This window comes from Halorubrum cibi, assembly GCF_900182635.1.
In the GTDB taxonomy this organism is placed as follows: domain Archaea; phylum Halobacteriota; class Halobacteria; order Halobacteriales; family Haloferacaceae; genus Halorubrum; species Halorubrum cibi.
Window position 1 is genome coordinate 1 of record NZ_FXTD01000001.1, and the last position, 55,328, is coordinate 55,328.

Here is a 55,328-nt window from a genome sequence, read left to right on the forward strand (position 1 = left end):
GAGTCCGGTCTCACCGGCGACCCGGATGACACCGAACGTCCACGGCTCACATCAGATCTCCTCTTACGCCGGAGCGCAGGGGGCGAAATCCTCATCCTTCGCGGACCTGAGTGTTGTCCAGCATGGGTCATAAACCCATCGGACTCCGTCGGTCCTGCGAAACCGGGCCGAGTTGAACGGCCCGAGTTCGCGATGCGTTCTTCGCATTCCATTCGAATCGGGGTATACATTTAACCCCGTCGGAACGCGTCGACCGGCCGCCGAAGCGGCCGGCCGCTACCCCCACCGCGGGGGCCTTCGCATTCCATTCGAATCGCGGTGTACACTTAACCCCGTCGAACCGAACCCGCCACGTCATGCGGTTTCATGGCGCGAAAGACGGCTCGGGTGAGGGCTCCCCCGACGCGTGGCTGGCCGGTCGAGGTGAAAGAAACACGGATCGACGGGAGCGGACGGGTGGACGAGCTACTCCTCGTCGAGGTACTCGATACCCTGTTTCGAGACGTTCGCCTTCGTGATGTCGTCGAGGTCGTTGAGCCAGAAGTCCTCGTCGGCGTCGTCGACCTCGGGAGCGCTGTCCTTCCACGCCCACCCCTCATACTCGTGGACCTTCTTCGTCCCCTTCTCACGAAGTCTGAGCGTGATTCGTTCCGCCTCTTCCTCTGAGGGGCCGGGATCAAGGGTTCGAGCTGCCTTGAGCGCGGCCTGTCTCGGCATGTTCCCGGAGAACTCGCTCGGTTCCGACCCGTCCTCCTCTCGGAGAGCGAAATTTCGCTTACCGTCTTCACGTACCATGGTTTTACCTCCGTGTCAACTCAACACACAGCCCGTAATAAATATATCGGCGAAATGAAAGCTGATCGGCACGTCATTTATAACTACGTCCGGGTGGGCTGGCGATTTCGAGACGGAGTCGACGATCGGCCGCTCGGGACGGGCAGCATCTACCGAACACCGGAAACCGGACGTGCGATCCCTCATGCGCGCTCCCGGTGGTCGCTTCCGGAGGAGGAGCGTTCTCGCATCAATTCTGGTAAACAACACTTATATGTCTCCTGTGGCGAAGTGCGAGCCATACATCCGCGATGGTTCGCAAAAAGAAGCTCAGTCCGAGTGGCGCCAAAGACGACGACGGGGAGTACCACAACGTTCACGTGAACCTCCACGAGGACGAGCTCGCCGTCGCCGGAATGGAGATCGGGGACGAGGTGTTCGTTCGCGTCCGCGACGGGAAGATCATCATTCAGAAGGCCGACTCCGACCCCGAACAGCTCGAACACGACTTCTGAGACCATCGCGATCCGCCGCCGCTTCCGGGGATCTCCTTGCCGCGCTCGGATCGAACACCTCCGCGGCTGCGATATCGGCGGGTCGGCGGATTGATACCGGACGACGACGAGAACCGATCGATGGGTCTCTACGACCTCGTGAAGCCGGCGTTGTTCGCGCTGCCGGCCGAGACGGCACACACCGCGGGACACCGCCTCCTCCGAGAGGTACAGGGCACTCCGATGGAGTCGGTCATCCGAGAACGATACACGGTAGAGAACGAGCGGTTGCGGGTGAACGCCTTCGACCTCTCGTTCCCGAATCCGATCGGCGTGGCCGCCGGGTTCGACAAGAACGCCGAGGTGCCGCGGGCGCTCGCCGCGCTCGGGTTCGGCCACGTCGAGGTGGGCGGGGTGACCGCCGAGGGCCAACCGGGGAACCCCCGACCGCGGCTGTTCCGGCTCCGCGAGGACGGCGCGTTGATCAACCGGATGGGGTTCAACAACGAGGGCGCGGACGCCGTCGGCGACCGCCTCGACCGGGAGCCGATGCCGGACGTGCCGGTCGGTATCAACATCGGGAAGTCGAAGTCGACGCCGCTCTCTGAGGCGGCCGACGACTACCTGTACACCTACGAGCGCGTCGCCGGTGCGGGCGACTACTTCGTCGTCAACGTCTCCAGTCCCAACACGCCCGGCCTCCGCGAGCTACAGAACCGCGAGGCGCTCGAGGAGATACTCGAAACGCTCTCGGAGGCGGGCGCGTCTCCGCTTCTGGTCAAGCTCTCGCCCGATCTCCCGCGGGAAGCGATCGCGGACGCGCTCGCCGTCGTCGACGACCTCGACCTCGACGGCGTGATCGCGACGAACACGACCGTCTCGCGTCCGGACACGCTCGAGAGCCCGAACCGCGCGGAACGAGGTGGACTCTCGGGGAAGCCGATCGAGGACGTCTCCACCGATCTGGTCCGGTTCGTCGCGGAGCAGACCGACGTGCCGGTCGTCGGCGTCGGCGGCGTCTCCGACGCGGCGGGCGCCTACGAGAAGATCCGTGCCGGGGCGTCGGTGGTCCAGCTGTACACCGCCCTCGTCTACGAGGGTCCGAGGCTCGCTCGTGCGATCAATCGGGAACTGCTCGACCTGCTCGACCGCGACGGGTTCGAGACCGTCGAGGACGCGGTCGGCGCGGACCTCGAGTGATCGGGGCGGAGCCGGCGATCAGGCCTCGACCGCGTTCCGGACGATGACGACGACGTCCTCGGCGTCGAGCAGGTCGCCCTCGCCGGCGTACTGCCTTTCCTCCTCGATCGAGAACTCCCCGTCCTCCAGCGTTACGCCCGCGACGTGGAGCTCGTCGCCGTCGATCTCGTAGTCGCCGTCCGCGAGCGCGGCGTCGATGTCGCCGACGCGGTCGCCGTATTTCGGCCCGACCGTGGCGTAATCGAGGTCGATCCCCGTGACCACCGTCTCGACGGGCGCCTCGGCGTCCGGGTGGACCTCCAGATCCTCGACGTGCATCACACCGGTGACGTCGTCCTCGAACCCGCGGACGTCGGCGTACACCTCGACCGCGTCGAGGTCGGCGTTGAGCGGGAGCTGGTTCTCGCTTTTGTACCGGCGGAGCGCGCCCACGACCGCCATCGCGGCGCGGCCCGCGTCGGCGTCGGCATCGAGCCCGAGCGGCACGGGCCAGTCGGCGAGGTGTACCGAGTCGGTCGCGCCCTCGCTCGTGGCGTTCCCCTCGGCGGCGTCCGCGTACATGTCCTGCCACAGCTCCTCCGTGACGTGCGCGAGCACGGGCGCGAACAGCTTCAGGAACCGGCGGTGGGCGGTCCGGAGGGTGTACGCGGCCGAGGCGTCCTCGCGCTGTTTGGCGATCTCGAGGTAGTCGTCACAGAACGTGTTCCAGAAGAAGCTCCGGAGCCCGTCGCGAGCCTTCGAGAACTCGCGGTTCTCCAGCCGCCCCGTGAGCGTCTCGATCTCGCGGTCGAGCTCCGCGAGCAGCCAGCGGTCGATCTCGCGGAGGCCGCCCTCGGGCTCGTCGGGGTACGGCTCGGGCGCGAGCGACTCGACCAGCTTCGAGGCGTTCCACAGCTTCCGGATGAGCTTCTCGCCCGCGCGGAGTCCCTTCTCCTGGTAGGGGAGGTCGTCGCCGATCGCGGAGCCGGACGCCCAGTACCGGGCGGCGTCGACGGGGTACTCCTCCAACACCGCGTCGGGGTCGACGACGTTCCCCTTCGATTTCGACATCTTCTCGCGGTTCTCGTCGAGCACCATCCCGTTGATCATCGTCGATTCGAACGGCACCTCGCCGGTGTGCTCGTAACACTTGATCACGGTGTGGAACAGCCAGAAGGAGATGATGTCGTGGCCCTGCGGTCGGACGTCCATCGGGTAGATCTCCGGGCGTTCCATGCCGAACTCGCCGGCCGCCTCGTCGTAGTCCCAGCCGGCGTTGATCAGTGGGGTGAGAGAGGAGGTCGCCCACGTGTCGAGGACGTCGTCTTCGGCGATGAACTCCCCGTGGCCACACTCCGGACAGGCGTCGACTGGCGGGTCGTCGGAGAGCGGGTCGACGGGGAGATCGGCCTTCTCGGCGACGATCTCGTGGTCACAGTCGGCGCAGTACCAGACGGGGAACGGGATCCCCGAGGAGCGCTGGCGGGAGATGAGCCAGTCCCACTGGAGTCCCTCGACCCAGTGTTGATACCGCGTGAACATCTTCTCGGGGAACCACTCCATCTCGCGGCCCGCCTGGAGGTACTCCTCGCGCTTGTCGAGCACCTCGATGTACCACTGCTCGGTGACGAGGAACTCGACGCTCGTCTCACAGCGCTCGTGGACGTTGACGGTGTGGGTGATCTCCCAGCGGTCGAGGAGCGCGCCGGCCTCCTCGAGGTCGGAAACGATCGCCTCGCGGGCCTCCGAGGAGTGGAGCCCCTCGTACTCGCCCGCCACGTCGGTCATGTGGGCGGACTCGTCGATGGCGACCCGGAGGTCCAAGTCGTGCGCCTGGTACCACTCGATGTCGTTCTGGTCGCCGAAGGTACAACACATCACGATACCTGAGCCCGTCTCCATGTCGACGCGGTCGTCGGCGATGATCGGGACCTCGTGGCCGAACAGCGGGACCTCCGCCTCGCGACCGACGAGGTCCTGGTTCCCCTCGTCGTCGGGATGGACGAAGACGGCGACGCAGGCGGGGAGCAGTTCGGGTCGCGTGGTGGAGATGGTGAAGGCGTCCGCGCTTCCGGCGACCCCGAACTCGATGTCGTGGAAGTGCGAGTCGCGCTCGTCGTCCTCGGTCTCGACCTGCGAGATGGCGGTCTCGCACTCGGGACACCAGATCGCCGGGGCCTCCTGGCGGTACTCGCGACCCTTCTCGTAGAGGTCGATGAAGGAGAGCTGGGAGACGCGCTGGACCTCGGGAGAGATGGTGCGATAGGTGTTGTTCCAGTCGATGGAGAGGCCGACCCCCTGCATCTTCTCGGTGAACTCCTCCTCGTACTCCAGGCACACCTCCCGGCACTTTCGCTGGAACTCGCGGCGCTCGAAGTCCTGGTGGCGGACGTCGAGTTCGCGCTCGGTGAGCCGCTCGGAGGCGATGCCGTTGTCGTCGTATCCGAACGGGTAGAACACCTCGCTGTCGTACATGCGGTGGAACCGGGCGACGACGTCCTGGAGGATCGAGCCGTACACGTGGCCCCAGTGGAGGCTCCCGGAGACGGTCGGTGGCGGGGTGTCGATGGAGAACGCGGTGTTCGGATCGACGGGGTCGTCGGGGTACGCGTACGTCTCCTCGTCGACCCATCGCCGCTGCCAGTGCGGCTCGGCGGTGTCGGGGTCGTACTCTCCGCTGGGCATTATCGGGTGGGATTTCCCGTGGTTCCCTCTTAACGGCCTCGGTTACGCCGGAACCGCGGCGGTCGGTGTAACAGCGGTCGGTGTGATTGTGATGATTGATCTGGCGCGCGCGAGCAACGCGCGCGAGGGAGGCGGGCCGGCCGGCGCAGTTGCGGTGCGGTTTCGTGCCGGCCGGCTCGCCGAGGTTGGGGAGGCGTGAGGTGCGGTGCTGGGCGGGTGGGACTCAAAGGGGCAGCCACGAGGAGGCCGGAGGCGACGTAAGCACCACAGAGAGCGAGCAACGCGAGCGATGAGGAGCGCAACGAGCGTCCGGCCTCCTCGTGGCTGGGGCTTTGGACGTGTTCGTCGCGCCAGCAACCGAGTATAGCCGAGCGGCTGGGGCTTTGTGGGTGTTCACTGCGACAGAAACGACCTATGGCCGAGCAATTGGGACTTTGGAACCGTCCAATGCTTCGAAACCGACGTTCGGATCAAGGCGCGACGCCGACCGTCAGAAGCGTCCCCCACGTCCGGTAGCGGTCGACCATCGCCTCGCGGCTCTCCCAGTTTTCCGTCGGGAACGCCGACTTCTCCGGGATCTCGGTCTCCTGGTCGGGGATCGCGTCCTGCTCGGCGACGTACAGCCCGGCCTCGCGGAACGCCTCCCGGTACTCCGCGCGGCTCCACAGCGTCATGTCGATCGAGATGTTCTCCTGCCACGCGTGGGTCTGCTCGCTCTCGGCGAAGTAGTTCACCGCACAGTAGAACGTCCCGCCGGGTTTCAACACGCGACGGACCTCCTCGAGGGTGTTTTTCGGGTTCGTCGCGTAGTAGAACGCCTCCATCGAGAACACGTGATCGACCGAGTCCTCGGCGAACGGGAGCGCGTCGAAGTCGCCCACGAGGAAGCCGACCGCGTCGTCGTCGGTGTACTCGCGGGCGTTCCGGGCCATCTCCGGCGCGCCGTCGAGACCGTAGCCGCGGCCGATGTCGCGTTCCCGGAGCGCCCGGAGCGCGTAGCCGGAGCCGGTTCCGAGATCGAGGACAGTGTCGCCCGGCTCCACCGGCATGCGTGCGAGGACGTGTTTCGCGGTGTGCCAGTGGCGGTCCTCCATCCCGCGGTCCTTCCCGGTGGCCGCCCACTCGTCGAACTCCTCTCTGACGCTCATACGCGGAGGACGGCCGCAGGGGACAAAACCGGATCGACGGCGGCTGGGGAGCCGACGCGAACGGCGACAGCGCGAGCGACGCGTTTTTCTCCCGAGGCCGGGTGGTCGGGGTATGAAACGCCCGAACCTCCGACGGCCGCGGTTCCGGGTCGCCGACTCCGCCCAGCAGATGGTCGGCGGGTTCCTCCTGGCCGGGCCGTTCGTGGTCACCGAGGAGGTGTGGGTGCTCGCGAGCGGGATGAACGGGCTCCAGGCGCTCCTCACGACGGTCATGGTCGCCGCGATCGGGTACGCGACGCTGTACCGCGCGGACACCGGACGAGACCCCGAGTCCGAACCCGAGGTCATCGGGATCCCGATCCGGTTCCTCTCGTTGATGACCGTCTCGTTCGGGTCGGTGATCGTGCTCGCCGTCCTCTTCGACGCGCCCGACACGTTCCTCATCGAGCGGGGCGTTACGGGGACGGATCTGTGGGTGACGACCGCCAAGGCGGTCTCCGTCGGCGCGGTCTTCAGCGTCGTCGGGGCCGCGACCGCCGACAGCGTGTTCTGACCCGAGGTCGCCGCCCGACCGGACGCGCTCACACCACGACGGCGACGACCGCGAACAGGATCAGTACGCCCGCGACGTCACACACGTTCGTCACGACGGGGATCGTCGTGTCGTCGGGGTTGAGCCCGGCCCGATAGGAGACCTCGACGGCGACGACGCTCGCGACCACGACGAGCACCGCGAGGAGCATCCCTGAGACGAGCGCGATCAGGAGCACGCGGGCGAGCGCGAGCGTCCCGCCGAGCGCGACGCCGATGGCCCACGCCGCGACGCCGACGAGCCCGAAGACGGTCCCCGCGAGCGCGAAGACGGCGGTCACGTTGGCGCGGACGTCAGGGTTCGAGAGCCGCGGCTCGTAGGTCCCGAGGTACAGCTGCGTGGTGAGCCGCGAGCAGGTGATCGACGCGAGGTTCCCGGCCGTGCCGATCTGGACCGGGAGCAGGACGAGGAGCGCGGGGTACTGTAGCAGGGTCGCCTCGAAGCTGTCGAGGACCGTACCTGAGACCAGCTGGAGGATCGACAGCCCCGCGAGAAGCGGGATCATCGTCCGAACGATGCGGCGGATCGACCACTCGTCGACGACGGTCGACCCGTCGGGATAGCCGGGGGTGCCGGAGGCCGCGAGTTCATCGGACGACCCCGGTCCCTCGGGAGCGTCGCTCACGTGATCACCCCCACGACGTAGATCCCGACGAGCAGGAAGAAGACGCCGAAGACGTCACCGAGCGTCGTCACGACCGGGCCGATCACGTTGTCGGGGTTGAGCCCGCGCCGGTACCCGGCGAAGATGACGGTGATCAACACCGAGAGCATCAGAACCGCCGACAGGAAACCGGCGACGAGCATGATGCCGACGAGCTCGAGCAGGTTCCCCCGGCCGCCGGAGAGGACCAGCGTGAGGGACGTGATGACCGCGATGAACACGGAGACCGACATCCCGTTGATGAAGGAGGCGACGATGGCGTTCGTGAGCCGCCGGTCGAGCGCGAACGTCGGTTCGATCACCCCCTGGTGGAGGCCCGTCGAGAGCCGAGCTCCGAGCGAGCCGTAGACGCCGCCGCGGGTCGCGAGAAACGCCGGGAGCAGGAGCAGAATGCCGGGGACGCTCTCGATGCCGGAACGCATGGTCTCGGAGCCGAGGATCGTGCCCGCGAACAGCCCGGCGACGAGGCTGACGAGCACGACGGGGAGCGCCTGGCGGTAGATCTCCCGCGCGCTTTCGTGACCGTCCATGCGGACGTACCGACGAGAGGGGTCGTGAAAAGCCGTCCGGCGGCGGGCGCGTCGGGGAGCGGTCAGACGGATCGGTTCCGGACCGCACCGTTAAGTCGATCCGGCCGGTTCCCCGTGTATGGACTACGCGCTCGCCGTCGAGAACGGACCCGAAACGATCCCAGGGGGGACGGGACTCCTGCTCGTCCACCCGAGCATCGGCGAGACTGACCGGATCGACACGGACTTCCTGAAGACCGACACCGACGCGTTCCTCGTCGTCTCGACGCGGACGACGGCGCGCGAGGTCGAACAGAAGCTCGAGTACTACGACGTCGACGAGGAGAAGGCGACGATCCTCGACACCCTCTCCGTCGAGCGGGGGTACTCCCGGCGCTCCTCCGACGACGTCTACTACGTCTCCGCCCCCGACGACCTCGACGGCGTGGTCGACCGCGTCGAGCGGTTCCTGAAAGAGACCGAGGGGAAGCGACGCGTCTCCGTCGATTCGCTCACCGAGATGGCGTACTACGCGGACGACGACGCCGTCTACGAGGCCGCGGCGGAGATCCTCGACCTGTTGAAAGCACACGACGCGGTCGGCATCTTCCACCTCTCCGAGGAGGTCCACGAGGTGGCGACGCTCGACCGCTTCCGGGAGCTCTTCGACGGGGTCATCTCGCTCGACGGCGACGGCGACGTCGACGTGGACCTCTGAGCCGCCGACTGCTCCGCTACTCCTCGCGGATCGACGCGAACGTCTTCTCCGCCCACTTCACCGCGTAGGGGGCGCCTCGGTCGCGGTACGCCGCGGTGTCCAGCGCGGCGAACGGCGCGGGGAGGTCAAGCCCGTGTCGAACCGCGGAACAGGCGTACTCGGTCGCGCTCGCGAAGTCGGTCTCCCCGCGGGCGACTTCCCTCGGGAGGTCGGCGAGCCGTCCCTCCAGCCGCTCGCCGGCGTCGGTCCACGCGTCGTACAGCCGGGGGGACTCCCCCTCCCACCCGGCGAAGACCTCGCGGGTGTGGAGGCCGATCCACGCGTCGTACAGCGCGGTCGCGACCTGGAAGACCTCCGCGGCGCCCGAATCCGGTCGCCGGACCGCCGCGTCGAGGTCGCGGTATCGCGGCCCGAAGAAGGGGAGGAACGTCTCGGGAAGCCGGTCAGCGGGTTCCTCGGACGAGGCGACCGTCCCCGCGGCCGGTTCGATCCCGACCTGAACCAGCCGGTCGGCGATCAGAAAGGCGAGGAAGTCTTCGGGCGTCCCCTCCGCGCGGCGCTTGAGGAGGACCGCCTGCGGCTCCGTCTGCGTCGTGCGGACCGCGGTCCCGGCTCCGGGAAGCCCGACGGTGAACGTCGGTCCCGCGTACCGGCGGAGGGTCTCCGGAGCGTCCGACGGAAGCCAGTCGTCGGGACACGAAAACGGTGCGAGCCCGTCGACGAACAGTCCGAGGTCCTCCGCGGCCGCGGGCGGCAGCGTCTCGAACTCGGCGTCGACGTCGAGGACCGGCGATCCGGGCGCGTGACGGTCGCGAACCGCCGCCAGGTCGGCGTCGAGATCGCGAGCCGAGAACATCACCCGGCCGTCCCGAAGACGTACGAGAGGATGATAAGCACCGCGAGCGCGGCGGAGATCCCGACCGTGCCGAGGACGATCTTGGTGGATTTGCTCATGGTGGAGACGTGCGCGCCGGCGTGTTAAATTCATTCGGTCGGCGACCGCGGCGAGCGCTCCGTGAGGTAGTGCGGCGGGGGGCGTTCGGGGAGGCGTCCGCCCGCGGACTTAACCGGCCGGCCGAGAGACGACGGGTATGCGGATCCGTGACGCGCTCGAGTCGGACGCCGAGGCGCTCGCCGACGCGACCGACCGACCGGCGGACGTGCTCGTGGACACCGTACACGACCGAACCGTCAGGGTCGCGATCGACGATCGCGACGGGGACGAGATCGACGGCTTCGTCGCGTTCGACGTCCGCGCGGGGACCGTCCACGTGACCGACCTCGCCGGGACGCGTCCGGCGCTCGAGCGGCTGATCGAGGAGCCGAAGCGGTTCGCGAGACGCGAGGGGATGGACGTGGAGGCGGTCGTCGTCGACGGCGAGGAGCGCCGTGCCGACGCCCTCGAGGCCGCCGGGTTCGCGGCCGCGGGATCGGGACCGCGCTTCGAGGGGAGAGCGACGACGCGGTTCCGGCTCGGACGCGACGAGTGACGGGATCGATCGACGAGACCGTCGCGACCGACGGGCCGCTTACAGCCGGTCGGCGAGGTCCTCCGCGAAGTAGGTCACGATCAGGTCCGCGCCGGCGCGCTTGAGCGAGAGGAGCGACTCGTAGGCGACCGCCTCCAGATCGAGCCACCCCTTCTCGGCGGCGGCGTGGAGCATGGCGTACTCGCCGGAGACGTTGTAGGCGGCGATCGGCCGGTCGAACTCCCGGCGGAGGTCCGAGACGACGTCGAGGTACGGGAGCCCGGGCTTCACCATCAGCACGTCCGCGCCCGCCTCGGCGTCGAGTCGGGCCTCCCGGAGCGCCTCCCGGCGGTTGGCGGGGTCCATCTGGTAGTGCCGGCGGTCGCCGAAGGCGGGCGCGCCGTCGGCGGCGTCGCGGAACGGCCCGTAGAAGGCCGACTCGTACTTCGCGGCGTAGCTCATGAGCGCCACGTCCTCGTGACCCGCGTCGTCGAGCGCCGAGCGGATCGCCCCCACCTGTCCGTCCGCCATCGCCGAGGGTGCGACCATGTCCGCGCCGGCGTCGGCCTGCGACACCGCGGTCTCGGCGAGCAGTTCCAGCGTCTCGTCGTTCCGCACCGTCAGCGTCGGGTCGGTCTCGGCATCCTCCTCGATCACGCCGCAGTGGCCGTGGTCGGTGTACTCACACAGGCAGACGTCGCCGATCACGTACGCGTCGGTCGACTCCGAGATCCGGCGGATCGCTCGCTGAACGACGCCGTCGGCGGCGTACGCGCGGGTGCCTTCGGGGTCCTTGGTCTCGGGGATCCCGAAGAGGATGACCGCCTCCACTCCCGTATCGCGGACCTCCTCGACGCGCGCGACCGCCTCCTCGACGGGGACGCGCTCGTGGCCCGGCATCGACTCGATCGGCACGCGCTCGTCAGTCGTCGCGTCGACGAAGACGGGCGCGACGAGGTCGGACGCCGACAGCGACGACTCGCTGACGAGCGGGCGGATCCCGTCTGAACGGAGCCGTCGCGGGCGGTCGGTGGGATACATACTGGCGGGTTGGTCGCGGACCGTCTTTTAGCGTTCGTTCGCGCACGACCGGATCGAAAAAGCCGGTCTGTGGACGCGTCACTCGCTCTCTCGAGATTCGACGTCGAGTCGGTCCGAGAGCGCCGCCAGCCCCTCGTCGTCGGCCAGTTCCTCGACGCGATCGCGGAAGTGCTCGGCGCAGAGCCCCACGACGACGCCGGCCTGTTCGGCCTCGTAGGCGGCCTCGCGGTCGCAGTAGTGACACCGCATGTCGATCCCTCGGTCGCGCCGAGAGTTAACCTTGTTCCTCGGTCGAAGTCTCCCGCTTCTCGCGGGAGCCCGAAGGCCGCTCAGCGGGGGTCCGGCAGTCGCTCGCGAACCGGCGCGAACGCCGGGGGGGCGAGTCCGGCCGCGCCCAGAGTCCGCTCGTGAGCATCGCTCCCACCCGTCGCAAGCAGGTCCGCGTCGTCGACGACCGCGTCGATTCGGTCGGCGTCGACCGGTCGACCGTAGGGGTAGAAGCGTTCGATCGCGTCGAGATCGCGGGCGATCTCGAGCGCGGCGTCGACGTCCTCGTAGCGGAACGGGTGCGCGAGCCCGACGAGCGCGCACGCCTCCCGGAGCAGTTCGACGCCCCGGTCGAGACCGGTCACGTCGCGGGCGACGTAACACGGGCCGTCGTTGCCGATCAGCTCGTCGAAGGCCTCGCCGTAGTCGTACGGCGCGGCCGACGCCTCGATCGCGCGGGCGATGTGCGGCCGGCCGAGGCCGGGGCGGGGCTCCACGTCGAGGTCGACGCCGAGCCGCTCTTCGACGCGCCGGAGGATCGCCGCGCCGCGCTCCCTCCGATCCCGCTGGAGCCGGTCGGTCTCGGCGTCGAGCGCGTCGGTGTGCTCGACGGCGTACCCCAGCAGGTCGAGCCGCTCGAAGCCGGCGTCGACGCGGAGCTCGATCCCCCGAACGATCCGGATCCCGTCGCGCTCGACCACGGGCGCGTCGATGCCGGGGTGGATCCGGTCGTGATCGGTGACCGCGACCCAGTCGAGTCCGGCCTCGCGGGCGGCCGCCGGGACCTCGTCGATGGTCAGCGTCCCGTCGGAGACGGTGGTGTGGGTGTGGAGGTCGGCGACGAGATCGCCGTTGGTCACGGAGCCGGATGTTTCGGCGGTCATACCGCCGATTCTCGCCGGGTCCACTAAGCAACGGCGGAACCGAATCGGGCGCAGTCGTGCGAATTCATGACGTGTGTCGCACGCGGTATTATGACGTATAAGGAAGTAACATCCGACTAAGGTTGATCATGGACAATCATTAAGAACCTCCGGCGATTCGGCGTAATTGATGCGCTTGAACGGCGTCGACGACCGGATCGAACGGCACCAGTTCCCGACTACCTCCGAAGAGCTGATCGCGGCTCACGGAAACGCCACCGTAGAGCTCGCCGACGGCTCGGAGCGGATCGGGGACGTGCTCGAGCGGTTCGGCGATCAGACGTTCGACGCGCCCGAGGAGGTCTTCGACACGCTGCGGGCCGGCGTCTGTCACCGCGGCGTCGGCCGACGGTTCTACTCGGACCGCGACCCGACGACGGACGGGGAGAACGGCCCGCAGCCGGTCTCATTCTGAGGCCGCGACGGCCGTATCGGTTCGTTTTTCGCGACGCTTCACGGCGAGCCGCAGTACCGTCACCGACGGTCGAGTGAACCGAGTCCAGCGGAGCCACCCGATCGCGTCCGCTGACGTTCTATTTTCGAATCCGATTACGGATGAAACGCCCGGTAGAACGGGCGTGCTTATAGAGCGGGTGTTTCATGAGAGAATCGGATAGATAGAATGAGAGCGTTGCTGTCGCGGTGAACGTCTCCAAAGCCCCAGCCGCGAGGAGGCCGTACGCTCGCTGAGCTCCTCGGTCGCTCGTTACACTTGCTCCCTCCGGTGCTTACGTCGCCTACGGCCTCCTCGCGGCTGCCCCTTTGAGTCCCACCCGACCGCAACCGCCCAGCACCTCACGCCTCCCCAGCCTCGCGGCTTCCTCCGCTTCGCTTCGGTCGCCGCGTCCCTCGCGGGCGGTTCGTGGTCGCCATAGGCGACCACTCACCGGCGCAGGGCGAGAGCGAAGCTCTCGCTTGAAGCCGGCGGCAGAGCCGCCGGCGACGCCACCGCATCGGCGATCGCTCGTTCCTTCACCTGTATTGAACAGTAGGGATCGAGCATCCGCGAGCGGAGCGAGCGGTTCACCGACGGAGCCGTCGAAGACGGCGGAGTCGGCTTTTTCCCTCCAGGTTTTTCGAGGAGCGGTTCCCGAAGCGAACGCAGTGAGCGCCGGGTACCCAACGAGAAAAAGGTGGAAGGGTACCCGACGAGAAAAAGGTGGAGTTCAGTCGATCCACTCGACGGCCGGTGAGAGGTCGATCGGCACCGACCCCTTCCGGTAGGCCTCGATCCGGCCGCTCGGGCGGGCGCGGAGGACGACCGCGGGCCGGTGGCGCACGTCCGGCTGCGCGTCGCGGACCGCGGCCCAGTCGTCGTCGGGGAACGACGAGCAGTCGACGAACAGGGTCGCCCCGCCGCCGTGCGCCTCCAGCTGGCCGCTGGTCTTCGTCTCCACGGTGTCGCGGACGGCGGCGACCGGTCCGGACGCCGACCGAGTCGCGACCGGCTGCGGCCGGGTGACCTCGACGAGCGAGCCGGTCCCCGTGTCGGGGTCGGTCGCGCGGAAGTCGAGCGAGTGGCCGGTCGTTACCTCTATCTCGGGGGTCAACGCGTACCCCGAATCCGAGATGAGCTTCGCGGCCGTGAACTCCGCGACGGTCGCGCTCATCCGGACGAGGTCCATCGAGGTGGAGGTGCCGAGTTTGCCCGCCATCGTCTCGCGGTACTCGTCGAGGATGCCGGGGCGCAGGAGCCGTTCGACGTAGCCGGTACCCTCCTCGCGGGTCGCGTCGGGGAAGCCGGCGGCGTGGTCACGGAAGAACGCCCTGGTCGTCTCCGCGCCGTCCTTCGAGCAGAACACCGGGAGGAAGAACCACGAGACGTGCGGATAGTCGGCGAGCCACGGCTCGTCGTCGTGAAGGCCGGCGAGCAGTTCCCGCTGTGCCCACCGCGAGACGGGGTAGGGTACCTCCCCGAAGCCGTACTTCTCCGTGCGCCAGAGGTCGCTCGGCGTCTCCGTGTTGCCGAGCCAGTAGCCGACGGGGCCGCCGCTCGCGCCCGACGGCGGGTCGGCGTCGTCGTCGGTCCAACAGAACAGCGCCCACGAGCCGTCGTCCATGTCGAACCGCCGCGCCTCGTACCGAGCGGGCGACTTGAACCACGGGTCGCTCGCGGTCGCGCCGAGGTTCTCGTCGAGCGGGCGTTCGATCCGCGAGCGGGCCCGGTTCCCGTCCCACCGACCGGGAGCGCGCCTGAATCGGAGCGGTTGTGCCACGCGTCCGCTACCGCGCGGCTCGGCTAAGGGCTTCCGGTGAGCCGATCGCGAAGATATCACGGATGAGAAACGTACGCGAATTCGCCGACAGGTATATGTATGAGAGTTGCTAAGTGAAGCTGTACCATGTCAATGGGTGCCTATGACGAAGCGGAACACGAGCGTCGTGAGCAGAAGACGAGTGCCGTCGATGCCGATTTCGACGCCGAGCGGCCGGAGTATTCGGGTTCGCTCACGTACGACTCCGGCGACTCCGCGGAGGCACTCCTCGACAAGTTCCAGGAGATGAAAGGCGAGTAGGCGAAGCCGGTTTTCTCGGGAGTTTCGGCGATTCCTTCGACGATCAGCGGCTGGTGAGGAGGATCGCGGCCGAACAGACGACGGCGACCGCGAGCACGTGGCCGACGACCGCACCGAGCAGGATCGGTTCCTCGAGGAGGAACGGAGTCAGCGCCAGCTGTACCGCCGAAAAGACGACGTTCTCCGCGTCGAGGCGCCGGGCGATCGCGGCGTCCTCAGGCGAGAGGTCGACGTGGACCGCCCGCCAGAGCGCGACGACCGCGCTCCACCAGGAGGTGCCGATCCGGTAGGTGAGATCCCAGAGGACGAGGAGGGTGACGTACACCACCGGCGCGGGCGGGCGCGGACCGAAGAGCCGCCCGAGCAGCGGCCCGTCCCAGACGAAGAGGTACGTCACCAGCGCGATGAACGCGAGCACCCCCAACACAATCTCGATGCTCGACCCGAACAGCAGCCGCTTGTGCTCCGGCGGCGTCGAGAGCAGTCGGTTGCTCTCGCCGAGCCGGTGCATCTCGACGCTGCCGACCGCGGCCACGAGCACCGCGACCGTCCCCGCGAGCACCGCGTTCCACAGCCCGTAGTACCAGCCGAGAGCGAGGACGGCGGCCTCGAAGAGGACGAACTGGATGGCGACAGCGGCGCGCCGCGATATCGACAGTCCGGGGATCCCCCCGACGAGGCTCTCGTACACCCACGTCTCGCCGTAGCTCCGGCTCACGAGGTCTCCTCCGACTCGCGCGCGGGCGATCCCGCCGCCCGTTCGGCGTCGAGCGCGCGAGCCACGGCGAGGTCGAACGGGGTCGCCTCGACGGGAACCAGCTCGCGGATCCGGTCGTCCTCGACGACCACCGTGTTGCGGAGCCCCTCGACGAGCGAGCGCGCGAGGTAGGGGTTCACGTCGGTGACGAGACGGAGCCACCGGGCGGACAGTCCCGGACTCAACACGGGCACGCGAACGATACGGAGGCCGTGACCGAACTGCCGGCGAGTCCGTCGGAGGATCTCCGCGTACGTCAACACCTCCGGCCCGCCGATCTCGTAGGTGTCACCGGCGGTCTCGGGGACCTCGAGGACGCCGGCGAGATACGCGACCACGTCGTCGATCGCGATCGGCTGACAGAGCGTGTCGACCCACTTCGGGGTGATCATGAGCGGGAGCCGGCCGGCGAGCCCGCGGATCACCTCGAAGCTGGCGCTGCCCGCGCCGATCACGATCGCGGCCCGCAGCGTCGTCAGCGCGTACGACCCCTCCGCGAGGACGCGCTCGACCTCGCGTCGGGAGCGGAGGTGTTCGGAGAGACCGTCGCGGTCCTCGCCGAGCCCGCCGAGGTAGACGACGCGGGAGACGCCCGCCGCGGAGGCCGCCTCCGCGAAGTTCCGCGCGCAGTTCCGGTCGCGTTCCTCGTATCCGGGGCCCCCGTCCATCGAGTGGACGAGGTAGTAGGCGGCGTCGACGGATCCGCCGTCGACGCGAAACGCGGGCGGGAGGCTCCCCGGATCCAGGAGGTCGCCCTCGACGACCCGGACGCCCGCCGGCGGGACGTACCCGTCTGCGTCGCGGACGATCGTGACTACCTCGTGTCCGCGGTCGAGCAGCGCCGGGACGAGCCGACGCCCGACGAACCCGGTCGCGCCGGTAACGAGCACGCGCATACTCGGTGGAGGGTCGGCGCGACCATAAGCCCCCGCACGGGTCGAGGACCGCCCAGTGGAGCAGGATCGGCGGTCGACCGATCAGTAAAAGAGCCTGGCCGTCGGCGGACCCGTATGAACGCTGGCGAGTTCGAGCCGGTTAGCGGCGTACCGGACTTGTACGTCCACGACACGGGAATGTTCGACACCGACGAATACGGGTCGGTGTACGTGTACGACGCCGAGCGTCCCGCGGTGATCGACACCGGCACGGGGGCGAACCGGGAAGCGCTGTTCGAGACGATCGATGAGATCGGCATCGGCGTCGACGAGCTGGCGTGGATCGCTCCGACGCACGCCCACCTCGATCACGCCGGCGGCGCGGGCCACCTGGCCGCGCGGTACCCGAACGCCGAGGTGACGGTCCCGGAGCGGGGCGTCCGACACCTCGTCGATCCGGACAGACTCGTCGCCGGGACGAAGTCGGCGGTCCGCGAGCAGTGGACGTACTACGACGAACCCGAACCCGTCCCCGAAGAGCGGATCACGGGGCTCGCCGATGACGACCGGATCGACTTGGGCGACCGCGAGCTCGTCGTCCACGGCGCGCCCGGACACGCGCCCCACCACGCGGTGTATCACGACCCGGACGCCGGCGTCGTCTTCACCGCGGACGCCGCGGGCATCTACGTCCCCGAGATCGATTCGGTCCGCCAGACGACCCCGCCGCCGCAGTTCGACCTCGATCAGTGCCTCCGCGACATCGCGATGATAGCCGACCTGGAGCCCGAGTACCTCTGTTTCGGCCACTTCGGTCCGCGCGAGTACGATCCCGACCTGCTCGAGGAGGCGAAGCGGGCGTACGTCGAGTGGGTGGAGGCGGTCCGCGCGAAACGCGAGGAGCTGGACGACGACGGGGCGGTCGTCGAACACTTCGAGGAGACGAGCACCGACGTCGAGTTCTGGAATCCCGAGCGCGCCCGCGCCGAGGCGAGCCTGAACGCCCGTGGCGTCCTGGCGTTCCTCAACCGGGGAGAAACGCCCTAATCCCCCCGTCGCCTAGGTGGGTCCAACCGATGGGCATCTTCGATACGATCCGCGCCGTGTTCGGGACGAGCGCCGAGACGGACGCGACCCGCGAGGCCGACCCCGAGGACCTCTTCGGGATGTCGACGGCGTACGTGACGATGGAGGCGGATCTCGGCTACGACCACGTCGGCGAGGCCGCGCTCTGTTTCTCCGGGGTCGACAGCACCCGATTCGACGACGCCGTCTCGATGGTCGAGGAGATCCTCGCGGCCGGCGAGATCGAGACCGGGACGGGCTTTCACCGCCACGAGGACGACCACGGCTACCACTGGTTCGTCCTCGAGGACGACGACCCCGAGGACCTCGTGACGAGCGTCCACTTCGCCGCGGATCAGTTCATCGAGGAGGGGTTCGGCTCGCGGCTCCTCGCGGCCGTCTTCGGCTTCGAGAACGGCGACGGTCGCGCCTACTGGATCTACTCGTTCCGCCGCGGGGCGTACTACCCGTTCGCGCCCGACGGGACGAGCGACCGGAATCAGCGCGCCGAGTTCAAGCTCCAGTCGGTCCTCGACGGGGAGCTCGGACTCGAGGACGACGAGTCCTACTGGTACCCGCTGTGGCCCGACGCTCCCGGGCGGCATCCCTGGGAGTGATCGGATGGCAGGAGACGGAATCCGGACGGACGGATCCGGGCGTTCGAAGAGCAGCGGCCGGAAGCGCGCGTTCCGGCTCGTGGCGGTCCAAGCGGCGACGGTGAGCGCGGCGACCCACCTGCTGTGGGCGTGGCCGCGACTGACCGGTCCGTCGGATCCGGCCGATCCCCGCCCGTACGTCTTCGTGCTCGCGGCCGCCTTCACCGCCGTCGTCGCGGCCGCGACGCTGCGAGCCGACGAGTACCGACGGCTGTACGCGCTCGGCGCGGGGACGCTCGCCGCCTACCTCGTCGGCTACGTGGCCTGGCACGGCGGGGGGACGGCCGCGGCGTTCTCGGCCGATCCGCTGGCGATCGTCGGGAAGACGGCCGAGGTCGTCGGCGTGGCCGCGTTCCTGGCGCTCTACCGGCTCGCGCCGCCGACGAGCGTCGTTGTGGCTCGTCGAGCGGGTGACGAGTTCGAGGGGAGCGAGCCGGACGGTGGCGAGCCGGAGAACGGCGGATCGGAGGACGGCTGACCGACACGACTTATTAGCCGAGCCCCGGATCGACGGGTAGTGAGCGACACCTACCGCACGGTCGCGGGGCGCGCGACGGCGACCTTCGAGGTCCGCGGCTCCGAGTTCCTCGGCCATGTCGCGCCGGCCGACACCGTCGAGGAGGCCGAGGCGTTCATCGAGGCCGTCAGGGCCGAGTACGCGGACGCGACGCACAACGTCCCGGCCTACCGGGTGCCCGCGGGCGAGGCCTCCGAACGGACGCCCGGATCGGAGGTCATGCTCCGCGAGTACGGCGACGACGACGGCGAGCCGAGCGGCTCGGCGGGGAAGCCGGCGTTGAACGTCCTCGAGAAGCGGGACCTCCGGAACGTCGCCAGCGTGGTCACGCGGTACTACGGCGGGACGAACCTCGGGGTGGGCGGGCTCGCCCGCGCGTACTCGCGGGCCGTCAAGGACGCGGTCGACGAGGCGGGCGTCGTCGAGGAGCGACCGCACCGCCGGCTGGTCGTGCGGACCGACTACGACGACTCCGGGACGGTTCGCGGCGTGATCGAGTCGACGGGCGTCGAGTTCGACGCCGACTACGACGAGCGGGTCCGGTTCGACCTTCGGATGCCGGTGGGCGACGTCGACGAGCTGGTGGAGCGGCTCAACGACGCGACGAGCGGGCGGGTCGAGATCGACCGGTGAGACCGGCCGAGATCGACCGGCGAGCGTCGGCCGAACCGAGTCGGCGAAACGTCGCTCGGGGAGAGATGGCGGACAGGCGACGCGGGGCGTCACGTGGTCCCGCGGCGGGGCGTCGCGCTCCCGTCCAGTGCGCCGCGGGCGACGATCAGGTCACGCCGGCTCTGGCTTCGGTTTCGGGGATAAACGTGTGGACGCCGATGCGGACCGCGACCGCGCGGGCGACGCGGATCCTCAGGTGAACTTCCGGACCGTCATCTCCAGCGTGTCGAGGTCGAGGATCGGCGCGTAACCCGCGTCGGGGTCGATGTTGACGGACTTCTGGAAGTCGGTCTGTGACTGCCAGCAGCCGGAGTTGACCGCGAGCACGTCGTGGTACTTCCCCCAGCCGAGCTTGTGGACGTGGCCGGTGTGGAACACGTCCGGCACGTCCTCGATCACGAGGTAGTCGCGCTCCTCGGGGGCCACGCGGGTGTGTCCGCCGAACTGCGGGGCGACGTGGCGCTTCTTGAGGAGTTGGTACATCGCCTTATGTGGCTCGTCGTAGCTGGCCTTCTCCTCCGGTAGCTCGGCGATGACCTCGTCGAGCGAGACGCCGTGGTACATCAACACCTCGACGCCCTCGACGGAGACCGTCGCGGGGTTCGAGACGATCCGCGCGTCGTGGACGTCCATGATCTCGCGGATCTCGTCGTTGAACCCGGGCTGCGGCTCCGCGAGCCGGACGGCGTCGTGGTTGCCGGGGATCATCACGATCTCGGTGTCGGCGGGGACCTCCTTGAGGTACTCCGCGAACAGCTCGTACTGCTCGTAGATGTCGACGACGTCCAGCTCCTCGTCCTGGTCGGGGTAGACGCCGACGCCCTCGACCATGTCGCCGGCGATGAGCAGGTACTCGACGGGCGCGGCCTCCGGCGTGTGGAGCCAGTCGGTGAACCGGCTCCAGGCGTCGGCGACGAACTCCTCGCTGCCGACGTGGATATCGGAGATCAGCGCGGCCTGGACGTGGCGGTCGGCCCCGCCGGTGACGCGGGTACGCGGGACGTCGGGGAAGTGGAGCGAGTCCGCGAAGAGGATCCCCGAGTCGTCCGCGAGCGTCCCCTCGACCGCGAGACACTCGTCCATGAGGATCTCGTCGACGACGTCGGCGAGTCCCTTGTCCTTCATCACGAGGGCGGGGAACGTTCCGGTCGTGTCCTCGAGTTCGATCAGCCAGTGGCCGGACTTGGTGGAGCGCACGTCGTTGACCAGACCGATCATCGCGGCGTCGCTGCCGCCCGGCATGTCGGCTATCGCCTCCGCGGGTCGGTGGTTGACGCGGCCGCGTAAGAGCCCGGAGAGTCGCTCGTAACGGTCGCGGAACGTCCGGACGAAGTCGGCGTACTCGCCGGTTCCCGTGCTGTGGCCCGTCATGTCGTTGCCGACCGCGAGCTCGCGGCGAGACGGGTCGCGGTCGTGGGCGGCGCCGCGGTGGTCCTCGTCGCTTCCGGGGTCATCGCGGCCGCCGGCTCGGTCGTCGGCGCCGACGCCCGCGGTCGGCCCCGTCTCGTTCGCGACCCCTGACCCCTTCGTTTCAACTGGAGATCCGTCGTCGTTGACGGGCGTAGCGGAGGGTTGTCCGGACGGAGCACCGTCCGAGCCGTCGTTCGAGACGGGTCCGCGATCGTCGAGGGCGGCACGGACGTGGTCGGTCGTGATCCGGAGCGCGTCGTCGGGGGCGGCCTCGACGGCGGCCTCGAGCGCCGCGGCGGCGTCGTCGGCACCGGCCAGGAGGGTCACGGCCTCGCGTTCGGCGTTGTAGCCACGGCTGGCGAGTTCGCCCACGATCCGCGCGTTCGACTCCAGCGGCACGAACCGACGGAGGGGGGAACGAGTCAAAACGGTTCCGGAGCGGGGAGCGGCCGAACACCGCCGAGGGCTATCGGTCCCGATCGAACCCGGCGGCGAACGTCGCCTCGTCGACCGAGAGCACCGTCGGGCGGCCGTGCGGGCACGCGAACGGCCGCTCGCACTCGTCGAGCCGCTGGAGCAGCGCGCGGATCGCCTCCCGGTCGATCGCGTCGCCGCGCTTCAGCGACGGGTGACACGCCAAGTCGGCCAGAAGCCGCTCGCGAGCGTCACGCGGCGACTCCCCCTCCGAGAGCGTCGCGAGGGCGTCGCGCAGGGAGCCCGGGTCGGCGGTCCGCCCGAACGGAGCGGGGACCGCCCGCACCCGGACCGTCCCGCCGCCGAAGGGCTCGGTCTCGAACCCGAGCGCGTCGAGCGTCTCGGCGTGCGCCTCCGCGGCGGCGGCCTCGCCGGCCGACAGCGACAGCGTCGCCGGCGGGTCGACGGCGGCGGTCGGGATGGGCTCGTCCGCGAACGCGCGGGCGAGTCGCTCGTAGTTCACGCGCTCGTGGGCGGCGTGGGCGTCGATCACGAGCAGTTCGTCGCCCGACTCGACGAGCGCGTAGAGGTCGCGGAACGTCCCGATCGGCTCCGCGTCCGCGAACGCCGCCGACCGGGAGCCGTCCCCCTCGCCGACCGGCTCGAGCGCCGTCTCGAGGTCGGTGTCGACGGTCGCCTTCCGCCGGAGGTCCGCGCCGGTGAGTGCGTCGGCGACGACGGACTCGACCGCCTCGGCGACCGCGTCGGCGTCCCGGAACCCGACCTCGCGTTTCGCCGGGTGGACGTTCGGGTCGACGCGGGCGGGCGGGACCGCGACGTCGACGGCGGCCACCGGCTCGCGGCCCTCCGGAAGCAGGCGACCGTACCCCGCCCGCACCGCCCCCGCGAGCCGGTCGTCGCGCACGGGCCGGCCGTTCACGGAGACTCGAAGGTGATCCCTCGCGGCGCGGGTGACCGAGGGGTACGCGAGCGCGCCGGAGACCTCGACGGTGATCCCTCCCTTCTCGATCCCGACGCTCGCCGACACCTCGGTCGATTGACTCGCCGTCTCGCGGTCGTAGACGCCGAACAGCGCGTCGGTGACCCCGGTTCCGGGCGTCGACAGCGTCGTCGACCCGTCGTGTTCGAGCGTGAACGCGACTTCCGGGTTGGCGAGCGCGTAGTCGGCGACGAGCGTCGAGATCCGCGCGAACTCGGCGCGCGAGCCGGCGAGCGACTCCCGCCTGGCGGGGCGCGTCGAGAAGAGGTCACGGACGACGACGGTCGTCCCGCGAGCGCGCCCGGCGTCTCCCACCTCGGGCTCGTCGTCCGCGTCCGCGTCGCTCCGCGGGCCGACGACGACCCGCGTCCCGACCGCACCGGCGACGTCGCCCGCGTCGTCCGCGCCACCGTCGTTGGTCGTCACCTCGAGGCGCGCGGCGTCGGCGACGGCCGCGAGCGCCTCCCCGCGGAACCCGAGCGAGGCGACGCCGACCGGGTCCGCGTCGGGCGCGAGCTTGCTCGTCGCGTGGCGCTCGACCGCGAGGCGGGCGTCGGCGCGGTCCATCCCGCGGCCGTCGTCGGCGACCCGGATCCGGTCAGTGCCGTCGCCGTCGACGCCGACGTCGACCCGCGACGCGCCGGCGTCGAGCGCGTTGTCGACCAGCTCGGCGACGACCCGCGCGGGACGGGTGATCACCTCGCCGGCGGCGATCCGGTCGACGGTGGCGGGGTCGAGCCGGCGGACGCGGTCGGCGCCCTCGACGTCTCCCGTGTCGCCGTCGGAGTCGCTTCCCTCATCCGTCCGTTTCCGCTCAGTCGTCATCGCTCTCGAGCCGGGTTTGGAGGTCGTGAAGCGCGTTCAGCGCCTCGATCGGGGTCGTGCGAGCGAGGTCCAGATCGCGCAACTCCGCGGCGACCGACGGCGGGAGGTCGCCGGACGCGTCGGCTGCCGGATCGGCGACCGAATCCGGGTCACAGTCGGCGGACACGTCGGCGCCGTCCGACTCCTCGGCGTCGTCGGCCGGCTCGATCGCCGGGAGTTCTTCGGCCTCCTCCTCGGCGAGGAACTCACGGAGCGAGACGTCCTCCGCGTCGGCGTCGGGTCCGCGCTCGGGACCGATCCCGTCGTCCGTCCGCTCCGGACCGGGAGTCGCGCCGGCCCCCGCCTCGGTCTCGGCGACGAGTTCGCGCGAGCGCTCGACGACGGCCGCGGGCACGCCGGCGAGCTCGGCCACCTCGACGCCGTACGACGAGGAGGACGCGCCGGGGACGACCCGGTGGAGGAACGTCACCTCGCCGTCCTCGCGGGTGGCGGTGAAGTGGAGGTTGAACGCGCGCTCTCGCTCTTCGGCGAGGTCGGTGAGGTCGTGGTAATGGGTGGCGAAGAGCGCGGTCGCGCCGAGCTCGTCGTGGACGAACTCCGCAGCCGCGCGGGCGATCGCCCGGCCGTCGGTGGTGGCCGTGCCGCGGCCGACCTCGTCGAGGAGGACGAGCGAGTCGGGGCTGGCGTCGTGGAGGATCTCCGTCAGCTCGCTCATCTCGCGCATGAACGTCGACTGGCCGCCGGCGATGTCGTCGGAGGCCCCGACGCGGGTGAAAAGCCGGGAGAAGACCGGAAGCCGGGCGGCCTGCGCGGGGACGAACGAGCCGGTCTGTGCGAGCACGACCGCGAGCGCGACCGCCCGCATGTACGTCGACTTCCCGCTCATGTTCGGCCCCGTGATCACCGCGATCGAGCCGCGCGGGAGGTCCGCGTCGTTGGGGACGAACGCGTCCTCGGTCCGCTCGACGACCGGGTGGCGACCGCCCTCGATCTCGATTCCCGCGTCGGGGTCCTCGACCATCTCGGGCCGGACATAGTCGTGCTCGATCGCGACCGCCGCCAGCGACGCCAGCGCGTCGAGCTCGGCGAGCGCGTCCGCGAGCGCCTGGACCCGCTCGGTCTCCTCGGCGACCCGCTCGCGGACCTCGACGAACAGCTCGTACTCCAGGGCGTCCGCGCGTTCTGCGGCCCCGACGATCTCCTCCTCGCGCTCCTTCAGCGCCGGCGTGTAGTAGCGCTCGCTGTTCTTCAGCGTCTGCCGGCGGCGGTAGTCGTCGGGCACCCGGTCGAGGTTGGCGTCGGTCACCTCGATGTAGTAGCCGTGGACCTGGTTGTGCCCGACCGACAGCGAGTCGATCCCGGTGCGCTCGCGTTCCCTGGCCTCCAGGTCCGCGACCCACTCGCGACCCTCGCGCTCGGTCGCGCGGAGGGCGTCGAGGTCGTCGTCGAACCCCTCGCGGATCACGTCGCCCTCCGTGATCTCCTGGGGCGGATCGGACGCGACCGCCGCGTCGATCAGCTCGCGGACCTCCTCCAGTTCGTCGAGCCGGTCGCGGAGGTCTCGGAGGTGGTCGGTTCGGGGGAGGTTTCCGGAGCGCCCCTCCTCAGATCTCTCGCCACCCTCGCCCCCTTCGCCTCCCTCTCCTCCCTCGCCTACCTCGCTCCCCTCGGCGAGCGTCGCCTTCAATTCGGGGACGACTGCGAGCGTGGCGTGGAGCGACCGGAGGTCACGGGCGTCGGCGCGGCCGCGCGAGACGCGACCGACGAGTCGCTCGAGGTCGTAGGCGGTCGCGAGCGCGTCCGCGATCCCCTCGCGAACGAGGGTCCGGTCCGCGAGCTCGCCGACCGCGTCGTGACGCGAGGAGATCGCCCCGGCGTCGACGAGCGGCCGGCGGAGCCACCGCTCGAGACACCGCCTCCCGAGCGCACAGTTCGTCGAGTCGAGGGCGTCGAACAGCGTGTCGCTCGCGCCGAGCCCGCGATTCTCGAACAGTTCGAGGCTGCGCTGGGCGGCCGCGTCCAGCCGAAGTCGGTCGCGCGGGTCGTACCGCCGGACCCGTGAGACGTACTCAAGCGGGCCGTCGTCGCCCTGCGTGTACTCCGCGTACGCCAGCACCGCGCCCGCGGCCCGAAGCCCCGCGTCGGCGTCGAATCGGCGCTGGGGCGCGGAGAGGTACGGCTCCAGCCGATCGACCGCGGCCGCGCGCTCGAAGGCGCCGGGGTCGTGACCGTGGACCGTCCGGTTCGGGTCGCCGGCGGCGGGGTCGAACTCGATGGAGGCGGGTTCGGACTCCGCCGAGCCACGTTCGGCGTCGTCGCGCGTCGCGCGGTCGCCGGCCACCCCCGGCCCGACGATCACCTCCGCGGGGGCGATCCGGTCGAGCTCCTCGGCGACCGTTTCCGGCTCGCCGGCGGTGACGAGACACTCCCCGGTGGCGACGTCGACGGCGGCGAGCCCGAGGGTCGGAGCCGAGTCCGGATCGGCGTCGGAGGGGTCACCCGCCTCGCGCGTCACCGCGGCGACGTAGTTGGTCGTCCCCGACTCGAGCAGGTCGTCCTCGACGACGGTTCCCGGCGTGATCACCTCCGTCACTGCGCGGTCGACGAGCCCGGAGGCCGCCTCGGCGTCCTCGACCTGGTCGCCGACCGCGACGCGGTAGCCGGCGTCGAGCAGCGACTCGAGGTAGGAGGCGGCGTTGTCGATGGGGATCCCCGCCATCGGGTAGTCGCCGGTCGAGTCGGAGCGCTCGGTGAGCGTCACCTCGCACACGCGCGCGACGGCCTCGGCGGCCTCGCAGAACGCCTCGTAGAAATCGCCGACCTGAAACAAAACGAGCGCGTCCTCGTGGGCGGCACACAGCTCCGCGTACTGTGAGAGCATCGGCGTGAGGTCCTCGCGGGCCGCCGCGATCCCGGGCGGAACTCCCGTGACCGTCTCCCGATCCGCGGTTGACATACCCGCAAGCGGGTCGCCCGCGAGTATAAACGACACGCTCACCGGACGCTCCGCGAGCGCGAGGAGCGATCCGGCTCGACACCCACCGGGCACCCCGAGACGCTTAGGGTTCTGGAACCCCCAACGATCCGACGTGGCGAACCGAACGATCCTCGTCGGGATGGCGGCGACGTTCGTCGGGCTGACGGCGCTTCTCGTCGTCGCCGGCGTCGTCGTCAACCCCCTGCTGTTGGCCGTCGCCGTCCCGTTCGGAGCCGCGGCGTACCTCATGTGGTTTCACGCCAGCGGTCGGCTCCGAGAGCGGGTGCGCCGCGAGGCCGACCGGATCGGACCGACGGATCGGGAGCGCGCGAGACAGCGCGCCCGCGCCGCGGAGAACCGACGGGACGCGTATCGCGGCGCCGGGAGCGACGCGGCGGGGTCCGGCCGATCGGCGGCCGGCGGGCGCGGCGGGCGCGCCCGGGCCGGCGCGTCGCGCGGCAGGTTCGGTGGTGGCTCCCGCGACCCCCGCGACCGAGCGGCCTCGACGCACGGGATGTCTGAGCGTGAAGCGTACGCGACGCTGGATCTCGATCCGACTGCCGACGCCGAGACCGTTCGGTCGACGTACCGCGAGCGAGCCAAGCGGCTCCATCCCGACGGCGAGGACGGCGACGAGGAGGCGTTCAAGGAGCTGAACCGCGCCTACGAGGTCCTGACTGACTGATTCTGACTCTCTCACTCAGACGTACTCGGCGAGGCGCGCCTCAGCCGCCTCGAACTCCTCGCGCGTGTTGACGTTCGTGAAGGTGTGTTCCGTCGTCCGCTCGCGGACGGTCGCGTCGTCGACGCGGACGACCGACAGTTCGTCGACCGCAGCGAGGATCTTCCCGTCGCCGCGGGCGAGCGCGCGGTCGCAGGCGGCCGCCGTCGCGTCGGCCCGGTAGACCGCCTGCGTCGTCTGGAACCACCGGTCCTCGAGCCGCGGGATCGCCGCGTCGGCCCCGGCGTCGACCACGTCCGAGAAGAGCGTCTCGGCGAAGGTGGGATCGACGAACGGGACGTCGCAGGCGACGACGAAGGCGTATTCGCCCGAGGCGGCCCGGCACGCGTTTCGGATCCCGGCGAGCGGCCCGCGGTCCGGCTCGTCGTCGAGCGCCCACCGGATCGGGAGCGAGTATCCGTCCAAGGCCTCGGAGATGGCCGCGCGCTGGTCCGGGCGACAGTTCACCACGAGGTCGTCGACGACCGGATCGCCGCCGCTGGCCCGCGCCGCGCCCGGCGGCACCGGGTCGTCCGCGCCCGCGAGCCGGTCCGCGACCCGGCGGATCATCGGCGTTCCCGCGAGCTCGGCGACCGACTTGTCGGCGTCGCCGAAGCGCGTCGACCGCCCGCCCGCGATGATGGCACCGGTCGGCATACCGGAGTCCTCGCGGGCGACGGCCTTCGTGTTTGCGGTGGCCGGATCGGTCGAATACCGGAGCGAGAGGCACGAAAGGAGAGAATGGAGGCGGGAACGGAGGCGGAAACGGAGACCGAAAACGGCGCGGCGACGGGTACCAGTCCGTCGAAAGCGACCCGTTAAGTGGTGCGCTGTCATACCGTTGGTCATGTCCGAGGCGACTGATCTGGAGGAGCTGAAGCGAGGGACCGAACTCGTCAAGCGCGGCTTCGCGCGGATGCAGAAGGGCGGCGTCATCATGGACGTCGTCACCCGCGAACAGGCCCGAATCGCGGAGGACGCCGGCGCGGTCGCGGTGATGGCGCTCGAGGCGGTCCCGGCGGACATCCGGAAGCGCGGCGGCGTCGCCCGGATGCCCGACCCCGCGAACGTGACGGAGATCATCGACGAGGTCTCCATCCCGGTGATGGGGAAATCGCGGATCGGCCACCGCAAGGAGGCGGAGATACTGGAGTCGCTCGGCGTCGACATGATCGACGAGTCCGAGGTGCTCACGCCCGCCGACGACGAGTACCACACCGACAAGCGAGATTTCACCTCGCCGTTCGTCTGCGGCGCGCGGAACCTCCCCGAAGCGCTCCGCCGGATCCGCGAGGGCGCGGCCATGATCCGCACGAAGGGCGAGGCCGGCACCGGCGACGTCAATCAGGCGGTCAAACACCAGCGGACCATCAAAAACCAGATCCGGACGCTCTCCGGACTCAACCACGAGGAGCGCGAGAAGTGGGCGCGCGAACACGGCGCGCCTCGCGATCTGGTCCACGAGACCGCCGACCTCGGCCGACTTCCGGTCGTCAACTTCGCGGCCGGCGGGATCGCGACGCCCGCGGACGCCGCGTTGATGATGTACCACGGCTGTGACGGCATCTTCGTCGGCTCCGGCATCTTCGGCGCGGAGGACCCCGTCGAGATGGGCAACGCCATCGTCGAGGCGGTCAACAACTGGGACGACCCCGACGAGCTCGCCGACATCGCGAGCGGGATCGGCAAGGGGATGAAGGGACAGTCGAACGAGTCGCTGCCCGAGGAGGAGCGGCTCCAGGGCCGCGGCGTCTAGATCTGGGATCGGACGGTATCGGGGGAGGTCGGAGATCATCCCATGCGGGTTGTTTTCGTTATCGAGACGATGATTCGGCCGTTATATTTCGAGTGCTTATCGACCGAACTGGGGATCGATTGGCACGGGTGACTCGCGTTCCGCATTTGGGTCGTAATGCGAACGGTTATTCCTGGCCAGACCGAAGGAGGGGAAATGGCGTCCTCCACTTCCGCTACTAAGCAACTGCCCTCCGACAGGTCGATGCTCTATTGCCCTCAGTGCGGCTACGAAAGCCGCATTAACGACGATTGGCTCATCCACGTTCTTGCCGATTCTCTCAGCTACAGCTGTCCGAATTGTAAGGCGAAGATCCCCGCTCGAATCAAAAATCTGATCGAAAAGAGTGGTGAATAGTTCGACAGGGCCGTTCGTTTCTAAATAGTCACTCTGTAGCGAGCGATTCACCGCCGGCGAGGCGAACGCCGAGCCGGCGGCTTTTTCCCTCCAGGTTTTTCGAGGAGCGGTTCCCGAAGCGAACGCAGTGAGCGAGGGCACCCGACGAGAAAAAGGTGGAAGACCTAAGTGCCGGTCGTTCTCGTTTCCACGTATGAGCGAGGAGCAGAAGGGACTCTCGGACGGCGTCGAGGAGTCGCGAGGCGATCCGCGGGTGCTGCTCGCGATGAACGCCGTCCTGTCGCTGTGGCTGGGGTGGACGATCGTCTGGGGTCTCGATCTCCTCGAAGTGCTGGAGTACGGACTGGGTACCGTCGCGGGCGTCTCGCTCGGGCTGTTCGCGCTGACGTACGTCGTCGTGTTACAGTGATAGTTTTTAATCCGAACGCGACCACGCTCCGGTAATGACCATCGAAGACCGCGATAACGCGTACCTCATCACCCACGCGCTGGCGAAGGACACCCTCTCGCGACTCCGCGACGTCGAGACCGAGCAGGTCGCCTTCCGGAAGGGGCTGGTGAAGCTGGGTCGGATCTGCGGCTACGAGGTCATCGACGGGGCGATGGGAACCGAGTACGTGCCCGTCGAGACCCCCCTGGCGGAGACGACCGGCGAGCGCGTGAAGGGGATGGACGACGTGGTGATAATCAACGTACTCCGGGCGGCGACCCCGTTCGTCGAGGGGCTGTTGAAGGCGTTCCCGCGGGCGAAACAGGGGATCATCTCCGCCGGCCGCGACGAGACCGCCGGCATGAACGAGGACGGGGAGTTTCCCATCACGATCGACTACGTGAAGCTCCCGGAGATCGGTCCCGACGACACCGTGATCGTCGCCGACCCGATGCTCGCGACCGGGTCGACGATGTGTGCCGTCCTCGAGCACATCCTCGCGGAGGCCGACGACTTCGAGGACTTGTTCGTGCTCTCCGCGGTCTCCGCGCCCGACGGACTGGTCCGCGTCGGCGAGGCGTTCCCCGAGGCCGACCTGCTGACGGTCGCGATCGACGACCGCCTCGACGACGACGGCTTCATCGTCCCCGGACTCGGGGACGCCGGCGACCGCGCGTTCCGGACGACGTGACGGGCTCGGCGTCGACGTCTCGTCGCCCGTGACGAGTTTTTAAGGGCTCGCGCCGCGAGCGACCCGTATGAGCGACGCGCCGACGACCGAACCCTGCGACGCCTGCGGGGAGCCGACGACGGACGCGCTCGCCCGGACGGTTCGACTCAGCGTCGACCGGGCGAACATCGACACCCAGCGGCTCTGTCCCGAGTGTTTCGCCGACTGGATCCAGCGCTACCAGGCGGAGATGGGCGGCGGGACCGGGCGGGAGGACGGCTCCGACTCGGAGATCATCGTCGACTGAGTTCGGGATCGTCGTTCGGGCGACCCGAGGCAACGTCGGTTCCCACCGGCCGGCTTAAGGCACGGCGGGACGGACGGTGAGTCAATGAGCCTCGCCATCGACGCCGCGACCCCCGACGCGCCCGACCGTGCGGACGACGGGACCTGGCTCGCCTGTATCGCCTGCGGAGAGACGTTCGCCCCGTTCGAGGAGGTCCGCTACACCTGTGACGACTGCGACGGCCTGCTCGAGGTCCGCTACGCCGACCCGCCGACGTTCGACGACTTCGGCGCCGGCGCGTCGACCGACGGCCCCGAGCGGGGCGTGTGGCGCTACCGCGAGGGCCTCCCCTTCGACCTCGGCGTGACGCTTCCGGAGGGCGACACCCCGCTCCACCGCGTCCCCCGGATCGAGGAGTCGGTCGGCGTCGACGCGCTCCGGATCAAACACGAGGGAATGAACCCGACCGGCTCGTTCAAAGATCGAGGAATGACCGTCGGCGTCCGCGTCGCGGAGGAACTCGGCGTGGGCGCGCTCGCCTGCGCCTCGACCGGCAACACCTCCGCCGCGCTCGCGGCCTATGGCGGCCGCGCCGACATGCCGACGCTCGTGCTCCTCCCGCAGGGGAAGGTCGCCGCCGGGAAGGTCGCCCAGGCGAGTCTCCACGGCGCGCGCATCCTCGAGGTCGACGGCAACTTCGACGCCTGCCTCGACATCGTCCAGGCGCTCGCCGCCCGCGGCGAGGCGTACCTCCTCAACTCGCTGAACCCGTTCCGTCTGGAGGGACAGAAGACGATCGGCTTCGAGATCTTAGAGGAGTTCCATGCCGACCACGGGACGTACCCCGACCGGATCGTCCTCCCCGTCGGCAACGCCGGTAACACCTCGGCACTGTACAAGGGGTTCCGCGAACTCGTCCAGTCGGGCGCGCTCGCCGTCGACGACGTGCCCAAGCTGACCGGCGTTCAGGCCGAGGGGGCCGCCCCGATGGTCGAGGCGATCGAGGCGGGCAACGACGAGATCCGGCGGTGGGAGGAGGTCGAGACGCGTGCGACCGCGATCCGCATCGGCAACCCGGTCAACGCGCCGAAGGCCATTCCCGGGATCCGGAACACGGGCGGCACCGCCGTCGCCGTGAGCGACGACGAGATAACCGAGGCGCAGCGCCAGCTCGCGGGCGAAGGCGTCGGCGTCGAGCCCGCCTCCGCGGCGAGTCTCGCCGGCCTGAAGAAGCTCCGGCGCGAGGGCGTCGTCGACGACGACGAGAACGTGGTGTGTCTCACGACCGGCCACCTGCTGAAGGACCCCGACGCCGCCTACGAGGCCGGCGGCGACCCGGAGCCCGTCCCCAACGACGTCGACGCGGTCGTCGAGCACCTGGACGGGTAGTTCGCTCGGGACGGACCGGGTAGTTCGCTCGAAACGGGATCGAGTGGCTCAGTCGAAACCGGACTGGACGATCTCCAGGGCCGCCTCGCGGTCGTCCCAGTCGACGAACACCGCGACGGAGGTCGCGCTCGTGATGAGGTCGATGATGTTGATCCCCTCTTCGGCCAGCGGGCCGATGATGTCCTGGATGACGCCGGACTGGTTCGGGAGCTCGCCGCCGGTGACGCGGATGACCGCGATCGGGTCGTCGACGGTCACCGACGAGAGCGTCTCGTCCTCGACGACCGTCTCGTGTAACACCGCCTCAGCGCGCTCGGCGACGTCGACGTCGACGTAGAAGGTGACGGAGTCCATCCCGGAGGCGACCGCGTCGATGTTGATCTCCTCGCGTTGGAGACCGTCGGAGAGGTTCGAGAGGATCCCCGGCCGATTGCGGATCGCCCTGCCGGCGACGGTGAGACACGCGAGCGGCGTCTCGCGCATGTCGATGAGGTTCTCGAACTGCCCCTCGATCCGCGTTCCGCCTCTGAGGAGGTCACCGTGTTGGTAGTGGACGACGCGGACCGCGAGCTTCTCGCTCTTGTACGAGAGCGCGGACGGGGCGACGACCTCGGCCCCGCGGAACGAGAGGTTCCGAAGCTCGTCGACGGTGATCCGGCCGACGTTTCTCGCGCCCTCGACGACCCGCGGGTCGCCGGTCATCACGCCCTCGACGTCGGTGACGATGACGACCTCGTCGGCGTCCATGTAGTTGCCGAGCATGACAGCCGTCGTGTCCGAGCCGCCGCGACCGAGCGTGGTGACGTTGCCGTCGTGGTCCTCGGCGAGGAATCCGGTGATGATCGGAACGACGCCGTCGAGTCGGGCGGCGAGCGCCTCGGCTCGCCGGCGCGTCTCCTCGACGTCGACCTCGCCGAGCTCGTTCGTGATCACCGGCCAATCGGGGTGGCCGGGCTCGAGGAAGACCGCGTCGATGTCGCGGACCGAGAGGGCGGCCTTCAGCATTCGGACGCTGGTTCGCTCGCCCATCGAGACGATCTCGGCGCGGTCCGCGTCGTCCGTCTCGAAGGTGATGTCGTCGAGGAGGTCGTCGGTGGTCGATCCCATCGCGCTCGCGACGACGGCGATCTCGTGGCCGGCCTCGACCGCGTTGGCGACCGAGTCGGCCGCGCGGTCGATCCGGTCGCCGCTCCCGAGGCTCGTGCCGCCGAACTTCGCGACTACGCGCATGCGAGACCCCCGAGTCCGTCGGTCTCATCGATCTCGTCTTCCGGTCGTCGTCGAACTCGCAGAGCGGCCGAAGAGCCCGCGACGTCCCCCGGTCGGGAGCTCGAGACGGTATGGCTGTCACCAAACATGCGACCCCGTAACGGAGGGGACCGGATAACTGTGTCCACTTCGACAAGGGTCGCCCCAAGCCGTCCGGCGATGGGAACAGATACGATACGCTCGGAACAGGCGAAGCAACGACCGAATGCGGCGGCGCGCCGGTGAGCGGGCTGAAGGCCCGCGAACCGCCCGCGAGGGACGCGGCGAGCGGTGAAACCGCGAGCCGCAGCGAGGCGCACCGCGCCTCTGGCAGCCGGACGTAGTCCGGCGACGAGGCTGGGGAGGCGTGAGGCGCGGTTGCGGGGCGGTCGGGTGGGACTCAAAGGGGCAGTCGCGAGGCGGGCGCAGGCGACGTAAGCACCGCAACGAGAGAGTGAGCGAAGCGAACGATCGAGTGAGGAGCGCAGCGAGCGTGCGCCCGCCTCGCGACTGGGGCTTTGGAGACGTTCACCGCGCCAGCAACGATCCTCTTCTATTCTCCTCGATCACTCACGAAACACCCGCCATATAAGCCATCAAGATCTAACGGCCGTTTCACACAATATGTCGTCGAAATATAGGATCCGACGGAGTCGCCCGTTCGCGACGATCCGACCCCTACTCGTCCGTGACGCCCCAGGCGTCGGGCATCTCGATGACGTACCGACCGTCCTCCTGTAGCGAGATGATGTACTCCTGGCGGTCGTACAGCTCCATCAGGTTGAGCTCGTACTGGCCCGGGCTGACGATCTTGATGCTCTCGAACTGCTCGTTCAGCTCGTCGCGGAGTTCGTCGACGCCCGGCTGTGACCCCGGCGGTTCCGCCGATTCCGACCCGTTCGCCGGGGCCTCGATCGCCGGATCCCCCGCCTCCCGGGTCGCGCGGTCGAGTTCGTCGGGGGTGACGACGTCGGAGCGGGCGCTCGCCTGGGCGGTGTCCTCTGCCTCCTCGTCGTCGATGCGTTCGGCGTCCCCCTCGACGGGGTCCGTCGTGTCCGGATCCGCCGTGCCGGACGACACCGCCCGCTCGGGCCGCCGATCGACGGGACCCGGCGCGTCAGTTCCGTCGGGCGAATCGAGCGAATCGGATGTGTCGACCGGACTCGCGGGATCGGGGGACGATCGCTCGGAGTCGACGTCCGAACTCGAGTCGAAATCGGGGGCGGGTTCGGAGCCGGTCGCAGTCTCGGAGGCGGGCGTCGCCTCGGGATCGGGCGACTCCGTCACGCCGCCGGGTTTGAACTGGAACTTGTTACCCCCGCAGTCGGGACACCCCGACAGCATCTCCTTGGAGCCGTCGGGAAACGTCCGGCCGCACTCGATACACTGGTGAGGCATTATTTCCTGGAGACGAGCGTGCTGATCAGGTTCTCGTCCTTGTGGAGGGTCTCGATCCGGTTGGCCGGGCCGATGACGGTGAGCTTCTGTGTGGACTCGCGTCCCATCAGCTTGTCGAGGAAGCTCTGGCTGCCCGAGTCCGGTTTGGGATACGTCTCGATCTCGATGCCGGTAAAGTCGTCCGGACTGATCTCGGTCATCGTCACCTCGATGAGCTTCGACTCCTCGTCGGGCGAGAGCCCCTCCTCTAAGATGACGATGTTGCCCTCGCGGACCCCGTCGAGGATGAGCCGGATCTTCTCCATGCTCGTGAGCCCCTCCATCCGGGCCCCGCTTATCATGTCGATTCGGACGCCGTCGTCGTCGGGGTCGTCACCCCCGTCGACGTCTGGGGTAGCACCCGGCATTATCCGAAGTACTCCGCGATCTTCGTGTACACTTCGTCCATGTTCTCGCCCTCTAACGCCGACAGGGGTATCGTCTCGTGTTGGGGGAACGCGTTGGCGATCTGCTGAACGTCCGAGCCGGGGAGGTCCGTCTTGTTCGCCAAGATGAGCGCCGGGAGGTCCTGTGACTCGATGATCCCGATGAGCATCGTGTTCACCTGGGTGAACGGGTCCGTCGTGGAATCGAGCACGTAGATGACGCCGTCGACGTCCTCGCGGAGCCAGTGCATCGCCTCCGCGACGCCCTCGGTCGCCTCGCGGGACCGGCGGACGGCGTCCTCCTTCTCCATGTCGTGGTCGAGGAACTCCTTGTAGTCGACCTTCGTCGTCACGCCCGGCGTGTCGACGATGTCGATCGTGACCTTCCGGCCGTTCCGTTCGATCTCGACGTTCTCCTTGCGACGAGCCCGCCTGGTTTCGTGTGGAATGTGGCTCTCCGGTCCGACGGCGTCGCCGGTCCAGTCGCGCGCGATACGGTTGGCGAGGGTCGTCTTCCCGGCGTTCGGCGGCCCGTAGATCCCGATTCGCTTCGGCTCGTCGGCCGCGAACAGTCCGTCCGTGACCCGTGATATGCTGTCTCTGAGGCTCGTTAACAATCCCATTCTGACCCTTGGTCCTGTGTTCTCTCCCGAAGCGGTGTGCGATCCGATGCCGCCAGCCCGAGCGCCCGACGCCCGTCCGGGGAATTACGGTATCCTCCACACCCCTCTCACTTAAGAACTGCGTCAGACGTGCCCGATCGGGCGCGTCGCGACCGGACGACCGCGAAACTCGGATACGGGAGGGAGAACGGCGGCCGCGAGAAGGGAAGAAAACGCGGCCGTGAGTGGAGAGAAAACGCGGCCGCGAGAACGGAAGAGAACGTGGCCGCGAAAAACGCGAATAGGCGTGGTCGTTCACTCCTCGTCGCGGTCGCTCGCGACGTCGAGGAAGACGAGGGCCGCGCCGAGCAGCGCCAGGTTCTTCAGGAAGTTGATCTTGTTGCCGTGCCGCTCTTTCCCCTCCATGTTCCAGAAGTCGTGGATCGCGGGCGTCGTCCCCAAAAAGAAGACGACCAGCGCGCCCGCGGCCGCCCGCGGCAGCCGCCAGAGGAGGATCCCGAGGTTGGCGACGAACAGCATCCCCGTGACGAACGGGACGAACACGTCCGGCATCGGGACGCCCTTCTCCTCGGCGACCGCGACGCGCTTGTCGTTGTTCCGGAACCCGTCGACGGCCATGTACGCGAGGACGCCGCCGTACAGCGACCGTCCGAGGAGCGAGGGGGCGTCGCGGCCGGATCCGTCCTCGTCGACGTCGGCGGATCCGGCGTCCGTCTCGTCGCCCATTCACACCACCTCGATCCGGCTGACGTTCGCGTCGACGCGGCCGACCGTCTCGTAGGTCGGGGTCTCGCCGTCTCTCGCCCCATCGTCGCCCGTCTCGCCGTCGCCACCGCCGTCGGCGCGGCGCATGATCCGCCCCTCGACGTCGTCGCGCTGGTCGGGCACGTCGAAGAGGCCGGAGCCGCAGACCACGTCGCCGTCGTGGACCGCCCACGTCTCTATCACCTCGTGGGGCTCGCCGGGGAACGGGACGCGATCGAAGTCGCGGCCGAAGTTCGTCGACTCGAACAGCGCGACCCCGTGGTCGTCGTTCACCCAGGCGGGGGGTGCCTCCTCGCCGCCGCAAAAGATCACCCGACCGTCGTGGACGAACACCCGCCGAACGTACGAGAAGTCGTTGCCGACGTCGAGGCGGGTCCACGACTCGCCGGCGTCGGTCGTCCGCCAGAGGCCCCCCTCGCCGACCGCGTGGCCGAGCCCGAGGTTTTCGAGGTCGTGGTCGAGGTAGCCGGTCGTCGCCAGCCAGACGTCCTCGGAGATCGGGAGGACCTGGTGGACGTCGTCGACGATGGCATCCCGGTGGTCGGACCAGGTGCGGCCGCCGTCGCGACTGACGTGGATCCCGCCGGCCTCGACGCCCGCGATGAGGTGATCGGGCCGGCCGGGCACCGTCTCGAGCGCGCGAAGACGCGCGTAGTGCGGGTCGATCGGTGACTCCCAGTGGCCGCGGGAGGGGAGCTCGCGGAACCCTTTCTGTTCGGTCCACGTCTCGCCGCCGTCGACCGAGCGGAAGAGGTAGGGGTCGTTGGTGCCGGCGTAGAGCGCGCCGTCCGCGGTCGCGAGGATCGCCCACACCTCGCTCTGCCCGGCGTGCCAGAAGCGGTCGCCGAGGGGGACCTCAAGGTCCGTCCACGTCTCGCCGCCGTCGACCGAGCGGTACGCGCCCGTCGAGGAGGCGACGAAGGTGCCCTCGGTGTGGTCCCACGACTTCACGGCGGTGACCACGCCGCAGTCGAGAACGAATTCGAGCTCGTCGCGGTCGAACGGCACGTCGGGGGCTCGGTACAGGCCCTGATCTGTCCCGATCAAAAGTGTCATACGTTGGTACGAGAGTCCGACGCATACTAAAGTTTTACCAAGCCGTAAAACGCTAAGTGGCCGGGGTCACAACGGGGAACTCATGCCCGCGTCCGATCCGTCCCGATCCGATCCGCCCGCGCCCCATCCGACGAAACGACCGACCGACGCCGCGTACCTCGACGATAGATCGGCGCCGGACGCCGACGGAGCGACTTCCGAACTCCCGTCCGAGCTGCTGAACCTGCCGTGGATCGACCCGCACAACCACGCGCACACGCTCTCGTGGTCGGACCGGGAACGGTACGCGCTCTCCGGCTGTCGGTCGATGATGATGGTGTCGTCGGGGTACCACTGGACCCCGTACAAGCCCGTGGAGGCGAGCGACGTTCGCTTCCTGTGGGACGACGCGATCAACCGGAGACGGGCCATCGAGCGCAACCACTTCTTCGAGGCGAAACTGGGGCTCGGCGTCCACACCGGCGTCCGGATCGAGGACCCCGACGAGCTGCTCGCGGCGATGGACGACTACTGCGCGCTCGAGGAGGTCGTCGCCGTCGGCGAGACGGGAGTGACGCCGAGCCAGCACGTCGAGCGCTGGGACGCCGACGAACAGCAGGCGGTCGTTCAGGCGCAGATGGAACTCGCCGCCGACCACGACCTCCCAGTCCTCCTCCACACGCCGAACACGTCGAGCGAGTCGAAGCGCGAGTACCGCGACGACCTCGGCGTGACTCCCGGCTACGAGAAGAACGCGGGGCTCGGCGCGGAGCCGGTCCTCGACGGCGAGAACCCGGCGCTGGAGGCGGTGAAACGCGACTTCGAGGCGGCGGCGGACGCGGGTCTGGACGAGGATCGGATCGTCGCCTCGCACGCGGACGCGAACAACACCGAGTACCTCATGGAGGAGACGGACTGCCACCTGAGTTACACCATCGGCCACTCGTGGCTGATCGGGGTCGACGCCGCCGACGTCGCGAACGCCATCGACGAGTACGGTCCCGAGCGGATCACCATCGACACCGACTGCGCGAACGTGCTCCGGACCGACCCGTACGCGGTGAAACGGGCGATCTTCGAGCTGTACCGCTACGGGATCGACGTCGACGACATCCGCACCGTCGTGTACGAGAACCCGCGGGACGTGTTCGGACTGGGCGAGTAGGCGATCTGCGGAAGGGGTCGGTAGTGCGGTCGGCGCGCCCGGTCGCGGGCGGTTGGCCCGCGACCGGCCCGCGAGGGAGTCGCTCGCCCCCGGCGAGCGACGAGGCTGGGGAGGCGTGAGGTGCGGTGTGGAGGTGCGGTGTGGGGGTTCGGGGCGGGCGTGCGGTGCGGGGTGGGACTCGAAAGGGCAGCCGTGAGGCGGGGGCTTTGGAGGTGATCCCCGCAGGAGCGACACCGGATCGCTGCGCAATCGGGGAATGAAACGGAGTAGGGTATCGACTACTATTCGGTCTCGAACGAGTTCGTCAGTTCGCCGACCCCCTCGACGCCGATCGTGACGCTATCGCCGTCACCGAGCAGCACCGGCGGCTCGCGGTAGACGCCGACGCCGGGCGGCGTGCCGGTGAACATGAGGTCGCCGGGCTCGAGCGTGAACGCCCGGCTACAGAACGAGATCAATTCGTCGACGCCGAAGATCAGATTCGCCGTCGACGACTCCTGAAGCCGCTCGCCGTTGATCTCGGCGAATATCTCGAGGTCGTGCGGGTCGTCGATCTCGTCGGTCGTGACGAGGTCGGGACCGATCGGCGCGAAGGTATCGAGGCTCTTTCCGCGGACCCACTGCCCGTCGCCGTGCTGGAGGTCGCGCGCGGAGACGTCGTTGCCGACGGTGAAGCCAGCGACGTGGTCCATGGCGTCCTCGGGATCGACCCGGCGGGCGCGTTCGCCGATCACGGCGACGAGTTCCGCCTCGTAGTCGACCTTCTCGGTGTACTCCGGATCCCACCGGACCGGGTCGTCCGGGCCGACGACGGAGGTGGGAAACTTCGAGAAGAGGACGGGCTCGTCGGGGATCGGGTTGTCACCCTCCTCGGCGTGGTCGCGGTAGTTCAGCCCGACGCAGACGACCTTCTGCGGGTCGTCGACGGGCGCGGCGCGGTCGAGGTCGGCCGGGTCGCGGGTTCCGACGCCGGTCTCTTCCGCGTACTCGACCGCGAGATCGACCTTCCGGCGCCACTGCCAGTCGGCGAGGAGGTCGCTCGTTCGCTCGGGGATGTCGATTCCGGCGGCCTCACCGGCCTCCGCGAGATCGACGACTGCGCCGTCGTCCGTCGATACGCCGACCCGAGGTGACGCTTCGTCCGTCGTTCGGTATTGTCCGATTCGCATGAGTGTGGGTAATGATACCGTGGCGGAGGTAGTGAAACGTTGGGATCCGGTAGTTACAGCTCGATGCCGGCCTCGTCGATGAGGCGCTCGCCGGAGGCGACGAAGCGGTCGAACTCCTCGCGGACCTTGGGGTTCGTCAGCTCGCCGTCGCGTTTGACGACCTCGCCGTCGACGAGGACGGTGTCGATGTGGGAGGGGTCCGACTGGAACACGACCGTCTGGACCGGCGAGTGGGAGGGAGCGGTCATGAAGTCGGAGGCGTCGACGAGTACGAGGTCCGCGCGCTTTCCGGGCGTGATCGTGCCGATCTCGTCGGCCATGCCGAGCGCCTTCGCACCCTCGATGGTGGCCATTTCGAGCGTGTCGCGCGCAGTGATGCTCACCTCCGTGACCTCCTCGTCGCCCTCTAAGACCGCCTGGTTGTCGAACATCCGCTGGAGCTGTATGCCGATCCGCATCTGGCTGGCCATGTCGCCGCTGACGTTCGAGCAGACGTCGACGCCCCACGTCGGGCGGCCGCCCGCCTCGAGCACCTTCCCGGTGACGGGGATTCCGTGGCCCATCTGCATCTCGACCTCCGGCGTCGACGAGAAGGAGACTCCCTGCTCGACGGCGTGGTCGACGTCATCCTGTGTGAAGTGGTTCCCGTGCGCGACGTTGACGTCGGGACCGAGCAGGTCCTCGAGACAGCCGAAGCCCTGGTAATCCCCGCCGTAGACGGAGGAGGGCCACAGCGCCGCACCCATGTGGATCGTCGCGAGCGCGTCGAGGTCGCGGGCCAGTTCCAAGTCGCCGCGAGCGGTCTCGTCGACGCAGAAGTCCGGACCGCGGAGTCCGATACCCAGATCGAGTAAGTCGTCGTCGCGGATCTTCTCCTCGTTGAGGTCGCGGATCTTCGCTTCGGGGAGGCCGACGTCGCTCTCGTACCACCACTTCGCCGCGTCGTCGCCCGGCGGGCCGTAGGTGTACACCGCGCGCAGTCCGGCGTCCTTCAGCGCGTCGACGGCGCGTTCGCCGTGTTCGAGCGTGTTGGGGTACGACCAGTCCAGGGCGGTGGTCGTTCCCGTGTGGAGCTTCTCGAAGGCGCCGAAGAGGCCGCCGAGGTACATGTCTTCTGGTTGATAGAGTCCGGTGATGTTGCCGAGCATGTGGTCGAAGTACTCGCCCATGAGCGACCAGTCGCCGGCGATGCCCCTGACCTGGGTCTGTGCGAGGTGGATGTGCGAGTCGACGAAACCGGGGACGACGACGTGGTCGGAGGCGTCGATCTCCTCGGCGTTCGACGCCGAGAGTCCGGGACCCACCTCGACGATCTCGCCGTCCTCGATCAGGACGTCTGCCTCGTCGAAATCGCCCACATCGGGGTCGAGCGAGACCACGGTCCCGTTTCGCACGATCGTTTGTGTCATGTTCGATAATAGGGTTTGACCAGGAGGGTAAAAGTTTACCGGGCGGTAAAGAAGATCGTTACCGGGCAGTAAAGAAGATCGGAGCGGAGCAATCGTATTATGTTCCCCACCCGTAGAGTATCGGTATGAGCGAATCATCGAGCGGATCGGCGGACGAGTCCGCCGAATCCGCCTCCGAGAGATCGTCTTCCGGGGAGCCCACCGCGGACGACGTGGTCTCCTCGAAGGACACGAAGGAGGTGATCATGGAGGCTACCTTCCGAGCGCTGAGCAAGCACGGCTACAAGGACCTCCGAATGCGCGACATCGGCGAGGAGATGGACCTCACGCGGCAGGTGATCCACTACCACTTCGACGGGAAGTACGACCTCATGTCCTCGTTTCTCGAACACATCATCGACCAGTACGAGGGTAGCGTGGTCGTCGACCACGACGCCGATCCCTGGACCGAGCTTCGCGCGCGCGTCGATCAGTGCCTCTTCGGCCCCGAGTTCGAGGAGTTCGGCCACTGGGACCGGATGAAGGTGTACCACGAGCTGTACACGCAGGCGCAAAACGACGGGCAACACCGCGAGGTGTTCAACGACCACTACGAGCGGATCCGCGGCAGCATCGTCGAGGTCGTCGAAGAGGGCATCGAGGAGGGCGTCTTCCGCGACGTCGACGCCGAACGGATGGGACAGCTGGTGACCGACGTGATCCACGCCGCCCGCGGTCGACGGATCTCGCTCGGCCACGAGGACGCTCCCGAGGAGGCGCGGCAAGCGATGGACGAATTCATCCTGGAGTCGCTGGAGCGAACTGAATAGCTACCGACCACGAGAACACCGGTTGCCCGTGGTCAGTTCCCATCCTCGTCGAGATCACCGAACACGCCCAGCTCGGCGAGCCGGTCGATCTCGGCCTCGGAGTAGCCGTGTTCGCGGAACACTTCCCGATTGTGCTCGCCGAGCAGCGGCGGCGGGAGCTCGAAGCCGCTCTCGGCGTTACGGAACTTGAGCGGGTGTTCGATCACCGGCACCTCGCCGAGTTCGGGGTGGTCGATCTCGGTGATGGTCCCTCTGGCCTCGATCTGCGGGCTCTCGAGCGCCTCCTCGACGCTGTAGACGGGGCCGGCGGGGACGCCGGCGTCCTCGGCGATGACCTCGATCCACTCGTCGGTCGTCCCCTCTGCGAGGGTGGCTTCGATCTCCGCCTCCAGCTCGTCGAGGTGTTCGACGCGGTCGGCGTTCATCTCGAAACGCTCGTCTTCCGGGAGGTCGGGACGATCGAGCGCCTCGCAGAGCTCGCCCCAGAGCTTCTCGTTGAGGATACAGATGTTGATGAACCCGTCCTTCGTTTCGAACGTCTGATACGGGGCGAGGACCGGGTCCTTCGTTCCCATCCGCTTCGTCTCCTCGCCCGCGAAGACCATCCCCGCCTGCTTGGTGAGCCACGGGAGCGCGGCCTCCAACATGCCGAGGTCGATGTACTCGCCCTCGCCGGTCTGTTCCCGTCGATAGAGGGCGGTCGTCGCGCCGAACGCCGCCCACATCGCCGTGATCAGATCCGTCATCGGTAGGCCGACCTTCACCGGCTGGCGGTCCGCCTCGCCCGTGACGCTCATTATCCCGCTCATCCCCTGGATGAGGAGGTCGTACCCGGAGCGCTCGCGCCACGGGCCGGTCTGTCCGAACGCCGATATCGCGAGGTAGATCAGGTTCTCGTTGTGGTCGGTGAGCGTGTCGTAGTCGACGTCGAGTCGTTCGGCAGTTCCCGGACGGAAGTTCTGGATGAAGACGTCCGCCTCCTCTACGAGTTCGTACAATGCCTCCTTGGCTTTCGGATTCTTCAGGTCGAGTTCGAGGCTCTTCTTACCGTAGCTCAGCGTCCAGTAGTACGGCGACTCGCCCTTGATGAACGGCGGGCCGGAGTGCCGAACGGCGTCGCCGTATCCGGGTTGCTCGATCTTGACGACTTCCGCTCCTTGGTTCGCTAACATCGCCGAGCAGAATCCGCCGGTGACGAACGTCGAGAGATCGAGAACGGTAACTCCTTCAAGGATCTTGCCGGATCGAGGCGCATCGGATCCACTCTCTCCGGTCATCGTTTCGTCACCGTCCATCGGGTCATCGCTCATCGGGTCACCGTTCGTCGTGCCATCGTCTCCCATCCGTACCGTATCGTCTCGTTCGATATGTGGATTCGTACCATGTGTGGCCTATCGTTTGTTTACCGGATGGTATAACTGTCGACGATGACCGTCACGGCTATGCCGTCGTCTTCGATCCTCTTGCCCCCCACCCCTTCGTTTCGGGTGGAACGGGAGGACGGTGTGGGTGGTGGGTGGGGATCCCGGAGAGCGTACTGCCGTGATCAACTCGATAGAATATAGTTCCAATCACTATAGACTATAATTAACATATGAACAAACAATATTTATTTTCGAGGATTGTCGAGGGCACTATTTCGGGTATAGTATAATAAACCCACCGGTACTAAATACACGCCTCAACCCCCCACCCCACCTGTTGAGCGTTCCACCCGAAACGAAGGGGTGGGGGGGATCGTGAGAATCGAGATACGAGAGCCGAGAGTACGTATAGTAACACGAGTCACTATCCGAGTATCGACGACGGCAGAATGAGTTCGTGCTGAGAAACTCACTCGCCGCTTGCTCGCGGGTCGACCGCCGTCCGATCGCCGGTCGATTGTCACTCGATCTCGTCAGTTTACGACTCTGAAGCCGACCGTACGCGATCCACGATACGACTAATCGAGGCCATCTCACACGGGTGATGTCGGTGATTGACATCTCCCGCGCTTCGAGCACGGTATTTCTCCTTGAACTTCGAAACTTCGTTGACATCCTCCCCGCCCTTCTGGACGGGATTTTAGCCTTGAATCTTCCATAAACGACACTAGGAGTGTCACCAGCTAGTTCCGCAGGCGAAGGAAGGGGGACCGTTTCAACTCGAGAGAGGAACATTTTTGTACCTCCTCTTCATCCGGTTCGACTGTATCAACTGGACGTGGTCGGCGTCGAATCCGACCGCGGTTTCGCGTTTCAGGCGGGAGATAGCCTGAGCCCGCACTTGCGATGACTGTCTCCACCTGAAACGAGGGGGTTCACATGGACGAAGGCGAGCATACACCGGGGTCCGACGGCGATACCACACCGTCCGATAGCGACGAGTCCGACGGGGACGAATCCGACGGGGACGAATCCGACGATAGTGCCGATTCAGCAGGTTCGCCGTCTCCGTCGCCGTCTCCCTCATCGTCACCGGATCGAACGGAGCAATCGGCACCGAATCGAACGAAGCCACACTCCGACGTACGGGACGGGAGCAGCTCCGAGTTCGCTCTCGACGACGACGACGCTGACGTGAATTCCGTCCCGTCCAACGACGCGGACGGACCGTCCGGGGCCGGATCCGAAACGTCCGGAATCGGAAACGGTGGTCGAGACCGCTCGTCTCCCGACGTCGACTTCGACGGCGTCGTCCTCGACAACGACGACGATGACAATCAAGGACTGTTCGACGACCTCCTCTCCGGTGAGCCGATATTCGAGAACAAGGAGGTCCTCCGGCCGTCGTACACCCCTCACGAACTCCCCCACCGTAACGATCAGATCAACCGGATGGCGACGATCCTCGTCTCCGCACTCCGCGGCGAGACCCCCTCCAACATCCTCATCTACGGGAAGACGGGGACCGGAAAGACCGCCTCGGCGAAGTTCGTCTCTCAGGAGCTCGAGTCGACGTCACAGAAGTACGACGTCCCCTGCGAGGTCGAGTACATCAACTGTGAGGTGACCGACACGCAGTATCGAGTCCTCGCCCAGCTCGCGAACACGTTCATCGAGGAGAATCAGGGCGTCATCGCCGACCGGCTCGCCCGGCTCGAGGACCTCCGGGCGGACGCGGAGGACGTCACAACGGACGCGACGCACGACGCCACGGACGCGATGCGAGACGCCGCCGCCGCACTCGCCGACACCGAGTTCGATTCGGTCAACGAACTGGACGATCGCATCGAAACGCTCGAGGCAGACGCCGAGGAGATGGAGGAGGTCCCGATGACGGGGTGGCCCACCGACCGCGTCTACTCGACGTTCTTCGAGGCGGTGGACTACCACGAACGGGTGGTCGTGATCATGCTCGACGAGATCGACAAGCTCGTCGAGAAGAGCGGCGACGACACCCTGTATAACCTCTCGCGGATGAACTCCGAACTCGACAACTCCCGCATCTCGATCATGGGGATCTCGAACGACCTGAAGTTCACCGACTTCCTCGACCCGCGAGTCAAATCCAGTCTCGGCGAGGAGGAGATAGTCTTCCCGCCGTACGACGCGAACCAGCTCCGCGACATCCTCCAGCACCGCGCCGACATCGCGTTCAAACGGGACGCGCTCACCGACGACGTGATCCCGCTGTGTGCGGCCTTCGCCGCCCAGGAACACGGGGACGCGCGCCGCGCGCTCGACCTCCTCCGGACCGCGGGCGAGCTTGCGGAGCGCTCCCAAGCGGAGATCGTCGCCGAGAAGCACGTCCGACAGGCCCAGGACAAGATCGAACTCGACCGCGTCGTCGAGGTGGTCCGGACGCTGCCGACCCAGAGCAAGATCGTCTTATTCGCCGTGATCCTCTTGGAGAAGAACGGCGTTCACAACATCAACACCGGCGAGGTGTTCAACATTTACAAGCGCCTCTGTGAGGAGATCGACGCCGACGTACTCACCCAGCGGCGGGTCACCGACCTCATCAGCGAACTCGACATGCTGGGGATCGTCAACGCGGTCGTCGTCTCGAAGGGACGCTACGGCCGAACCAAGGAGATGGGCCTCTCCGTGCCCGTCGAGGAGACCGAGGCGGTCCTCCTGTCGGATTCGCGGCTCGGCGACATCGAGAACGCACAGCCGTTCGTTCAGGCCCGCTTCGACAACTGACCTCGGCGACGAAAACTCGGCAACCGGATCACGCGGCGGCGGAGCCGGCTACCGGTGGATCTACGGATACGCTCCGTGGTTCGCCGACGTCGATCTCGATCCCGGTAGTCGCCGACGCGAAGGCCTCGTTTTCCGGTGATACGACGACCACGCCGAGCACGTCGCTCACCTCCGCCTGTCCGGTCGTGATCAGCCTGACGTAGCCGAGGTACGGCACTCGAACCCTGGCTACTCCGATCACCCACTCGGCGGCGACTGGCTCGGCGAGCCCGTTCGCCTGATCGTACTGGCGGTTGTTGTCGCCGAGCGTGACGAACCCAGCGTGCGGTGCGGGACAGTTCCGAAGCTCCCCGCAGTCGTCGGCGTTGTGATACCGTTCGTCGGCTCGATCGTACCAGTTCTCACCCTCCTCGACGTGAAACATCGCGCGGTGGATGATCGGCGACGCCTGCCTCCCCGGCGGCTGGTAGATCACCACCGACCCGTAGTCGCCGAAGGTTCGGTATCCGTTCTCCTCGCCCGCCTCGTGAGTCACGACGCCGATATCGTTGTCGGAGACGTCGGGGGCGAGCCGTCCGGGTTCCGTGACGAACACGAGGTCGCCGGTGTTCATGTTGGGTTCCATGCTCGGCGACTCGACCGCGACCATCGGGGGCCACACCCCGCTGACCGCGAACAGGATCAATCCGATCAGGAGCACGACCGCGACGCTCGAGAGCATCTCTCGCAGCCACATGAGCGGTCCTTCCATATCGTGACGGAACCGGTAGAACAGCCCCGATTCCTCGTCGTCGATCCGGACCTCCGTCGTCGGATCGGTCTCGTTCGGATCATTACCGCTCGGATCGGTACCATCCGGACCACCACCGACCGGATCGTCGCCGTGGTGATCTCCGTTGCCGACAGGATCGTCTCCGTCCGAGCCGCCGTCGGCCGGATCGTCGCCGATCGGGTCGTCCCCGCTCGACGCCGGCCGATCTTCGGGGTCCATCGTGCCGGGTTTGGCGGTTTCCGGTCATAAGCTTCCGGGTCATCGCCCGACCCTCGAGTCACCTCTCGGGATGATGACTCCACCGATCCGACGAAAACCATCCGGGACGTCACTTCTCATCCGAAACGTCGGTTCTCCACCGACACGTCGTCGGCGTCACCGATCTCAGGCGGCGACGGTCTCAGTCGTCGACGATCACTTCGACGGGACCGGAGTCCTCGCTCTCGGATTCGCTCGAGCTTCCTCCGGACCCGCCCGTCTCCGAACCCTTCTGTTGCCAGTAGAGTCCGCCGGCGACCGCGAGAACGACCCAGGAACGCCAGTTCGCGAGGTTCAGCGTGTAGCCGATCCCGAACGGCTTCTCGACCAACATTCCCTCTTCGGGCTGCCAGTACGACGAGAGGAGCCGACCGAGGCTCGGTCGATCGAAGTTGTACGGGATCCCGAGTATCTCTCCCGACGACGGTTTGTCTCCCATACCCGTACCTCACGCTCCGGGCATAAAAATCGTGTCGACGGGGGCCACTCAGCGATATCGCCCTCGACGCCGCACCTCGCGGAGCCGATCGAGGACCACCTCGTCGCCCTCCTCCCGATATCCGTCCTCGAACGCGTCGACGAGCCGATCGGAGTCCGTCGCCGTCGCGGTTACCGACCCCTCGAAGACGTGGAGATCCATCGCGTGGTCCTCCACGTGTCCGGTGTGATACCCCAGTCCGAAGTCGATGAGGTACGTCGGATCGGGGGCCGGATCGCCGCCCCGATCCCCTTCGGAGCCGGATCTCCCGCTCCCGACCCTGACGTTTCGCGTCGTAGGGTCGCCGTGAACGAATCCCGCACGGTGGAGCCGTGCGAGGTGTCGACCCACGGAGCGGACCGCCCGAAGCGTCCGGTCCGATCGGCCCTCGTCACTCCCGTCGCTCCCGCCGCTCTCACCGCCTCCGTGGAGGATCGCCGCGAGGTCGCGATCCCCGACGTGCTGGAGGGTCAGTGTCGCCTCTGGCACGTCGATGTCGTACACGAGCGGCGTCGGCACGCCGGCCCGCCGCGCCTCGTTCGTCAATCGGGCCTCGGCGACCGTCCGATCCCGCCGAAGCGAACGGTCCAACGCCGGATGCCGATACTCCTTGGGGATCCGACGCTTCCGAACGATCGGTCGGTCAACGATCCCCTCGACGAGTCCGTCGTCGTCGGCGTCGACGACCTCGACGACCGCCTCAGCCCCTCGACCGTCGTGGTCGCCTCCGTCTCCGTTTCCGACCCGCGCGACGGACGACTCGTCGTCCCGCCACGTCACCGGCACCTGGTCCGGCCGGAAGTTCGGGTCGATCCGCGATTCGCGGATCTCGAGGGTGTCGCCCGCGGCCGCCATCCTCGCGCCGAGCACCGCGATCATCCCGGCGTTGTCGCGGAGGTATCGCGGGTCGGGCGCGTGAAACGCCGCGCCGCGGGCCGAACACATCTCCGCGAGCATCTCGCGGAGCCGGTCGTTCTGACCGACGCCCCCGCCCAACACGAGCTCGTCGGCTCCCGTCAGCGAGAGCGCGCGCTCGGACACTTCGGTGAGCATGCCGAACACGTGTTCTTGAAGCGAGAAACAGATCTCCTCGACCGGCTCGCTGTCGTCGTACGCGTCGTTCGCGGCCGAGCTGATCCCCGAAAACGAGAAGTCCATCCCCTTGACGACGTACGGCAGCTCCAGCAGGTCGGCCGCTTCGGGTCCCCGGCCGTCTCCGGAGACCTCCGCGGCGGCGGCCTCCACCTTCGGTCCGCCGGGGTGATTCCACCCGACGTGTCGCGTGAACTTGTCTATCGCGTTGCCGACGCCGGCGTCCATGGTTTCGCCGAGGACCCGATACCGCCCGTCGTGATAGCCGAGCAGGTGGGCGTTCGCGCCCGAGGCGTTCAGACACACCGGGTTCGAGAATCCCGACTCGTGGCGGCCGATCTCGAGATGTGCGACCATGTGGTTGACGCCGACGAGCGGCACGTCGAGCGCGCCGGCGAGCGAGCGCGCCGCGGTCCCGACGGTCCGAAGGCACGGTCCGAGTCCTGGGCCTCGCGAGAAGGCGACGGCGTCTATCGCGTCCGGGCCGTACTCCGCTTCGGCGGCGTCCAGCACCGTCCCGACGACTTCGGGAATCGCCTCGGACATGTGCTCTGCGGCCTCGCGCGGGTGAATGCCGCCGCTATCGGGTTCGTACGGATCGGATTCAATAACGGTCGAGTCGGCCTCGGTGTCGTGGAGGGCGGCGCTCGCACACCACGCCGTCCCTTCGATACCGAGAACCCGCATTCGGTCGCTGTCTCAGGCCTCTTCGCCGTCGTCGCCCTCGGCACCGATCTTGTTCCGCTCGAGCATGTAGTCCTGCTCGACGTCGAGCGCGTCAGCCGCGGAGTCGTACACCTTCGCGTAGCCGATCGTCTTGCGCATCCCGAACTTCGTGTCGAGTTCGTGGACGACGACCTCCTCGGAGGCCTTGTCGAGCTTGGCGGCGAGCGAGTCGCGGACCGAGAGCCGGGAGGGGGTGGCCTCGTCGTGGACCGTCTCGAATCGGATGTCCGTCCGGTGCAACATGGGGTTTTCTTCCTCGGAGATGATGTCGACGTCCATGGTTCAGTTACGTGTACTACCCTCCGAACGCTGTAAAAGGATTTCGAAGCGGGTGGACGGCCGGCCGAACGGTTCTACCGTCGGTTCGTCCGTTCGAGCCACCCGGCGACGCGTGAACCCTTGCCTTCCACTGGGCGTGAACCCCTTGCCTTCCACTGGAACTCTCGGCGTCGATCGGGCACGAACCGCTTCAGTACGGCGATCCTCGATCCGATGGCGGCCTCCTCGACCCCGGACGAACACTTTCGCTCCGGAGTATCGGTCGTGCGGATCGCTCCCTGAGGTTGCCATCCATCGGACGCGATCGGATCGAGGTCATCCGGACTGCCCGAGCGCGTCGAACGCGCCGTCGACGTCGCCGTCGAGCCCCTCGAACAGTTCTCGGGCCCGCTCTCGGGCCTCCGGGGTGACTGCGACCCGAACCATCCCCTCGCCGGGCTGGCCGTACACGACGCTCGAACCGTCGGGAGCGGCGATGATCGCCGGCAGCGCGGCCAGATCCTCCTCGCCGTCGACTTCGATCGTGACGGGATCCGAGTCGGTGAGCGCGTCGACGAGCCGCTCGAGGAGCGCGACGGTGAGCGTCGCCGCGGGGTTCTCGACGTGTACTCGTTTCTCGTCGCCGGCCGCGAGTGCGTCCGAGATCTTCGTCCGGACCGCCTCTCGCTCGGTCTTCCCGTCGACGAGCGCGACGTCCGGAACGCGACCGGCCTCCCGGAGGTGGTAGGTGACGACGTCGCCGACGGCGACGATCGGCGCGTCGGGAGCACCGTACTCCTCGCGAGTCTCGGCCGCGGCCGCGAGCAGTTCGTCGGCGTCGGTCGTCACCGGACCCATCGGCTCTTTGAACGCGTCGCGAAGCGAGTCGGGAAGGGTCACGATCGGGTTCGGCATACCGAACCGTACGGCGTCGTCGTGTGAAGAATCGTGCGGTCGATCGGGGTGGCTATCGGACCTTCAGGGCGTACGATCCCGGCTTCGAGACGTTCATCTCCTCCGCGATCTGGCTCTCCTCGGGGTTCGTGATGATGACGTAGCCCGCCCAGTCCTCCGTCAGCGAGGAGGAGCCGCAGTGCTCGCAGGTCTGTGCGTCCGGGTCGTTGACGTAGTGACACTCCCGGCAGGCGAGCCGATCCTCGGCCATCAGTCGTCCTCCCCGGTCGTGCCGGCCTCGGCCCGCCGGCGGCGGTCGCTCTCGAGCCACTCGTGTTTACCGAGCCCCGGCTGTTTGGCGGTGAGCCCGATCTTCGAGTCGCGCGGGTTCCGCTCGTCGACGCTCTTCGTGACGACCCGCACCCGGACTCCGTCGTCTACCCCGAGACTCTTATCGGAATCCGAGGAGGCCAGCTGCTGGTTCGCCCCGTCGAAGGTGAGGTACTCGTCGGTGATCTGCGAGACGTGGAGCAGGCCGTCGACCGGCCCGATCCCGACGAACGCGCCGAATTCGACCGTCTCGACGACCGTCCCGTCGACGACCTCCTGCATGTCGGGATCGAAGGTGAGCGCGTCGAACTCGGCCTCGTAGTAGACGCCGGGTCGGTTGTGAAGCACCGCGCCCTCGCCGATGTCGTGGACCTCGATGACGCTCACGACGCTGCCGACGTCCTCGTCCATTCGTCCTTCCAGCTTGTCCTGAAGCAGGGCTTTCACCCGCTCGTCGGTGACGTCCGCCAGGTGCTCCGGCGGGACCTCGACCGTGTCCTTGAGTCGAACTCGTTTGTACATGTGCGTGGGTTGTGTCTGTGATCGCGTGTGTTCGTCCGCGGCATCCGATCGCGTCGCGTCCGTTCCGTCGTTTCTCCGCCGGTTCCTCTCGGCTACGGGTCCGTTACCGTGAGTGTGTCCCGCCCCCGTAAACAGATTACCGGTGTGTCCGCGTCCAGTACCCGTTCCACGAGGGGCCTGTCGAGCGTGACCACGTACGCGACCCGACCCGAGCGAGCGAGGTCGACGAGCGCGTCGTCCGCGTACGCCCCCTCGACGTCGACTGTCTCGGCGCGCTCCGCGAGGTCCGCGCCGACGCTCGCCGCGGTCGCCGCCTTCCCCGCGCCCGACCCGATCCCGTCGAGTTCCTCGAGCACCGCCGACGGCACGACCGGATCGTAGCTCCCGAGGAGCCGGTCGAGTTCCTCGAACAGCCGGACGTTCGCCTCGACCGGGGCCATCAGCGCGCTCGCGTCGAGCGCGACGACGGGACGCGTCTCACCTTCGGAGGCCTCGTCGGACACGCTACGACAGCGTTCCGACCCCGATCAGCCGCCACCGCGCGCCGACGCGGCGATTGATCGCGATCTGTGCGCCCTCCTCGGCGCACACCGGTCGCTTGAGGCTGACCTCGCACTCGTCGTCGCGCGCGCTCGTCACGGCGCCGACGGTGGTCGCGGTGCCGACGGTCAACATGAGCGGCTCGCCGGTCGAGATCTCCTCGATGTCGCTCTCGCCGCTCTCGTCGTCCTCCTTGCCGACGACGCGGTCGAGGAGGTCGACCTGCATCTCGAACTCGTGTCGGGTCGGCGGGAGCGTTCCGGGCTCGCCGGCGACCTGGCCGGCGAGCGCGTCCCCCTTCGTCAGGCTGGGGTCGAGCCCCGTCCCGACGCCGAGCAGGCCGCCGGGTTTCGCGGACTCCACGTTCTGCGTGCCCGCCTGAAGCGACCGGATCGAGGTCTCGAGCGGCCGCCACTCGGTCTGTCCCTCCTCTTCGACCTCGCGGCCGGGGCGGATCTCGAGGCCGTCTCCGACCGACAGCTCGCCCTGGACGAGCGAGCCGCCGACGACGCCGCCTTTCAACTCGTCCGCAGTCGCGCCCGGGCGGTTGATGTCGAACGACCGGGCCGCGAACATCCGGGCGTCCTCGTCGGGGTCGCGCTCGGGCGTCGGGATCTCCGATTCGATCGCCTGGATGAGCAGATCGAGGTTGACCTCCTGGCCCGCCGACACGGGGACGATCGGCGCGCCCTCGGCGACGGTGCCCTCGACGAACTCCTGGATCTGCTCGTAGTTGTCGACGGCGCGGTCGCGGTCGACCAGGTCGACTTTGTTCTGGGCGATGACGATGTTCTCGATCCCGATGAGGTCGAGCGCCATCAGGTGTTCCTCGGTCTGTGCCTGCGGGACGTCCTCGGTCGCGCTCACGACGAGGACGGCCCCGTCCATGATCGACGCGCCCGAGAGCATCGTCGCCATCAGCGTCTCGTGGCCGGGTGCGTCGACGAACGAGACGGTCCGGATCGGCTCGCTCTCGGAGCCGTCGGGACACTCCTCGTCGGTCGTGTAACACTCGGGCTCGTCGACGCCGGGACAGCGGCGGAACGTCGCGTCCGCGTACCCGAGCCGGATCGAGATCCCGCGTTTCATCTCCTCGCTGTGCTGGTCGGTCCACGATCCGGACAACGCCTGTACGAGCGTCGTCTTCCCGTGGTCGACGTGACCGACGAGACCGATGTTCACCTCCGGTTGTGTGTTGGCTTGGGTCACTGTTGAACCTCCTAACGGAGCAGTCTTACCCGGATTTTCGCCCCGTGCGAGTGATAAAGTTGCTGTTATAGCGGCGTCAGGACTCCTCGTCGCTCCCGTTTCGCGCCGATCCGCCTCCATCGGGGCGCGCGACGCCCTTCCGACGCCGATTTACCGCTCACGCCCGTATCCGACGCCACGATGGGATACGCGTGTCCGGTGTGTGCGACTCCGCAGCGCGACGGCGAGCACTTGGCGCACCACCTCGCGTTCACGGCGATGCTCCACGGCGACGACCACGCGGCGTGGCTCGACGACCACGCTCCCGAGTGGGAGACGGCCGATCCCGCCGGACTGGCGGAGGTGGTCGTCGAGCACGCCGAACCCGCGGAGTATCACGAGGTGTTCGAGGACACGACCGACCGCGGTCGCCCGGCGGTGGACGCCGATCTGGCCGGCCACGGGGAGATAGGCGGCAACCCGAGCGACGCCCACGCCGAACACGCACACGAGCACGGTTCCGGACACGAGCACGGTCACAACCACCGTTCCGGTCACGACCACGGTCACGCCAGCGGTCACGGAGGCGGGTCCGGTGAGGTGGACCCGGAGACGGCAGCCGCCTTCGAGGAGGCACGCGAACTGACCCGTCAGATGTACGAGGACGACGACGGGACGGAGAGCGAGGGAGACGCACACGACGGAGCCGACGACGACAACGAAGCGGACGTCGACAACGAAAAGTGACCTTCCCGGATCGTATACTCCGTATGCTTATATGGCGGGTGTTTCGTAAGTGATCGAGGTGAGAAGAAGGGAGTAGTTGCTGGCGCGGTGAACACGTCCAAAGCCCCAGCCACGAGGACTCGCGCGGCTCGCTGCGCTCCTCGCTCAGTCGCTGTCGCTCCTTCACTGCGGTGCTTGCTTCGCCGGGCTTCGTCCTTCCGAGAGACTTCGTCTCTCGACTTCCCGCTCGCTGTGCTCGCGGGAATCGCGACTGCCCCTTTGAGTCCCACCCCGCACAGCACCTCACGCCTCCCCAGCCTCGTCGGTCGCCTCCGGCGACCGACTCCCTCGCGGGCTCCTCGCGCGCGTTGGGCGCTCGGAGGCACGCCACCGCTCAGGCGATCGTTGTTTGGACTGTACCGACCGATCCCGATCCGTTTATTCCTCGGAGTTTGGTACGAGACACCGTCACATGCGGGAGCCCACAGCCGAGGCCGAGTACGACACGCTACGCGCGGTGCGGGTCCACGAGCCCGGAATCGAGGCGGCGATCGGGGCGATGGATCCCGGACCGAACCACTTCGCCCGGCCGTTCTCCGTGTGCGAGGCGAAACGCGAGCACCGACGCATGGTCGAGGTGCTCGAGGACGCGGGCGTCGAGGTGTTACCGGACGGGGAGGGTCTCGACCCGGATCAGCTCACGAACGGCGGCGGCGGGATCCACTGTATGACCTCGCCGATCCGGCGGGCGTAGAACGCCTCACTCCTCCAGCACCGTCGCGCCCCCGCCGATCCGGGTCTGGTAGGCGCGAGCGTCGATGTCGGCCTCGGCGAAGGCGTCGAGCATGGCGGCCGCGATCCTCTGTCGGTTCCCCTGGCGACAGGCGGCGACCACCGCGGGACCGGCCCCGCTCACCGTGACGCCGGTCGCGCCGGCCGCGAGCGCGGCGTCGTGGACCGCGTCGTATCCCGTGATGAGCCGAGCGCGTTCCGGGGTGACGACCGGATCGCTCATGCCCGCGCCGACGAGCGCCGGGTCCGAGCGGCACATCCCGATCGCGAGCGTGGCGGCGTTGCCGACCGTCTCGACGAGGTCGTCCATCGAGGCGGTCTCGGGGACGACTCGGCGGGCGTCCCGCGTCGAGACCGCCACGTCGGGGAGACACACCACGAGCGGGACTCGAGCGTCGACGCTGTGGGTGCCGTCGGTCGTGGTGACCGTGAAGCCGCCGAGGATCGAGGGGGCGACGTTGTCGGAGTGGGCGACGCCGGAGACGACCGCCTCGCCCTCGGCGGCAATGGGGACGAGCTCCTCTCGGGAGTAGCCCCGATCGTAGAGGCGGTTGAGCGCGACCGCGGCCCCCGCGGCGCTGGCCGCCGAGGAGCCGAGCCCCGAGGCCGGGCGGACCCCCTTGTCGATGTGGATGTGCGCGGGCGCGTCGAGCGCCTCGACGACCGCCCCGACGGTGTTGCCCTCGGGGTCCTCCGGGATGTACTGGGCCCCGACGCCGGTCACCTCGATGGTGGTCCGGTCGGCCCGCTCGACCGTGACGACGTCCGCGGGCCGCGAGAGCGC

General features: G+C 68.1%; 58 protein-coding genes (1 of these 58 running past the window's edge). 22 read left to right on the forward strand and 36 right to left on the reverse strand.

Translation table 11 applies throughout. From position 1 onward, the window contains the following. Window positions 1-465: 465 nt before the first annotated feature. Entirely contained in the window at window positions 466-795 is a 330-nt protein-coding gene (locus FN829_RS00010) for a non-histone chromosomal MC1 family protein (protein WP_142473242.1), read from the reverse strand. A gap of 290 nt (window positions 796-1,085) precedes the next feature. Here FN829_RS00010 and FN829_RS00015 point away from each other — a divergent pair, with 290 nt between their 5' ends. Both FN829_RS00015 and FN829_RS00020 read left to right on the forward strand, forming a co-directional pair. Beyond that, a complete protein-coding gene (locus FN829_RS00015; protein ID WP_008001971.1) occupies window positions 1,086-1,289 on the forward strand; it encodes an AbrB/MazE/SpoVT family DNA-binding domain-containing protein in 204 nt (67 codons plus the stop codon). 120 nt (window positions 1,290-1,409) lie between these two features. Then, window positions 1,410-2,468, forward strand: a complete 1,059-nt coding sequence (locus FN829_RS00020) for a quinone-dependent dihydroorotate dehydrogenase (protein ID WP_142473243.1) — start codon at window positions 1,410-1,412, stop codon at window positions 2,466-2,468. Between the two features lie 18 nt (window positions 2,469-2,486). Here the strand turns inward: FN829_RS00020 and FN829_RS00025 are convergent, their stop codons facing one another. Together FN829_RS00025 and FN829_RS00030 are read right to left on the reverse strand one after the other, a co-directional pair. Then, window positions 2,487-5,132 carry a valine--tRNA ligase gene (locus FN829_RS00025; RefSeq protein ID WP_142473244.1) on the reverse strand — a complete coding sequence of 882 codons (2,646 nt, stop codon included), beginning with the start codon at window positions 5,130-5,132 and terminating at the stop codon, window positions 2,487-2,489. A gap of 470 nt (window positions 5,133-5,602) precedes the next feature. Continuing rightward, complete coding sequence (locus FN829_RS00030; protein WP_142473245.1) at window positions 5,603-6,280, reverse strand: class I SAM-dependent methyltransferase; 678 nt, start codon at window positions 6,278-6,280, stop codon at window positions 5,603-5,605. A 112-nt stretch (window positions 6,281-6,392) separates the two neighbouring features. Here FN829_RS00030 and FN829_RS00035 point away from each other — a divergent pair, with 112 nt between their 5' ends. After that, window positions 6,393-6,833: a DUF2391 domain-containing protein gene (locus FN829_RS00035; protein WP_142473246.1), complete on the forward strand. Its 441-nt coding sequence runs from the start codon at window positions 6,393-6,395 to the stop codon at window positions 6,831-6,833. 28 nt (window positions 6,834-6,861) lie between these two features. Here the strand turns inward: FN829_RS00035 and FN829_RS00040 are convergent, their stop codons facing one another. Both FN829_RS00040 and FN829_RS00045 read right to left on the reverse strand, forming a co-directional pair. After that, window positions 6,862-7,377 (reverse strand): magnesium transporter, encoded by a 516-nt coding sequence (locus tag FN829_RS00040; RefSeq protein ID WP_142985425.1) that lies wholly within the window; start codon window positions 7,375-7,377, stop codon window positions 6,862-6,864. Between the two features lie 116 nt (window positions 7,378-7,493). After that, window positions 7,494-8,066 carry a magnesium transporter gene (locus FN829_RS00045; protein WP_142473247.1) on the reverse strand — a complete coding sequence of 191 codons (573 nt, stop codon included), beginning with the start codon at window positions 8,064-8,066 and terminating at the stop codon, window positions 7,494-7,496. Between the two features lie 118 nt (window positions 8,067-8,184). On the opposite strand from FN829_RS00045, the gene FN829_RS00050 reads away from it, so the two are divergent. After that, entirely contained in the window at window positions 8,185-8,763 is a 579-nt protein-coding gene (locus FN829_RS00050) for a DUF7090 family protein (protein WP_142473248.1), read from the forward strand. Between the two features lie 16 nt (window positions 8,764-8,779). Here FN829_RS00050 and FN829_RS00055 read toward each other — a convergent pair whose 3' ends face one another. Then, window positions 8,780-9,619, reverse strand: coding sequence for a DUF7089 family protein (locus FN829_RS00055; RefSeq protein WP_142473249.1), 840 nt, complete (start codon window positions 9,617-9,619; stop codon window positions 8,780-8,782). Next, window positions 9,619-9,717: a hypothetical protein gene (locus tag FN829_RS16500; protein WP_425498812.1), complete on the reverse strand. Its 99-nt coding sequence runs from the start codon at window positions 9,715-9,717 to the stop codon at window positions 9,619-9,621. The genes FN829_RS00055 and FN829_RS16500 overlap by 1 nt, the downstream gene beginning before the upstream one ends. 137 nt (window positions 9,718-9,854) lie before the next feature. Between FN829_RS16500 and FN829_RS00060 the strand changes: the two genes are divergently transcribed. Next, complete coding sequence (locus FN829_RS00060) at window positions 9,855-10,253, forward strand: hypothetical protein (RefSeq protein ID WP_142473250.1); 399 nt, start codon at window positions 9,855-9,857, stop codon at window positions 10,251-10,253. 39 nt (window positions 10,254-10,292) lie between these two features. Here the strand turns inward: FN829_RS00060 and hemB are convergent, their stop codons facing one another. From hemB to FN829_RS00070, 3 genes are all read right to left on the reverse strand, one after another. Continuing rightward, window positions 10,293-11,273, reverse strand: coding sequence for a porphobilinogen synthase (gene hemB / locus FN829_RS00065; RefSeq protein ID WP_142473251.1), 981 nt, complete (start codon window positions 11,271-11,273; stop codon window positions 10,293-10,295). A gap of 78 nt (window positions 11,274-11,351) precedes the next feature. Then, window positions 11,352-11,522, reverse strand: a complete 171-nt coding sequence (locus FN829_RS15735; RefSeq protein ID WP_185955646.1) for a DUF6757 family protein — start codon at window positions 11,520-11,522, stop codon at window positions 11,352-11,354. Between the two features lie 80 nt (window positions 11,523-11,602). Next, window positions 11,603-12,424, reverse strand: a complete 822-nt coding sequence (locus FN829_RS00070) for a PHP domain-containing protein (protein WP_142473252.1) — start codon at window positions 12,422-12,424, stop codon at window positions 11,603-11,605. A 169-nt stretch (window positions 12,425-12,593) separates the two neighbouring features. Between FN829_RS00070 and FN829_RS00075 the strand changes: the two genes are divergently transcribed. Beyond that, window positions 12,594-12,878, forward strand: coding sequence for a DUF5789 family protein (locus FN829_RS00075; RefSeq protein WP_066412806.1), 285 nt, complete (start codon window positions 12,594-12,596; stop codon window positions 12,876-12,878). Between the two features lie 751 nt (window positions 12,879-13,629). Here the strand turns inward: FN829_RS00075 and FN829_RS00080 are convergent. Then, window positions 13,630-14,679, reverse strand: a complete 1,050-nt coding sequence (locus tag FN829_RS00080) for a DUF5784 family protein (protein WP_142473253.1) — start codon at window positions 14,677-14,679, stop codon at window positions 13,630-13,632. A 132-nt stretch (window positions 14,680-14,811) separates the two neighbouring features. Between FN829_RS00080 and FN829_RS15740 the strand changes: the two genes are divergently transcribed. Beyond that, entirely contained in the window at window positions 14,812-14,979 is a 168-nt protein-coding gene (locus tag FN829_RS15740; protein ID WP_221929814.1) for a DUF5786 family protein, read from the forward strand. A gap of 43 nt (window positions 14,980-15,022) precedes the next feature. Here the strand turns inward: FN829_RS15740 and FN829_RS00085 are convergent, their stop codons facing one another. Next, a complete protein-coding gene (locus tag FN829_RS00085) occupies window positions 15,023-15,697 on the reverse strand; it encodes a DUF7530 family protein (RefSeq protein ID WP_142473254.1) in 675 nt (224 codons plus the stop codon). Beyond that, window positions 15,694-16,632, reverse strand: coding sequence for an NAD(P)H-binding protein (locus FN829_RS00090; RefSeq protein WP_142473255.1), 939 nt, complete (start codon window positions 16,630-16,632; stop codon window positions 15,694-15,696). Before FN829_RS00090 ends, FN829_RS00085 begins: the two co-directional genes overlap by 4 nt. Window positions 16,633-16,746: 114 nt before the next feature. Between FN829_RS00090 and FN829_RS00095 the strand changes: the two genes are divergently transcribed. From FN829_RS00095 to FN829_RS00110, 4 genes are read left to right on the forward strand one after another with little or no spacing between them, the layout of a single operon-like run. Continuing rightward, window positions 16,747-17,658 (forward strand): MBL fold metallo-hydrolase, encoded by a 912-nt coding sequence (locus tag FN829_RS00095; protein WP_142473256.1) that lies wholly within the window; start codon window positions 16,747-16,749, stop codon window positions 17,656-17,658. A 29-nt stretch (window positions 17,659-17,687) separates the two neighbouring features. Further along, entirely contained in the window at window positions 17,688-18,293 is a 606-nt protein-coding gene (pspAB, locus tag FN829_RS00100; RefSeq protein WP_142473257.1) for a PspA-associated protein PspAB, read from the forward strand. Between the two features lie 4 nt (window positions 18,294-18,297). Further along, on the forward strand, window positions 18,298-18,810 hold the full coding sequence (locus FN829_RS00105) for a hypothetical protein (RefSeq protein WP_142473258.1): 513 nt from the start codon (window positions 18,298-18,300) through the stop codon (window positions 18,808-18,810). A 39-nt stretch (window positions 18,811-18,849) separates the two neighbouring features. Beyond that, complete coding sequence (locus FN829_RS00110; protein WP_142473259.1) at window positions 18,850-19,482, forward strand: IMPACT family protein; 633 nt, start codon at window positions 18,850-18,852, stop codon at window positions 19,480-19,482. A 231-nt stretch (window positions 19,483-19,713) separates the two neighbouring features. Here the strand turns inward: FN829_RS00110 and FN829_RS00115 are convergent, their stop codons facing one another. The 3 genes from FN829_RS00115 to mutS all read right to left on the reverse strand — a co-directional run bounded on the left by FN829_RS00115 (window position 19,714) and on the right by mutS (window position 26,126). After that, on the reverse strand, window positions 19,714-21,330 hold the full coding sequence (locus FN829_RS00115) for a DNA-directed DNA polymerase II small subunit (RefSeq protein ID WP_142473260.1): 1,617 nt from the start codon (window positions 21,328-21,330) through the stop codon (window positions 19,714-19,716). Between the two features lie 67 nt (window positions 21,331-21,397). After that, window positions 21,398-23,170: a DNA mismatch repair endonuclease MutL gene (gene mutL / locus FN829_RS00120; protein WP_142473261.1), complete on the reverse strand. Its 1,773-nt coding sequence runs from the start codon at window positions 23,168-23,170 to the stop codon at window positions 21,398-21,400. Beyond that, complete coding sequence (gene mutS / locus FN829_RS00125; RefSeq protein ID WP_142473262.1) at window positions 23,160-26,126, reverse strand: DNA mismatch repair protein MutS; 2,967 nt, start codon at window positions 26,124-26,126, stop codon at window positions 23,160-23,162. Before mutS ends, mutL begins: the two co-directional genes overlap by 11 nt. Before the next feature lie 133 nt (window positions 26,127-26,259). On the opposite strand from mutS, the gene FN829_RS00130 reads away from it, so the two are divergent. Beyond that, the gene (locus FN829_RS00130) at window positions 26,260-26,832 is read left to right on the forward strand and encodes a J domain-containing protein (protein ID WP_142473263.1); all 573 of its coding nucleotides are present in this window, start codon (window positions 26,260-26,262) and stop codon (window positions 26,830-26,832) included. Between the two features lie 15 nt (window positions 26,833-26,847). On the opposite strand, the gene mobA is transcribed toward FN829_RS00130, so the two are convergent. After that, window positions 26,848-27,525, reverse strand: coding sequence for a molybdenum cofactor guanylyltransferase (mobA, locus tag FN829_RS00135; RefSeq protein ID WP_142473264.1), 678 nt, complete (start codon window positions 27,523-27,525; stop codon window positions 26,848-26,850). Window positions 27,526-27,715: 190 nt separating this feature from the next. Here mobA and pdxS point away from each other — a divergent pair, with 190 nt between their 5' ends. The 5 genes from pdxS to thrC all read left to right on the forward strand — a co-directional run bounded on the left by pdxS (window position 27,716) and on the right by thrC (window position 31,795). Beyond that, on the forward strand, window positions 27,716-28,624 hold the full coding sequence (gene pdxS / locus FN829_RS00140) for a pyridoxal 5'-phosphate synthase lyase subunit PdxS (protein ID WP_142473265.1): 909 nt from the start codon (window positions 27,716-27,718) through the stop codon (window positions 28,622-28,624). 589 nt (window positions 28,625-29,213) lie between these two features. Then, entirely contained in the window at window positions 29,214-29,429 is a 216-nt protein-coding gene (locus FN829_RS00150) for a hypothetical protein (RefSeq protein ID WP_142473267.1), read from the forward strand. A gap of 34 nt (window positions 29,430-29,463) precedes the next feature. Then, the gene (gene upp, locus FN829_RS00155) at window positions 29,464-30,141 is read left to right on the forward strand and encodes a uracil phosphoribosyltransferase (protein WP_142473268.1); all 678 of its coding nucleotides are present in this window, start codon (window positions 29,464-29,466) and stop codon (window positions 30,139-30,141) included. Between the two features lie 67 nt (window positions 30,142-30,208). After that, the gene (locus tag FN829_RS00160) at window positions 30,209-30,427 is read left to right on the forward strand and encodes a DUF7569 family protein (protein WP_142473269.1); all 219 of its coding nucleotides are present in this window, start codon (window positions 30,209-30,211) and stop codon (window positions 30,425-30,427) included. A gap of 84 nt (window positions 30,428-30,511) precedes the next feature. Beyond that, complete coding sequence (gene thrC / locus FN829_RS00165; protein WP_142473270.1) at window positions 30,512-31,795, forward strand: threonine synthase; 1,284 nt, start codon at window positions 30,512-30,514, stop codon at window positions 31,793-31,795. Between the two features lie 48 nt (window positions 31,796-31,843). Here thrC and FN829_RS00170 read toward each other — a convergent pair whose 3' ends face one another. The 6 genes from FN829_RS00170 to FN829_RS00195 form a co-directional block, all read right to left on the reverse strand. Further along, entirely contained in the window at window positions 31,844-33,025 is a 1,182-nt protein-coding gene (locus FN829_RS00170) for an aspartate kinase (protein ID WP_142473271.1), read from the reverse strand. A gap of 696 nt (window positions 33,026-33,721) precedes the next feature. After that, window positions 33,722-34,441, reverse strand: coding sequence for a Zn-ribbon domain-containing protein (locus FN829_RS00175; RefSeq protein ID WP_142473272.1), 720 nt, complete (start codon window positions 34,439-34,441; stop codon window positions 33,722-33,724). Next, entirely contained in the window at window positions 34,441-34,848 is a 408-nt protein-coding gene (locus tag FN829_RS00180) for a DUF2073 domain-containing protein (RefSeq protein ID WP_142473273.1), read from the reverse strand. The genes FN829_RS00175 and FN829_RS00180 overlap by 1 nt, the downstream gene beginning before the upstream one ends. Then, window positions 34,848-35,489, reverse strand: a complete 642-nt coding sequence (locus tag FN829_RS00185; RefSeq protein WP_142473274.1) for an Era-like GTP-binding protein — start codon at window positions 35,487-35,489, stop codon at window positions 34,848-34,850. The genes FN829_RS00180 and FN829_RS00185 overlap by 1 nt, the downstream gene beginning before the upstream one ends. A gap of 294 nt (window positions 35,490-35,783) precedes the next feature. Next, on the reverse strand, window positions 35,784-36,215 hold the full coding sequence (locus FN829_RS00190; protein ID WP_142473275.1) for a DoxX family protein: 432 nt from the start codon (window positions 36,213-36,215) through the stop codon (window positions 35,784-35,786). Beyond that, window positions 36,216-37,310: a WD40/YVTN/BNR-like repeat-containing protein gene (locus tag FN829_RS00195; RefSeq protein WP_142473276.1), complete on the reverse strand. Its 1,095-nt coding sequence runs from the start codon at window positions 37,308-37,310 to the stop codon at window positions 36,216-36,218. It abuts the gene before it with no gap. Between the two features lie 82 nt (window positions 37,311-37,392). On the opposite strand from FN829_RS00195, the gene FN829_RS00200 reads away from it, so the two are divergent. Next, window positions 37,393-38,454 carry a TatD family hydrolase gene (locus FN829_RS00200; RefSeq protein WP_142473277.1) on the forward strand — a complete coding sequence of 354 codons (1,062 nt, stop codon included), beginning with the start codon at window positions 37,393-37,395 and terminating at the stop codon, window positions 38,452-38,454. A 281-nt stretch (window positions 38,455-38,735) separates the two neighbouring features. Here FN829_RS00200 and FN829_RS00205 read toward each other — a convergent pair whose 3' ends face one another. Both FN829_RS00205 and FN829_RS00210 read right to left on the reverse strand, forming a co-directional pair. Beyond that, a complete protein-coding gene (locus FN829_RS00205) occupies window positions 38,736-39,623 on the reverse strand; it encodes a fumarylacetoacetate hydrolase family protein (RefSeq protein ID WP_142473278.1) in 888 nt (295 codons plus the stop codon). Between the two features lie 53 nt (window positions 39,624-39,676). Beyond that, complete coding sequence (locus tag FN829_RS00210; protein ID WP_142473279.1) at window positions 39,677-41,032, reverse strand: amidohydrolase family protein; 1,356 nt, start codon at window positions 41,030-41,032, stop codon at window positions 39,677-39,679. A 125-nt stretch (window positions 41,033-41,157) separates the two neighbouring features. Here FN829_RS00210 and FN829_RS00215 point away from each other — a divergent pair, with 125 nt between their 5' ends. Next, window positions 41,158-41,841 (forward strand): TetR/AcrR family transcriptional regulator, encoded by a 684-nt coding sequence (locus tag FN829_RS00215; protein WP_142473280.1) that lies wholly within the window; start codon window positions 41,158-41,160, stop codon window positions 41,839-41,841. A 32-nt stretch (window positions 41,842-41,873) separates the two neighbouring features. Here FN829_RS00215 and FN829_RS00220 read toward each other — a convergent pair whose 3' ends face one another. Next, window positions 41,874-43,118: a CaiB/BaiF CoA transferase family protein gene (locus FN829_RS00220; protein WP_394348697.1), complete on the reverse strand. Its 1,245-nt coding sequence runs from the start codon at window positions 43,116-43,118 to the stop codon at window positions 41,874-41,876. 1,026 nt (window positions 43,119-44,144) lie between these two features. Between FN829_RS00220 and FN829_RS00225 the strand changes: the two genes are divergently transcribed. Continuing rightward, window positions 44,145-45,968, forward strand: a complete 1,824-nt coding sequence (locus FN829_RS00225; RefSeq protein WP_142473281.1) for a Cdc6/Cdc18 family protein — start codon at window positions 44,145-44,147, stop codon at window positions 45,966-45,968. A 28-nt stretch (window positions 45,969-45,996) separates the two neighbouring features. Here FN829_RS00225 and FN829_RS00230 read toward each other — a convergent pair whose 3' ends face one another. From FN829_RS00230 to FN829_RS00270, 9 genes are all read right to left on the reverse strand, one after another. Further along, complete coding sequence (locus FN829_RS00230; RefSeq protein WP_142473282.1) at window positions 45,997-46,959, reverse strand: S26 family signal peptidase; 963 nt, start codon at window positions 46,957-46,959, stop codon at window positions 45,997-45,999. Between the two features lie 181 nt (window positions 46,960-47,140). After that, window positions 47,141-47,437 carry a DUF5808 domain-containing protein gene (locus FN829_RS00235; RefSeq protein ID WP_142473283.1) on the reverse strand — a complete coding sequence of 99 codons (297 nt, stop codon included), beginning with the start codon at window positions 47,435-47,437 and terminating at the stop codon, window positions 47,141-47,143. A gap of 48 nt (window positions 47,438-47,485) precedes the next feature. Further along, window positions 47,486-49,255 (reverse strand): bifunctional N(6)-L-threonylcarbamoyladenine synthase/serine/threonine protein kinase, encoded by a 1,770-nt coding sequence (locus FN829_RS00240; protein WP_142473284.1) that lies wholly within the window; start codon window positions 49,253-49,255, stop codon window positions 47,486-47,488. 12 nt (window positions 49,256-49,267) lie between these two features. Then, entirely contained in the window at window positions 49,268-49,573 is a 306-nt protein-coding gene (locus FN829_RS00245) for a 30S ribosomal protein S24e (protein WP_142473285.1), read from the reverse strand. A gap of 315 nt (window positions 49,574-49,888) precedes the next feature. Continuing rightward, on the reverse strand, window positions 49,889-50,455 hold the full coding sequence (locus FN829_RS00250) for a GTP-dependent dephospho-CoA kinase family protein (protein WP_142985427.1): 567 nt from the start codon (window positions 50,453-50,455) through the stop codon (window positions 49,889-49,891). A gap of 64 nt (window positions 50,456-50,519) precedes the next feature. Further along, window positions 50,520-50,717: a transcription elongation factor subunit Spt4 gene (gene spt4, locus FN829_RS00255; protein WP_142473286.1), complete on the reverse strand. Its 198-nt coding sequence runs from the start codon at window positions 50,715-50,717 to the stop codon at window positions 50,520-50,522. Continuing rightward, on the reverse strand, window positions 50,717-51,298 hold the full coding sequence (locus FN829_RS00260) for a DNA-directed RNA polymerase (protein ID WP_142985006.1): 582 nt from the start codon (window positions 51,296-51,298) through the stop codon (window positions 50,717-50,719). The genes spt4 and FN829_RS00260 overlap by 1 nt, the downstream gene beginning before the upstream one ends. A 92-nt stretch (window positions 51,299-51,390) precedes the next feature. Further along, window positions 51,391-51,801: a twitching motility protein PilT gene (locus FN829_RS00265; RefSeq protein WP_185955647.1), complete on the reverse strand. Its 411-nt coding sequence runs from the start codon at window positions 51,799-51,801 to the stop codon at window positions 51,391-51,393. Between the two features lies 1 nt (window position 51,802). Then, a complete protein-coding gene (locus FN829_RS00270; protein WP_142985007.1) occupies window positions 51,803-53,047 on the reverse strand; it encodes a translation initiation factor IF-2 subunit gamma in 1,245 nt (414 codons plus the stop codon). Between the two features lie 180 nt (window positions 53,048-53,227). Between FN829_RS00270 and FN829_RS00275 the strand changes: the two genes are divergently transcribed. Next, entirely contained in the window at window positions 53,228-53,773 is a 546-nt protein-coding gene (locus tag FN829_RS00275) for a DUF5810 domain-containing protein (RefSeq protein ID WP_142985009.1), read from the forward strand. 451 nt (window positions 53,774-54,224) lie between these two features. Beyond that, window positions 54,225-54,506 (forward strand): hypothetical protein, encoded by a 282-nt coding sequence (locus FN829_RS00280; protein WP_142985012.1) that lies wholly within the window; start codon window positions 54,225-54,227, stop codon window positions 54,504-54,506. Between the two features lie 6 nt (window positions 54,507-54,512). Here FN829_RS00280 and FN829_RS00285 read toward each other — a convergent pair whose 3' ends face one another. Further along, on the reverse strand, window positions 54,513-55,328 hold the 3' portion of the coding sequence (locus FN829_RS00285) for a homoserine kinase (RefSeq protein WP_142985014.1). The gene runs 66 nt beyond the window's last position; 816 of the gene's 882 nt are visible here — the last part of the coding sequence; the start codon falls outside the window, past its right edge — the gene reads right to left on this strand; the stop codon is at window positions 54,513-54,515.

Coding starts and splice junctions, on each gene's coding strand:
- FN829_RS00245 (WP_142473285.1), bottom strand. CDS start 49,573: ATGGACGTCGACATCATCTCCGAGGAAGAAAACCCCATGTTGCACCGG.
- FN829_RS00150 (WP_142473267.1), top strand. CDS start 29,214: ATGAGCGAGGAGCAGAAGGGACTCTCGGACGGCGTCGAGGAGTCGCGA.
- FN829_RS00275 (WP_142985009.1), top strand. CDS start 53,228: ATGGGATACGCGTGTCCGGTGTGTGCGACTCCGCAGCGCGACGGCGAG.
- FN829_RS00215 (WP_142473280.1), top strand. CDS start 41,158: ATGAGCGAATCATCGAGCGGATCGGCGGACGAGTCCGCCGAATCCGCC.
- mutS (WP_142473262.1), bottom strand. CDS start 26,126: ATGTCAACCGCGGATCGGGAGACGGTCACGGGAGTTCCGCCCGGGATC.
- FN829_RS00225 (WP_142473281.1), top strand. CDS start 44,145: ATGGACGAAGGCGAGCATACACCGGGGTCCGACGGCGATACCACACCG.
- FN829_RS15740 (WP_221929814.1), top strand. CDS start 14,812: ATGGGTGCCTATGACGAAGCGGAACACGAGCGTCGTGAGCAGAAGACG.
- FN829_RS15735 (WP_185955646.1), bottom strand. CDS start 11,522: ATGCGGTGTCACTACTGCGACCGCGAGGCCGCCTACGAGGCCGAACAG.
- FN829_RS00195 (WP_142473276.1), bottom strand. CDS start 37,310: ATGACACTTTTGATCGGGACAGATCAGGGCCTGTACCGAGCCCCCGAC.
- FN829_RS00185 (WP_142473274.1), bottom strand. CDS start 35,489: ATGGGATTGTTAACGAGCCTCAGAGACAGCATATCACGGGTCACGGAC.
- FN829_RS00025 (WP_142473244.1), bottom strand. CDS start 5,132: ATGCCCAGCGGAGAGTACGACCCCGACACCGCCGAGCCGCACTGGCAG.
- pspAB (WP_142473257.1), top strand. CDS start 17,688: ATGGGCATCTTCGATACGATCCGCGCCGTGTTCGGGACGAGCGCCGAG.
- FN829_RS00040 (WP_142985425.1), bottom strand. CDS start 7,377: ATGATCCCGCTTCTCGCGGGGCTGTCGATCCTCCAGCTGGTCTCAGGT.
- FN829_RS00205 (WP_142473278.1), bottom strand. CDS start 39,623: ATGCGAATCGGACAATACCGAACGACGGACGAAGCGTCACCTCGGGTC.
- FN829_RS00175 (WP_142473272.1), bottom strand. CDS start 34,441: ATGCCTCACCAGTGTATCGAGTGCGGCCGGACGTTTCCCGACGGCTCC.
- FN829_RS00030 (WP_142473245.1), bottom strand. CDS start 6,280: ATGAGCGTCAGAGAGGAGTTCGACGAGTGGGCGGCCACCGGGAAGGAC.
- FN829_RS00240 (WP_142473284.1), bottom strand. CDS start 49,255: ATGCGGGTTCTCGGTATCGAAGGGACGGCGTGGTGTGCGAGCGCCGCC.
- FN829_RS00010 (WP_142473242.1), bottom strand. CDS start 795: ATGGTACGTGAAGACGGTAAGCGAAATTTCGCTCTCCGAGAGGAGGAC.
- FN829_RS00070 (WP_142473252.1), bottom strand. CDS start 12,424: ATGACCGCCGAAACATCCGGCTCCGTGACCAACGGCGATCTCGTCGCC.
- FN829_RS00180 (WP_142473273.1), bottom strand. CDS start 34,848: ATGCCGGGTGCTACCCCAGACGTCGACGGGGGTGACGACCCCGACGAC.
- FN829_RS00220 (WP_394348697.1), bottom strand. CDS start 43,118: ATGACCGGAGAGAGTGGATCCGATGCGCCTCGATCCGGCAAGATCCTT.
- FN829_RS00200 (WP_142473277.1), top strand. CDS start 37,393: ATGCCCGCGTCCGATCCGTCCCGATCCGATCCGCCCGCGCCCCATCCG.
- hemB (WP_142473251.1), bottom strand. CDS start 11,273: ATGTATCCCACCGACCGCCCGCGACGGCTCCGTTCAGACGGGATCCGC.
- mutL (WP_142473261.1), bottom strand. CDS start 23,170: ATGACGACTGAGCGGAAACGGACGGATGAGGGAAGCGACTCCGACGGC.
- pdxS (WP_142473265.1), top strand. CDS start 27,716: ATGTCCGAGGCGACTGATCTGGAGGAGCTGAAGCGAGGGACCGAACTC.
- FN829_RS00045 (WP_142473247.1), bottom strand. CDS start 8,066: ATGGACGGTCACGAAAGCGCGCGGGAGATCTACCGCCAGGCGCTCCCC.
- FN829_RS00190 (WP_142473275.1), bottom strand. CDS start 36,215: ATGGGCGACGAGACGGACGCCGGATCCGCCGACGTCGACGAGGACGGA.
- FN829_RS00020 (WP_142473243.1), top strand. CDS start 1,410: ATGGGTCTCTACGACCTCGTGAAGCCGGCGTTGTTCGCGCTGCCGGCC.
- FN829_RS00060 (WP_142473250.1), top strand. CDS start 9,855: ATGCGGATCCGTGACGCGCTCGAGTCGGACGCCGAGGCGCTCGCCGAC.
- FN829_RS00075 (WP_066412806.1), top strand. CDS start 12,594: ATGCGCTTGAACGGCGTCGACGACCGGATCGAACGGCACCAGTTCCCG.
- FN829_RS00035 (WP_142473246.1), top strand. CDS start 6,393: ATGAAACGCCCGAACCTCCGACGGCCGCGGTTCCGGGTCGCCGACTCC.
- upp (WP_142473268.1), top strand. CDS start 29,464: ATGACCATCGAAGACCGCGATAACGCGTACCTCATCACCCACGCGCTG.
- FN829_RS00170 (WP_142473271.1), bottom strand. CDS start 33,025: ATGCGCGTAGTCGCGAAGTTCGGCGGCACGAGCCTCGGGAGCGGCGAC.
- mobA (WP_142473264.1), bottom strand. CDS start 27,525: ATGCCGACCGGTGCCATCATCGCGGGCGGGCGGTCGACGCGCTTCGGC.
- FN829_RS00095 (WP_142473256.1), top strand. CDS start 16,747: ATGAACGCTGGCGAGTTCGAGCCGGTTAGCGGCGTACCGGACTTGTAC.
- spt4 (WP_142473286.1), bottom strand. CDS start 50,717: ATGGCCGAGGATCGGCTCGCCTGCCGGGAGTGTCACTACGTCAACGAC.
- FN829_RS00210 (WP_142473279.1), bottom strand. CDS start 41,032: ATGACACAAACGATCGTGCGAAACGGGACCGTGGTCTCGCTCGACCCC.
- FN829_RS00260 (WP_142985006.1), bottom strand. CDS start 51,298: ATGTACAAACGAGTTCGACTCAAGGACACGGTCGAGGTCCCGCCGGAG.
- FN829_RS00015 (WP_008001971.1), top strand. CDS start 1,086: ATGGTTCGCAAAAAGAAGCTCAGTCCGAGTGGCGCCAAAGACGACGAC.
- FN829_RS00280 (WP_142985012.1), top strand. CDS start 54,225: ATGCGGGAGCCCACAGCCGAGGCCGAGTACGACACGCTACGCGCGGTG.
- FN829_RS00050 (WP_142473248.1), top strand. CDS start 8,185: ATGGACTACGCGCTCGCCGTCGAGAACGGACCCGAAACGATCCCAGGG.
- FN829_RS00055 (WP_142473249.1), bottom strand. CDS start 9,619: ATGTTCTCGGCTCGCGATCTCGACGCCGACCTGGCGGCGGTTCGCGAC.
- FN829_RS00230 (WP_142473282.1), bottom strand. CDS start 46,959: ATGGACCCCGAAGATCGGCCGGCGTCGAGCGGGGACGACCCGATCGGC.
- FN829_RS00090 (WP_142473255.1), bottom strand. CDS start 16,632: ATGCGCGTGCTCGTTACCGGCGCGACCGGGTTCGTCGGGCGTCGGCTC.
- FN829_RS00160 (WP_142473269.1), top strand. CDS start 30,209: ATGAGCGACGCGCCGACGACCGAACCCTGCGACGCCTGCGGGGAGCCG.
- FN829_RS00235 (WP_142473283.1), bottom strand. CDS start 47,437: ATGGGAGACAAACCGTCGTCGGGAGAGATACTCGGGATCCCGTACAAC.
- FN829_RS16500 (WP_425498812.1), bottom strand. CDS start 9,717: ATGAGCAAATCCACCAAGATCGTCCTCGGCACGGTCGGGATCTCCGCC.
- FN829_RS00105 (WP_142473258.1), top strand. CDS start 18,298: ATGGCAGGAGACGGAATCCGGACGGACGGATCCGGGCGTTCGAAGAGC.
- thrC (WP_142473270.1), top strand. CDS start 30,512: ATGAGCCTCGCCATCGACGCCGCGACCCCCGACGCGCCCGACCGTGCG.